The following is a 57,671-nucleotide window of genomic DNA, read 5'->3' as shown; positions in this document are numbered from 1 at the left end:
CAGCACTCAGCCCTTCATTTGAATCTCTTCCAGACGAAATGAAAGAAGAACTCACCAGCTATACCAATGATTTGCGACAATGGCTTACCAATGCTCTATTGGAAGGAAAAGAACTAGGTCAGTTTGGTTTTGAGGGGGATATCAGAAGTATGGCAGATCAAATGCTCGGATCTTTTATTTCTTCACTGGTACTTGAAAGAGTTACGTCTGAACCTATCCTAGACAAGGTCATTTCCGAACTACTAGGTAGTGAGTAGATCCATTTTCTTATGACAAATTAATTTCTTTAAATAGAAACTAATTTGATATGACCTTAACTCATTGATTATCTGCAACAATTATAAGGTAATCTCCTAGTTTTCTGTAGGGCAAATTCTTAAAAAGAGTATGTTATGCCGATTTAACAGTACATAACACGTTTATTTAATGAAATTCCTCTTGCTTTGCCTAACCAAACAACTAAATGTTCGAATGCAGACAAAAAAATTATGGGCTATACTAATAGCTAGTGTTATTAGTATGCCCAGATTAGTAGCGGCAAATATAACTTCAAATCAAGATGGTGCGTGGAATGACCCTAGCACATGGAGCTGTGGGTGTATTCCAAACACTTCAGATGATGTAATTCTATACCATGATGTTACGTCTGCAATAAACCAAGAAGTATTATCCTTAGGTTTTGGTACTAGCTATTCTTCAGGTGCTACATCTGGCACGCTAAATATTACCTCTGGTACAGTAATTATTAATGGAGATGTTCCTTTTGGTCTCAATGGCCAATCTAATGGAGTCTTAACAATTGCTTCAGGAGCAAAGTTTATATCTACGGGAATCGTATCATGGCAACAAAAAGCTACTATTAATGTTAATGGAGAATTTGAAGCTGGCTCTTTTAATGCTTTCAATGGTGGTGGTGGAGAATTTAATGTTGCCTCTTTAGGTACAGCTACTTTTACCAATGATTTTTTAATAAGTGCTGGCAACCACTCTTTCAACATCGATGGGAATATGAATGTTCTCGGAAATGTTTCAATCACTGGTGGAGCTTCAGCAACAGTTGAAGGAGCACTAAACATTACCGGAAATTTACATGTACAATCTACTGATCGAATATTTGGAACAGGAACCGTATCTGCTGGCTCGTTTAATTGTAATGGAAGATGTGGTCCTAACATTAATACAGTGACACTACCTGTAAGCTTAACTTTTTTCAAGGCAAACACCGAATCGGGCTTGGTTGTCATCACATGGCAAACTGCACTTGAGGTCAATAACGATTATTTTGAATTGTATAGATCTTCAAATGGAGTCGATTTTACGTTTATCGAGCGAATAGATGGACAAGGAACAACTAATAATACCACTAACTACAAAGTAATTGATAGACCACCTTTTGATGGAACTGTTTATTACCGATTAAAACAAGTTGATTTTGATGGTACTAGTGAAGTATTTCCATTAGTAAGTGTGAATCATACTGGATTTCATGAATTGGAAGCAACTATATACCCTATTCCATTTGATAAAAATGACGGGTTTTATGTATCAGGAGTAGAGGGTACCTCTTTCGAAATCAATGTTTTCGACATGCTAGGAAACTTCATCGGGCATCTTGAACCAGAAGTCATAAATAACAATATCCTTGTCAACACTTCTAAAATGGATTTACATAGAGGAATATATGTTGTAGAAATGATCATAGGAAATCAAAAAATCACAAAGAGGGTAAGTCTGAAATAAATAGGTTTAGAATATTTCAATTGAAAAGAGCTTGATGATATAGGTCGTCAAGCTCTTTTTATTTTTAGCTATGTAGTTCTGTAGTACCAAGAAGAATAAACCCTTTGATAGTTAATACATCTCCAAAATACTCTGTAGGCCTGTGTGCACGTTTATCTGCAAAGCCGCCTAATATGTTAGTCGCTTCGAAGTTCACTACCCAATCGTCAGGAACATATAATTTAACACCTCCCATTACACTAAAAGAATCCAATAGAGCTTGACCATGTTCGAGAGAAGATTGTCTAAGGTCTAATTCAATACTTCCTATAACGGCTGAAAGCTTACCTCCAGAAAAAGATTTAGAATTTATCTTTTTCGAACTACTAGCCAGTATAGCGACATCATCTATATCTTTAGCTATTTTACTTTGGTCAGTTACTTGGCTTTTAATGAAAAAAGCGGCTCCAACGAGAATTAATAGGATAGGCCAATACTGTTCTATCCCTATAGAAAAGTACACAGGTAACCAAAGGACAATACCCACTAGAATTAATATTAGTCCACCTTTCTTATTTCCCATTGACAGTTGAAGCAGACCTAACCCAACTATTACGGTTTGCCAAGTCAATAAATATTGAGAAATAGTGACCGTTAATACACCGAGGTTATTTAATAAAAACAACACTCCTACTGCAATAAGAAGCAGACCTAAAATTATTCGCCGATTGGTTCCTTTCATGTTATTAAAAAAATAGTTTTCCATTTGTCACTGAAACACTAACAAATCTAACTAGACTTTGAAAGAGGGCAGATTATGGATATAAAAAAAGCCATTCCGAAAATTCGAAATGGCTTCCTAAATACTTTTAAGAATCTCTTATAGAAGACCTCTTAATCTAGCAGCGTGCTTCTTTGCATCCTGATACTCAGTAGCACCAAAGAAATCTGAAACAATAGACTCATAATTAGCAAGAGCCGCTTTTGCATCTCCATTTCTTTCATTGGCTATAGCAGCTTTCTGAAGGTAGATAGGGCTAAATTCTTTATTGGCGTTATAGCCTGCAGCCTTCTCATACATAGATGCTGCTTTACCAAAATCACCCAACTCCATGTGAGCGTCACCTATCAAAGAATAGGCTCTAGCTTGAACTAAATAGTCAGATGAACTGAATTTATTCAAGTACTCTAGTGCACTCTCAAAATCACCTTGCTTTAAGTAAGCTGTACCAGCGTAAAAACTTGCTACATTAGCAGCATCAGTCATACCATACTCACTTACTATATCTAATAGACCATAGTTATTACCATCACCATTCAAAGCTAAATCTAAGCTATCAGCCTCGAAATAATAGACTGCTTGAAAAAGCTCTTGCTGAGCTATAGTGTTTTGACTACTAATATAGTACTTACCTCCAAGGAAGATCAAAATAATTGCAGCTATGACACTACCAATAGTAAGTACTAGCTTTTTATTTTGTTCTACAAAGTGCTCAGCTTTAGAAAGCTCTTGAGCCAATGCTTCAGAGCTATCGTAAATGTGCTCTTGCTCTTCGTTTTTCTTCTTATCAGACATTATCTAAATAATTAAGCCCCGAAACAGGGACGGATATATTCTTAGTTTTCTACGTATGGATATGAAGGATCCATATAAATGTCAGTGTAAGCATCTGCCGCTGGCGGGAATGGAGATTCCTCAGCGAAGGTTACACATTCTTTTACTCGTTCCTTGATATCAGCATCTATTTTATTTAATTCCTCTTCAGTAGCGAACCCTTGCTCTAGAATAGCCGCTTTCACTTGCTGAATTGGATCTCTTTGCTTGTACTCTTCTACTTCCTCCTTAGTTCTATACTTAGCAGGATCTGACATTGAGTGACCCTTGTATCTGTAAGTTCTAAACTCTAACAATGTAGGACCATCGCCTTTTCTAGCTCTATCAGCAGCTTCAGATACAGCAATATGTACATCAGCAGCAGACATACCATCTACAGATACTGATGGCATTTGGTATGCAGATCCTAGTTGGTCTAGCTCTGTTACATTAGAAGTTCTTTTCACAGAAGTACCCATCGCATATCCATTGTTTTCAATAACAAATAGACATGGAAGCTTCAAGGTCATTGCCATATTCAAAGCTTCATGAAAAGCACCTTGTCTAACAGCACCATCACCCATATATACGATACAAAGTTTGCCAGTCTCATTGTACTGCTCAGCGAAAGCAATACCAGCACCTAATGGCACCTGACCACCTACGATACCATGTCCACCCATGAATCCAACTTCTTTGTCGAACATGTGCATCGAACCTCCTTTACCTTTAGAAACACCAGTCACTTTACCATAAAGCTCAGCCATAATTTTCTTAGGGTCCGTTCCCAATGCCAGTGGATGTGCGTGATCTCTATATGAAGTAAGATACTTATCCCCTTTTTCTAAAGCAGAAACCGCTCCAGCTACACAAGCTTCCTGTCCTATATAAAGGTGACAGAAACCTTTAATTTTTTGCTGACCATATAGCTGACCCGCTTTCTCCTCAAACCTTCTCATGAGCATCATTTGCTCAAACCACGTCATATAGGTCTCCTTAGAAAATTCTATTTTCTTAGAAGCCTTTGTTGTCTTTTTTTTCGCTGTAGTTGCCATCCTAAATAAGAATTAAAAGCGGTTAAATGTTATAATTTTGAGGCCTCAACTTAGACTAATGCCTCGGCGATTCTACTTCAAATCGGGAGCGAAATTAGTCATTTATCAACTTTCGGCAAAACTATATGTATCTACAGTCTCTCGATATTATCAATTTTAAAAACTATAATGAGGGACAAGTTGAATTCTGTGACCATATCAACTGCCTCGTTGGGCTCAACGGGTCTGGTAAAACCAACCTTCTAGATGCTATCTATTATTTGTCAATGACGAAAAGTTATTTCAATTCACTTGACGGTCAGAATATCAAAAAAAATGAAGATTTCTTTGTAATAAATGCAGAGGTACAACTAGAAGACAAAATAAGAAAATATCACTGTAGCCTTAAAAAAGGTGAAAAAAAGACGTTCAAAGTAGATGGTGCTGAATATGAAAAAATGAGTGAGCATCTAGGAAAGTTTCCTGCCGTGATGATTGCGCCGGCTGATGATGAACTAATTCGTGAAAGTAACGATGTCCGAAGAAAATACTTTGATAGTATCATCGCTCAAACTGACAAAATTTATCTTGCCGAACTGATCAGATATAATCATCATCTCAAGCAACGAAATGCACTACTGAAATCACAACCAACTGGTAAAAAAATAGATAAAATCCTTCTTGAAGGATATGATCGACCAATGATCGAAAGCTCAAAGATTATCGCTCAAAAACGACTAGAATTCATTCAGCGGTTTGAGCCTATAGTCGAAAACAACTATGAACTCATTTCTGAAAAGAGGGAAAATGTCAACATAGAATACAAATCAAAAGCGTTACTCAATTCTTTTGAAGAAGATTTTGCTAACTCCTATGAACGTGATCTCATTCTCCAACGAACTAATGTCGGAGTCCATAAGGATGAATATTTATTTACTATCAATGATATGGCGATCAAAAAATTTGGTTCGCAAGGGCAACAGAAATCATTTTTAATAAGTCTGAAACTAGCACAGTTTGAATTCGTGAAAGAGCAAGTTGGACTAACTCCTGTCCTTTTACTGGATGACATATTTGACAAGCTCGATGACGGACGCATTGGCCGAATGTTAGAAATAATTACCTCATCTAGATTTAAACAGATTTTCATTACTGATGCCCGCGAGGAACGTACTATGAGTCTTGTAACTGAAAAGTTTAATCCCGTAAGAGTATTTAGAATTGATGAAAGTGGAATAAAGCGAGTTGATGTTGCTTAAAAGTAGAAGACTCTTTATTCAAAAATTTCCAGATTAGTTTCTCAAAGAAATGATAGGAGGTCAATATACAAATCACCACTGATCTCAAAACATAAAAACTTAATTCGAAACATAACTCACTTTTCGGTCTAATACACCATGAAAATCAGGGGTGAACAGTTTCATCAATAGTTTCTCTCCTTCCCAATTTATTAGGAATGATACCATTGTGAACAAGTAAACTCGAACTGAAATGAAGGTAAGAACTATTTTGATGAGCGTAGTGGGTATAATAACTGTAGTGTCCAACACTTTCGCCAAAACTACAAAGAAATCAAAACCTAATATCATCGTTGTATTTGCCGATGACATCAGCGCAAGAGAATTTCCAATATATGGATCGGACACATGGAGTTCTCCAGAAGCTAAGAATACGTCAGATGTAAAATACAGAGCTAAAACTCCCGTTTTGGACAAAATAGCTAAAGAAGGTTGCTATGTTAAGACAGCTTGGGCATCAGTCGTTTGCTCTCCGAGTAGAGCAATGATGATGACAGGTAGGTATGCACATCTTCATAAATGGTGGGAAAATAAATCTATTGGTCAATACACCAATGAAAAAGGAAAGGCAGTTGCCTATCCATTTTACGAAAGCTCTCCCAAAACCATCGGAGCCATTGCGAAAGAGGGCGGATACGCAACCATATGGGCAGGCAAAACACAAATGAGAGGAGCTGACTTATCAAAATTTGGATTTGACGAAGGAGTATTTACACCAGGGCCATTAAAACAAACACGACTAGAGCCAAACTCATTTACAGACTTTAGAGTGGAAATTGTAAAGGAAAATGGTCATAAGAGAATACTCAATATGGATACTGGTGAAGAAATGGACACTTATGCTCAAAATAGTTGGTATTGGAAACCTCATGTAATGCTGATGAACCACCCAAGCTCAAAAGGAAAAAAGTACGAATGGTGGCCAAATACTCCTGAGAGTAAAGAAGCATATGGTACTCATACCTATGGTCCAGATGTAGAGTTAGATTTTATTCTAGACTTTATGGAAAGAAAGACTAATGATAAGATGCCCTTCTTTGTATACCATACAACTCATCTTGGACATGATGCGATGAATTTTGTCAATCCAAAGGAGACTAGCAAATGGCCTGGAACTCCCAAAATTAAATGGACTGGTAAAGAATATGTACGAACACAACCAAAAATCACTGGTGATAATGGAAATTATGATACTCATGGTACGATAACAGAACCAGGTATTCATACTCACATCAATTACCTAGATTATCAAATGTGGCAATATCTCAATAAGCTTGATGATCTAGGAATAATGGACAATACTATAATAATCTTCTGTGCCGACAATGGAACGGGAAAGTATGGCAAAAATAGTCCTGATATTCAGAAAGGTGTACATGTGCCATTTATGGTTTATGCACCAGGATTGGGTATGACTAAGAAGGGGTTTCAAGATGTCTTGGTGAATATAGCCGATGTATTGCCTACTGTAGCTGAATTGGCGGGTGTTGATATACCTGCCGACTATGAAATGAATGGTGTGAGCTTAATTCCATTCTTGACTACAAATAAACCCACACACCGAGAGTGGATTTATGGTTATAAAGGATCAATGCAAATCATCCGCAATGATATCTTACTCAAAGATGGTCGTGACAAATGGTATGATGTCAGAGAAAACCCTAAGGATTTAATCAGCTTTCCTCAAATTACTGACTGGAATATGGCTTCCTCAGATCTAAAACAGGAAAAGGAAAAACTACTGAATATACTTCCTCAGTTTGACAAATTTGACGAGGAACAACATGGTCCATTATCCCCAGCTAACAAAACAGAACTAAAGGAACTAGCTAGGAGAAAAGCAATGAAGAAAAAAAAGGCTAAGGCTTTATCAAATAATTAATCTCCTTATTTATTTAAGTACACACCAAAAGCACGCTCTGAATTTGAGCGTGCTTTTTCGTTTTCCCGAACCATCAAAACCATATCCCGTATGAAGTGTGTAATATTGCAGACATAGTGAGCCTTTCCCTATCTGATATTTCATGAGAGATTTAGCGCATATCAATAAGTACCTCTTCAAATACAAGTGGTATTTAGTTCTTGGTACAGTATTTATAATAATAGCCAATCTATTTGGTGTAGTGCCCGCAGTGGTCGTACGTCAATCTTTCGATTTGATTCAAGGAAGTTTTTCGATATTTCATTGGTTCGATGGGTTTGAGCTTCAAAAAAATGGCTACGATCTATTCGTAAAGAGTATACTGGTTTTCGGAGTTATCATACTCGTATCAGCAGTTCTTAGAGGAGGTTTCATGTTTTTGATGCGTCAGACCATCATCGTCATGTCAAGGCTTATTGAGTTTGATCTCAAAAACGAAATATACGCACACTATCAGACTCTTCCCCTAAGCTTTTATAGAAAGAATAACACTGGGGACCTAATGAATAGAATCTCCGAAGATGTAAGCAAAGTCAGAATGTACATAGGCCCTGCCATCATGTATGGAATCAATTTGGCTACTATGTTCATCATTGTCATTCCATTTATGTTTTCGATCAATGTCAAACTAACCTTGTACTCGTTGATTCCGCTACCATTCTTGTCATTTAGCATATACTTTGTCAATAATATCATCAACAAGCGTTCTGAGGAAATTCAAGAAAGTCAATCCAAACTCTCCACTTTCGTTCAAGAAGCATTCTCAGGCATCAGAGTGATTAAAGCGTTTGTTAGAGAAAAGGATTATGATCATAAGTTTGAAGGTACTAGTGAAGAATATCGTCATAAGTCTCTCAAGCTCGCTTTTGTACAGTCTTTATTTTTTCCATTGATTATGGGCCTAATCGGTCTCAGTGTGATACTAACCGTATATATTGGATCTGAAGGAGTATTAGCAGGAGAGTTGAGTACAGGAAACATCGCCGAGTTCATAATATATGTGAATATGTTGACTTGGCCTGTGACATCACTGGGCTGGATCACAAGTATTATACAAAGTGCAGCGGCTTCTCAACGACGAATCAATGAATTCCTATCAGCTAAGAATGATATAATCTCTGACAAAAACATTAAGCAGGACATTGTAGGAAATATCAGATTTGACAAGGTCTCTTTTGTTTATCCTGATTCAGGAATCAAAGCTCTTGAAGATATTTCATTCTCCGTCAAGGCTGGAGAATCGATAGCAATCATTGGTACTACAGGTTCTGGAAAAAGTACTATAGCTAATTTGATTTGTCGACTGTATGATCCTACTAATGGAGAAGTCCAAATTGATGACTTAAAGCTAACAGATCACCAAATTTCCAATGTTCGTCAAAACATCGGTTATGTACCTCAAGACGTCTTTCTTTTCTCTGAATCTATTCGCGATAATATCTCTTTTGGCAATGGCAAAGTCAGCGACGAACGAATTGACAAAGCAGTAGCTTATTCCGATTTGACAGAAAATATTGATCGCTTCCCTGATGGACTTCAAACCATGTTAGGAGAGAGGGGAATTACACTCTCAGGAGGTCAAAAGCAGAGAGTTTCGATAGCTAGAGCAATAGTTAGAGAACCAAAGATCTTAATACTTGATGATTGTCTTTCAGCGGTAGACACCAAAACGGAAAACAGTATTCTTAACAGTATGAAGAAGATCATGGTGGATCGTACTACTGTAATTATTTCACACAGAGTTTCTTCCGCTCAGTTAGCAGATAAGATTATCGTATTAGACGAAGGCAAAATCGTAGAGCAAGGGACTCATGCTGAGCTTATCAGTCACGAAGGGGTCTATAAAACACTCTATGACAAGCAAATTCAAAAGGAAGAAGCTGACCCCTTGGTCTAGTTCCTTTATTCATGGGTCAATAGATCTTCACTTTCTGCATCACTAATATTGATCTCTCTTTCTAAACGGGTGCAATTGGTTCTTTTAAATCAGTATCCTGTTTAATAAATTGCGCGAGTTTTTAAATTAAGATCTGTCAAATGAAAAGTCTAATACACCTAACCATAGTGGTTTGTGTTTCAATCAATCTCCTTAGTTCATGTTCTTACCATTTAGGTTCTGTTAGTGGAGGCAGTGCAGTTATTACTAATGATAAATTCAAAAGCATAGACTATGCATTTGGGACATCACGTACGACTAATTTTCTCGGTATCGGTGGCAACAGCAAAGATGCACTCGTATTGGAAGCCAAACGAAATTTATTCCTCAATAGTGATATCCAACTAGGGCAAGTTCTAGGGCAAACAACAACTGACTTCAAAAGAACAATATTTTTCCCTTTGTTTACGACCAAGGTTTTAGTGTCAGCGGAAATTATTGATTTTACCAGTAAAGAAATAGATAGCATCTCTTGGGCTGATAACATAGCTGATTTCACTAATAAACCTTCAACAGATTATTTCAATTTTGGTCAAAAAGTCCCTCTAGTTCAGAGGAAAGATACTATTATAGGTCAAATAGTAGACGTAAAACCTGAGGTATGTTTGGTAAAGTTCTATGATCACAGAAATAATCTTAGAATAAAAAAAATCCCTACTGTTACTCTAGTATCTTATCAAAAAAAGATTCCAGTACTTTCCTTAGATCAGGGCAATCCTATTGATTACTTCACTCCAAAAGATCCTAAAAATGAACTTGTAAAGTTTCAACACAAAGGAATAGTCTTAGAAGGTGAATTAATGGAGCAAAAAGGTGATGTGTATTTAATAAGAATGCAAAAAGAATCAGGAAACCACATCGGTTTTTATGTTAAGGAAGAAGACCTTGTATCTTCGAAAGAGTAAAAATTTATAAAGTACAAAAAAGGAAAGAGCATTGACCCTTTCCTTCTACTCTATACACTATTGCTAATCTTTATATTTCTACCTCATCTAGATTGATAAACTCAATTTCGCTATTATCATTAAGTGAGACACCTATTACCGATTCGTTATTGATCTTTCCAGCTAAAATCTCTTTTGACAAAGCATTCAAAACGGTTTTTTGCATCACTCTTTTCAACGGTCTAGCGCCAAATTGCGGGTCATATCCAAGTTCACCTAACTTGTCAAGAACTTGAGGAGTAGCTTCTATTTTTACACCATTTTGAGCTAATCGTTTTTGAATCAATTTAAACTGGAATCCGACTATCTCTCTGATATTATCCTTAGTCAATGGACGGAACATAATGGTTTCATCCACTCGATTTAAGAATTCCGGCCTTACAGACTGTTTCATCAATTCAAACACTTCTCCTTTTGTCTTCGCTATCACTTCATCAACATTGACAGAATCAAGATTCGAGAAATTTTCCTGAATCAAATGAGCTCCAATGTTTGTAGTCATGATAATAATGGTATTCTTGAAGTTAGCCACACGGCCTTTATTATCAGTCAGTCTTCCATCATCTAAAACTTGCAAAAGAACATTAAATGCATCAGGGTGCGCCTTTTCTATTTCGTCAAGTAAAACAACAGAATATGGTTTTCGTCTTACCGCTTCCGTCAACTGTCCACCCTCGTCATATCCTACATATCCAGGAGGAGCTCCTATGAGTCTACTCACGGCATGTCTCTCTTGATATTCTGACATATCAATGCGTACCATGGCATTCTCATCATTGAACAAATAATCAGCTAATGCTTTAGCCAACTCCGTCTTTCCCACTCCTGTCGTACCTAGAAATATAAATGACCCAATAGGACGATTTGGATCATGCAACCCTGCTCTACTTCTTCGAACCGCATCCGAAATACTTTCAATTGCTTCCTCTTGACCCGCAACACGTTTACCAAGCTCATCTTCTAAATGAAGAAGTTTCTCTCTGTCACTTTGTAGCATCTTTTTCACAGGAATACCTGTCCAACGAGCTACCACCTCTGCTATGTCTTCGCTGTCTACTTCTTCCTTCAAAAGAGAACTTTGTCCTTGCATCTCAGAGAGCTGAACTTTGAGCTGTTCAAGCTTACCTTCACTCTCCGTTATCTTTCCGTATCTAATTTCAGCTACTTTACCAAAATCTCCGCTTCGTTCGGCCTGTTCTGCTTCAACCTTATATCTTTCTAAGTTTTCTTTTTCAACTTGGATACCTGTAATCACAGACTTTTCATTCTCCCACTTTGCCTTGATATCATCCCTACGAACACTCAAATCAGAGATCTTTCTAGATAGCACTTTTTCTCTATCCTTGTTTTTCTCTCTTCGAATTGCTTCACGTTCGATTTCGAGCTGCATAATCTTCCGATTCAATTCATCAAGCGCTTCCGGCACAGAGTCAATTTCAATCCTAAGTTTAGAAGCCGCTTCATCCATCAAATCAATGGCTTTATCTGGTAGATGGCGATCCGAAATGTATCTGCTTGATAGTTCTACAGAGGCGATAACAGCATCATCTTTAATCCGAACTCCGTGATGAACCTCGTACTTGTCTTTGATTCCACGAAGAATAGAAATTGAAGCTTGTTCGTCCGGTTCATCAACTAAGACCGTCTGAAACCTCCTTTCTAGTGCTTTATCCTTCTCAATATACTTCTGATATTCCTTCAAAGTAGTCGCACCGATTGCATGTAGCTCACCTCTTGCCAGAGCTGGTTTCAATAAATTCGCAGCATCCATAGCTCCTTCTCCACCTCCTCCGGATCCTATCAATGTGTGTATCTCATCTATAAATAGAATAATTTCACCATCCGAATCAGTCACTTCTTTGATCACTGATTTAAGCCTTTCTTCGAACTCCCCTTTGTATTTTGCGCCAGCAACTAAGAGTCCCATGTCTAAAGAAATGAGTGTCTTCGTTTTCAAATTCTCGGGTACATCTCCATCAACGATTCGTTGAGCCATTCCCTCGATGATTGCAGTTTTACCCACACCTGGTTCTCCAATCAACATCGGGTTGTTCTTAGTTCTACGAGATAATATTTGAAGTACTCTTCGAATCTCCTCATCTCGACCAATAACTGGATCAATTTTACCATCCTTTGCTAGTTGGTTCAAGTTCTTAGAATATCTATCTAGCGACTGATAGTTTGATTCTGCATTTTGACTATTCACTTTATTTCCTCCTCTTAATTCTTTGATAGCAGTCTCTAAGTCTCTTTGGTTGAAGCCTACCTCCTTTAAGGCCTTTGCCGCCTTGTCGAACCCTACGAGAATACCAGCTATTATATGCTCTATTGCTACAAATTCATCTCCTTGTTTCTTAGCAAAAGTTTCGGCTTTCTTAAGAGCTGCAGCCGATTCATTTGACAGATAAGGCTGCTGACCACTTACTTTTGGATATGATTTTATTGCTTCATCTAGTTGCGTTTCCAGTCGTTCAGTGTTGGTACCTAACTTTTTCAACAAAAATGATAGTACATTTTCATCTACTCGGATAATAGCCTTTAAAATATGAGCTGGTTCAATAGCCTGTTGACCATTTTCTTTTACAAGCTCACCAGACTTATTCAATACTTCCTGTGACTTAACTGTATATTGATTGAAATTCATAACTCTCAATTTTTAGGTTATAACAGCCAAGTATCAATTCTTATTCCAATCAACATATCAGATAAAAAACTGCCAATATGACTTGATTTAACTGGCGAAACACAATTTATTCGACTTATTGTCAGCACTATTGGTTGTTTAGAATAGTAAGTCCAATCATTTTTCGAAAGCTATCAAGCTATAAATACCTCGCATGAAGCAATGTATTGATCATCTAGATTTATCTTGCTCTACACAATCACAATCATTTATACCTATGACTGATAAGAACAGACGTAAATTTATTCGTAACTCTAGTTTGGCTTTGGCCGCTGCTGCTACAGCAACCTTAACATCTTGCAAGGAGAAAAAAGCGCAGTCAGTAGAAGCTCCTTACATCAATTTTAACAAGACTTTTAAATGGAAGATGGTGACTACATGGCCTCCAAACTTTCCGGTCTTAGGAGAGGGTTGTAAACTTATGGCCAAGTGGATTAGTACTATGAGTGGAGGCCGAATGGAAATTGAGGTATATGGTGGTGGAGAACTAATTCCCTCACTTGAAAGTTTTGATGCAGTAAGTCATGGTGCTGTAGAAATGGCAAGTGGATCGGGCTATTACTGGGCTGGCAAAATCCCCGCAGCACAATTATTTTCTTCTATACCATTTGGAATGAACTCCCAATCTATGAATGCCTGGATATTAAATGGTGGCGGATTAGATCTTTGGAAAGAACTTTATGCACCCTTTAACCTTATACCTCTTCCTGGAGGAAATACTGGATCTCAAGCAGGAGGTTGGTACAATAAAGAAATCAATAGTATCGAGGATTACAAAGGCCTAAAAATTCGTATGCCTGGAATAGGGGGTAAGGTGATTAATAAAATCGGAGGAACTTCGGTTCTTGTCGCAGGAAGCGAATTGTATACTAATCTTGAAAGAGGAGTCATCGATGCTACTGAGTGGATAGGCCCATACCACGATTACAAAATGGGATTTCACAGAGTAGCTAAGAATTATTATTTCCCTGGGTGGCATGAACCGGGTACTGTGCTGGAAACTACTATCAATAGATCAAAATTCGAATCATTACCTGCGGACCTTCAAAAGATAATCGTAGTAGCAAATGACAAACTAAATCATTGGATGTTATTAGAATTTGAAACTCAAAATGCTATTTATCTTGAAAAAATAAAAACGGAAGGAGTCAATATCAAAAGGTTCCCTAATGAGGTAATATACAAGATGAAAGAACTTTCTAAGGAAGTTCTTCACGAGCTAGTAGAGACAAATGAACCGCTTTCGAAAATTTATCATCATTTTTCCAATTTCGAGAAAAAAGCACGAGCTTGGAAAGAACTAAGTCAGATATAGTAATGAAGAAAGTATACACCTGTATGGTAGTAGATGATGATCCTACCTACACGGACATTATGGAACGATTCATTTCACAAATTGATTGCCTGACACTTCGCAATTCGTTCAACAATCCAATTGAAGCCATTTTAGATATTGAAAAAAACGGAACGCCCGATTTACTATTTTTAGATGTACATATGCCACAGATCGATGCTTTTACTACTATAGAAGCTCTTGACCCGAAACCAAAAATAATCATTGTCTCATCTCACTGGCAATACGAAGATAAATTGATCCAAGAAGGTGCAGATAAGTTTATTCAAAAACCAATTACGGATTCAAAACAACTCGAAAAGATTGTTCTTGACGTTATGGAAAACTAGATTTATGATTAAATGATGTACAAACTTCTAAAAAGAAGCTTTATCCAGACGAGTGAAACTTGTATAAAAAGAAAACGGCATCCTGAAATCAGAATGCCGTTTTTATATGTCTTTGTATTTATCTATTAGTAGTTAGTACCAGCTCTAATCATGGCACATCTAAATCCTACTGTAGAAGTAGAAGAATCTTCTTCTAGAAACCTTCTTGTTCCAGGAGACATCCAATAAGCTACATCAGCCCAAGAACCTCCTTTGATTACTCGTACTCTATCAGAAATCAACGAGTTGAAGTTTTGTGCGTCATAACCGTCTTCTTCATCTAGGAATCCATCTCTTCTTACTGGGTTCATATCGTCCATATCTTGGAATGAAAGCGGTCTATATACATCTTGAACCCACTCATTTACATTTCCTGCCATGTTATAAAGACCGAAGTCGTTTGGAGGATATTCATAAATGTAGGTAGTAATCATAGCTCCATCATTAAGCTTACCAGCAATACCTGCGTAATCCCCTCTACCTCTTTTGAAGTTAGCAAGGAAAGTCCCTAACTTTTTACCATATGGATTTCTCAAAGCATGACCATCCCAAGGATATAGTCTTCTATGCGTTTGATTTTCATCCAACCATTGAGTACCAATTAGTGCTTGTGCGGCATATTCCCACTCAGCCTCAGAAGGAAGTCTATAGTCAGGAAGAACAACGCCAGACTCTAATTGCGGTTTATCACCATCTAATCCTTCTGCACCAGCTTCTTGGTAAAAATCAGATTCTTTATACAACCTATCATTTACAACATCTGATCTCCATCTACAGAAATCTTGTGCTTGTAACCAATTAACACCAACTACTGGAAAGTATCTAAAACCTGGATATCTTAAATAATGATCGACGTAAGGGTCATTATAAGCAAGATCTTTTGACCAAACAGTAGTATCTGGTAATGCAGACTGATAAAATTCATCTGAAGAATCTAGCTTCACATAGTGGAGATATTCCAACCAGTGAATATTAGCTACTTCAGTTTCATCCATATAGAAAGAAGCAACTGTTACAGTTCTTTCAATGTTATCGTTGCTATTCATTATATCTTCCTCGAAAGAACCTAGAATAGTTCTACCTCCTTCGATGAACCTCAAGTTAGGGCCATCTGGCTGCCCACTAAAATCGTTTACTTGAAAGTTTTCTTCTTCATTGTAAGCCATTCCAGTTAAGGTACTTGCCTCCCCTGGGTTTGAGCTATTTGGATGTCCTGTCCCACCTCCTAGGCATGACGTAAGAACAACACCCGCTCCGAAGGCATAAAGTGAAGCCTTCAAGAAAGGAATAAATTTTTTCATAACAAATTCAAATTTTATTCGAACTCCTAAAATAAATACAAATTTTAATAAAACAAACGACACATAAACACTACGCGGATTCTGATCAATGTCAAAAGCGCTACTCGCTTGTCTTAGTATTAACTATTTTATCACCTGTATATAATACAATTCAAAAATATGCAATTTATTGTCTTTAGGCATTTAATTAATCGAATTTAATCGAATTGAAATATTCTAAGTGATAATTTTCATCAAAAGCTATTAATCAGATACTCGTATAATATTGTATACCTTTGCATTAATTATGTCACAAGCTGAACTAACTTCATACCGCCCTTTGCTCTATTCTATTGCTTACAAGCTAGTAGGATGCACTGCCACTGCTGAAGATCTAGTACAAGATACGTTCGTAAACTGGTTGAAAACAGATAAATTCAAAGTAAAGGATGTTAAAGCATACTTAATTAAAAGTATAACAAACTCCTGCTTTAACTATCTTAATTCTATTAAGAAAAAGAAAGAGCAATTGATGGAGAATGTAAGTCTACCTCAAATCAACTTTAGTCCAGATTTCTCTTCGCTAGATCTTAGATGTGAGGTTACTCAAGCGCTAGCTACAATGAGTAAGAAATTAGCACCTTCTGAAAGAGCCGTATTTATGCTTAAAGGCCTTTTTAACATTGATTATAGCGAGATCACTTCTATACTTAATAAAACTAGTGACAATTGTCGTCAGTTATTTAGTCGTGCTCAAACCAAGTTAGTTGATGACAAGGATCGATTTAATCTAGACACAGATCATTTATTAAATCTAGTAACAAACTTTAAGAAAGCGACGCTTGGTGAATTAACAGATCTAATAGATAATTTGAAAAGGGATATAGAAAACAAATAAATCTTTCGTCAAAGTCTAGCATCTTTTAAAAAAGGATATTTTCCACGAAAGTCATTCAGTGTTTGTTTCTGTATTTCTACTATTGCAATCTTAGTTTCTTGATAAGGAGATTGTATATATTCTCCCTGATAATCAACAACTTGACTTCGGCCCATATAATCTAGACCATTTAAGTCTCTACCAACTCTATTGACTCCTAAAACATAACTTTGATTTTCAATTGCGCGAGCAGTCAATAGACTATCCCAGGCGTTTTGTCTTGTAGAGGGCCAATTAGCAATAAATACTAAAAGGTCATATTCATATTCACCTTCTATTATTTTATTTCTTGACCACTCCGGGAATCTAAGATCATAGCAAATCATTGGGCAAATCCTCCAACCTTTATGTTCTACTATGAGTTTTTGGGTTCCAGCTTTAAAAATCTTTTCCTCACCCATCATTGAAAAAAGGTGCTTCTTATCATAAGATTCTATCCTTCCATCAGGAAAAGCAAAGACGAAACGGTTGTATATCAACCCTTTGTCATTTACTAGATAACTACCTCCTATTACCGCTTTGTATTGAGACGCTATCTGTAGAAGCCACCTTTGGGTTTTAAGTCCTGGAACTTCAGCAAGCGATTTGTTAATAGAAAAACCTGTATTGAAAGTTTCCGGAAGGATTATTAAATCTACATTTCCCTCCAAAGCCCATAACTTCTCTTCCAGTTCATTAAGATTAGCCTCTACATTTTCCCAATAAATGTCTGTTTGGACAAGGGCAACCTTGAGGTTATCAGCGATCATTATTTTTTAGGTGCCTTGATTTTATAATCGGCATCGCACTTTCCTTTGCTAATATTGGAAAGTTTCCCTTTGAGAATTCTTTTCTTAAAGGGGGATAAATAATCAGTAAATAGAACCCCATCTATATGATCAAATTCATGTTGGATGATTCTAGCTTTCATACCATCAAACTCCTCTTCGTGTTCTACAAAATCTGTATCTAAATAATTGATACAAAGCTTTGGTTGTCGCATTACATCTTCACGGACTCCTGGGATACTCAAGCACCCTTCTTCAAATGCCCACTTTTCTCCTTCTTCCCATACAATTTCAGGATTGATAAATACTTTCTTAAAATCTTCCATACCTTCTTCCTCAATGGGGCTACCATCTACTATGAACATACGAATTGACTTGCCGATCTGAGGAGCTGCTAGTCCTATTCCACTAGCTTGATACATTGTTTCAAACATATCCTCTGCTAGTTGTTTGACATCCATTTCTCCCTCTTCTATCTCAACGGCTACCTTCTTTAATACAGGGTCGCCATACATTACTATTGGATAAATCATACTATAGAATCTAAATAGGACTGCAATATGATCGCAGCACTTATCTTGTCCACATTTTCTTTTTTCCTGCGTTCACTTTTTTTCATCCCACCTGTAAGCATTGCGCTTTTTGCCATTTTGCTAGTAAAGCGTTCGTCTACTTGATGAATTGGAAGACCAGGAAATTCCTTGTCAAGCAAATTTATAAAAGACCTCACAGATGCAGTGCTATCTGTGTCATTATTCATAAGGTCTTTGGGCATACCAATTACTATAGCATCTATACCTTCTGAATCCTTATATGATTTTAAAAATGATATGGCTTCTTTAGTTGGTACAGTGTCTAAAGGTGAACATATAATTTGCAAAGGGTCAGTCACTGCAAGCCCTGTCCTTTTTTTGCCATAGTCTATGGCGAGAATTCTTCCCATTAATTAAGTCCGACTTTTGAATCAAGCAATTTAATAGCTTCTTTTTCGATTATCAGTCCTTTAGCAAATAAGATGTCATTTTCAATGTTAGCATGTCTAACTAAATCTTCATCAAACTGTCTCAATGCAATAATTAAAAGGCGAAGCGTTGGATCAGATATTCCTTCGGTACTATAGTTATTAGTAATATCACGAATACCTTTCATTTCAGTATCTGAATCGTTATGATATAAAGCAAATTCCTGTACAGAAAACTTGTCCATTCGTGTTTGCATCATGGTGGTATTCAATTTACCATTTACAAATTTTTCTAAATCACTCAAATAGGTAAATAATCTATCCTCTTCCTCATAAATATGATGAATAAAATCCTCTATGAACATAGGAAGAATCATCTTTAAATCCTGTACAAGATTCTGATCCTCTGAGTTTTCAACTTCTGCTACTTTCTTCAAAATGTAGGACAGAGTATCTTTTATGAAAATCTGATGTGAATGTTTGAGATAAGCTACAATCAATCGAATAGGATATTTTCTAAGGTCTAAGTACTCTCTTGACTTTCGACTATTAGACTCTTCTAAAATCGTTAATAGATTGTCGAGATTAATATTGTTTTCTTTAGTAATTTCTGCCAAAGTTTTATCTCTCGATTCATAAAATTCAACACCAAGTTGTTCTAGTACTTTAGCGTAAACTACATCTTCATCGATAAGAGATTCTATAGACTTATTTTGCATGACTTTATACTATTGAGTGTAATCAAAAATACCAAATGGTCCTAGGCATAACAATGACAAAAGTCAGGTTTTAACAATTATGTCGCGAAAATTTGACCTCTTACCTTCCTCTACTGTTTTAAAAACATTAGTTCTTAATAAAGTTTGAGTTCTTTTAATATGAAAAACTATTTAAGAACTCGATTAGTTCGGATTTGAAATGTGACTCTGTATCACCGTAAGAAATGTACTTTTTTAATTTTTGATCCATACTAACCATTTGCTGTTGAAGCTCTGTTTGTTGGTTTATAAATAAAAATTCAAGGTCCGGTTTTAGCTCTTTTAGCACATCCACAATATCCAGAACAGACATATTTCTTTCGGCAATATTGTAGTCGCCGATAGGAACCTCCGTAGTCGTTATTTTATTTAATATTTCTCCAATAGCGTTAATATGAATAAAAGCTCTTTTCTGATTACCACTTCCATTAATCTGTATTCTTCCACTAAAATTAGCCTCGAAAACAAATTTATTAATGACGGCATCAAATCGCATACTTCTACCATAGCCATAGACATTGCCACATCGAAGAATAATAGGATTAAACTTTTTATCCAGCCTTTGGATGTGTTCCTCTCCTCGTTGTTTAGAAATCGCATAAAATGAAGAAGGATTGACTGGTGAATCTTCAGTCAGTTCATCGTTCGAAAAACCATAAACTCCCATACTGCTGAGATAGATTACCTTCTTAACCGAGTCAGATTCCTCAATGGCGTAACTTAACTCAGCTGTACCCCAGTTATTGATTTGCTCATAGAAATGCAAATTTACATTAGCAAATGGTGACGTTGCCTTTGCAGCTAAATGATAAACTACATCGATTCCCTGTAGCGCTTTTTTTAGACTTCTGGAATCAAGCAAATCACCTTTTACAAATTTTAATCCTTCGGGGTGGATATATTTATCTCCCAAAAACATATTATAGTTTCCACGAAGAAGGTTATCATATACTAGAATGCTTTTGACACTTTTATTGGCACACAGACTTTTTATCAACCGAGTGCCAATATATCCTGCACCACCAGTTACTAATACATTCATAGATTATTCTTTATTTCGCGACTAATTCAGTGTGTAGCCCACACTCTGTTTTGTTCATTCCATACCACCTTGCCTCACGTTCCATCATTTCTAATGAGGGTTTGCGCGTGCAAGGCTCACAGCCTATACTCGTATATCCTTGAGGTTCGAGAGGGTGCTTCAGCAAATTGTATTCTTTGATATAGTCATATATCATTTTGTTGGTCCATTCTAACATAGGATGGAATCGAATAGTGCCAAATTTAGAAGGGACCTCTACTTTCATTTTTGCTCGATTAGCATTTTGATCTTTTCGAATACCGTTGACCCATACATCGTAATCCGATAATAATTTGTCCATTGGTTGAACTTTATTGTAAAAACAACATCTATCAGGATCAGAAGCAAATAGCAATTTTCCTTCGCTATCTTTTTGCAAACTCTTAGGCACGTCTGGCTTGACGTCCATAATTGTTAACCCCCAATTTTCTGCTAGAGAATCTTTGAATTGAATAGTTTCGGGAAATAAAAAACCTGTATTCAAACAATATATGGGAATGGATTTATCAATTCTACTCAATATGTGCAGCATAACAATACTATGAGTTTGAAAAGAGGAAGTTGTGAATAGTCTCTTTCCGTCATTCTGATATTGTATAATCGCATTTTTAATTTCTTCAAAATCCACACTAAAAAGGGGCTATGGTAAAACTTTCGTAAATTAAGAAATATCCATTATCCATCACGAAATGTCAAATAAGTTACGAGAATCCGCATAAATAAGGTTCGAAAAATTACCTTGTTAAAACAAATAATGAATTATACCGTAAACTTGCACCGTATAAAGCGTCTCGTTTTATTACTTATATAAATAGTTAAACAGTAAAGATTTGAAAACAGCAGTTTATCGGCTAGAGCACTTCAATGCTGCTCACCGTCTGCACAATCCAGACTGGTCAGATCAAAAGAATGAAGAAGTTTTTGGTAAATGTAACAATGCATACTATCATGGCCACAACTATAATCTGGAGGTATGTTTAATAGGAGATATAGATCCTGATACTGGATATGTATTTGACCTAAAGGTTCTTAGTGATTTGATTAAAGAAAAAATTCTTGATCGATTTGACCACAAAAACCTAAATTTAGATACTGAAGAATTCAAAGAACTCAACCCAACAGCTGAAAATATAGCCGTAGTCATCTACAACTTATTAAGAGCTGAGATACAAAGTGAAATTGAACTGAAAATCAAGTTGTATGAAACAGAAAGAAACTACGTCGAGTATCCCGTATGAAATAATGGAGGATATGGATCATATAGGATCCTCTTTTGACACACCTTTAAGGGCTGATGCTTTTGAAATGGATGACGACCTTAAAATGGAATTGATCTCAAAGCATTTTAGAGAAATCATGCAGATATTGGGTCTTGACTTATCAGATGATAGTCTTAGCGGTACGCCTCATAGAGTCGCCAAGATGTATGTTAAAGAAGTTTTTAGTGGGTTAAACCCTGCAAATAAACCCGTGGTCAAGTTATTTGATAATAAATACGACTACGATCAAATGTTGGTAGAAAAGAACATTACTTTTTATTCCAATTGTGAGCATCATTTTGTTCCAATCTATGGAAAAGCACATGTAGCTTATATTTCTAGCGGTAAGGTGATAGGTCTTTCTAAAATAAACCGTATTGTTCAGTATTACGCTAAAAGGCCTCAAGTTCAGGAAAGATTAACTGTTCAAATTGCTAATGAGCTAAAACAAATTTTAGATACTGACGATGTGGCGGTAGTAATAGATGCCGTACATATGTGTGTAGCTTCACGCGGAGTAAATGATACCAATAGCAGAACGGGAACTTCACATTTTAGTGGGAAATTTAAGGAAGAAACCTCTAGGAAGGAATTCTTAAATTATATTAACGCTCCCACTTAATATGAACAAAGCCAACTTAAAAGCTCTCTATCTCAGAGATCTAGATCGTCTTATCGAGGAAATAAAATCTTATAAAGACGAAAAAAACTTATGGATCGTTGAGAACCAAGTAAACAACTCTGCTGGAAATTTGTGTCTACACCTTTGTGGTAATTTACAACATTTCGTTGGAGCTATAATAGGTCAAAGTGGTTACATTAGGGATAGAGAGCAAGAGTTTGGTTCTAGAGATATTCATAGGGAATTGTTAATTCAAGAGGTTGAGTTTACTAAAGATGCGATTAAACTTGGCTTCGATCAATACGATGAGAAATTAGGGGAAGATATTTATCCAATAGAAGTATTCGGGAAACCTATGACTAATGAATACTTTTTATTTCATCTAATTGCCCACCTCAACTATCACTTAGGGCAAATTAGTTACCATAGAAGATTAATTGAAAAATAAGCTACTTGAGCATATTATTTTCCAAGATGTATTTGAGCATTTCGATAATAGCTTCATTGACGGGTTTATAATAGACACCCAACTCATGACGACTCTTGGTATTGTCAAATTTTAGGTCTTTGTCGACATTGTTTACAACGAACCTTCTAGAATAGCCTTGTGCAAAACCTAAGAAATACAGCATTCTAGTGGATAAAAGCTTTCTGGGAAAATTAAAACTTTCTCCAAAATATTGATCTAACACTTTAGCAATTTCCAATATAGACTTCACCTCATTCACAATCATAAACCGTCCTATAGCATATTCATCTTGAGCTGCGAAAATATGGGCTTGTGCGACATCTCTTACATCTACTAGACCAACCTTTATATTTGGAACTCCATTTTTATATGTGCCGTCGGCTATTTTTCGAATAAAATCAAAACTACCTGACTTACTTTTAAAGGTAAGCGAGGGTCCTAAGAATAGTGAAGGGTTTAATACGACTAATTTCCATCGATTCTGTTCATCATGCAACTTCCATGCTTCACGTTCTGCGACTGTTTTGGCAAAGCCAAGTGGTTGATAATTTAAGTTGCTTGATTTGTTCCAATAGTTTTCGGTAAAAGTTTCATCTTTTACTCCAATGCAGTCAGTTGCATCTCCATATATTGCAGAAATGGCACTCGTCAAAACTACCTTCTTCACCGAGTGTGCCTTATTTACTGCACTTATTACATTCCTTGTGCCGTCTAGTGATGGATCTATTAGTTCTTTTTGCGGACTTCGAATGTTATGAACTTTATACGGAGAAGCAGTATGAAAAACAATGTTACACCCAGTAATACAAGCATTGAAAGCTTCAGGATCAAGTAAATCTGCTTGGAATACCTCTAAACTACCTTTACTTCTTTCAGCTATTTTTTGAAGGTGTTTATAGCTATCTTCATTATTGATATGACGAACTGTAATTCTAACTTTATAACCATCTTCTAGTAGATACTTAACTAGCCAAGACGCCATAAAACCAGCACCTCCAGTCACTAAAACAGGAAAATCTCTTCCTAAAATATTTGGGTTTATCTCTTCCGGCTCACAACTGAACATAGCTATATTAAATTAGATATTCAGAAAGAAATTTCCCAGAAGGATTGACATAAAAAACCCATCTCGATATATCGAGATGGGTTTTTAAAATATTTAAAAAGTAATTACTTTGTCGGACATTCGTCTGGAAGCGTTACTCCTGCAGCTGCCGTTTTGTAACCTTCAATAGTTGCCTTTTCTGCATCGGAACAACCTTCAGACTGTATTGTTACAGCATTGAATTTAGACAATGCCTCTTTCAACGCGTTACAGTTTGTAGGTGTATCTTCTGTTGTGTAATTAGTAATAGCTTCAGTCAATGCTTTGCCTAAAGGATCGACTTCAGAGAAATTACATTCTCCTGACCCTCCATCATCACCTGACGAATCACATGATGCAAAAAAGAATGCTGATAAAATAAGTGTTGTTGCGAATAGTCTGTTAATCATATTCATTATTCAAATAATTTAAGTTTTTAACGCTACAAGTTAAGCATTTGGAAAATTATTTCCTAACTGCCCTTAAAGTATTGGTGGATTCATAATTTTATCAGGTCCATGGAATATATGCATTATGCCTAGTAACGTGCTAACTTTACACTTTTAAAAAAAATCAGACTATGGTTAGATTTTTCGGTTGGGTGCTTCTTTCAACATTTATAGCTAGTTGTTCAGCATTTTATGACAAGGAAAAAACAAATGTCAATCAAATCATCAAGACTCAAGAAATTAAAAAAGTAAGTACCACAGAAATATTAATCTTTGGAGAAAAGCTTGGTTTGAAATATGGTAATCAGGTAAAAGAACTTGCTGTATTATTTTGCAACTATGATCAGGCCATTGATTCTATCTCGTTTTCTGACCTAAAAATATATTATGACACTTTAGCCTCTTCATTCGCCAACAAGGAATCCAAAGCTCTATTTGAAGCATATCAATATTCAGAGGAAAATAATATACTTATGAGTCCTTCTGTGCAAACACTTCCTGACGGTAATATTCTATACACTTTTCCCATAGAATCAAATGAAGGATCATTCGATGAGAACTGTGAAGAAAAAAGACCCTTCGGTATGCTAGAAATTATCTTGGCTCGTAAACTCGTTGTAAACTCGATAGAAATCTAAAAAGCTCCTCTCAATTACAGTTTTATCAAGACAGCTTCTCTTTCAAAAATCTAGCAGTGTGATTATCATTTAGCTTAACCATATCTTCTGGTAATCCTGCAAAACACAGTTTACCGCCTTGATCACCACCATCAGGCCCAAGGTCAATAATCCAGTCGGACGATTTAATGATTTCCATGTTATGTTCAATAATAACTACAGTGTTTCCTTGATATACTAAGGCATTTATTGAAGCTAGTAACTTTTCAATATCCTTAAAATGGAGACCCGTAGTAGGTTCATCGAAGATGAAAAGAATATGCTCTCTCTGAGCTACTGCTCCTCTTCCCAGAAAAGAAGCAAGTTTAACTCGCTGAGCTTCCCCACCTGACAAGGAATTGGAACTTTGACCTAATTGAACGTAACCAAGGCCTACATCATCCAGTGGTTTGAGCTTATTGACGATTGATTTTTGGTCTGAAAAGAACTCTAAACTCTCTTCAATTGTCATTTCCAAAACATCGCTAATACTCTTGTCTTTATAGGTAACCTCAAGTATTTCTTCTTTAAACCGCTTTCCTTTACATTCATCACAAGTCAAGTGGAGATCAGCCATAAATTGCATTTCAATTTTAACTTCTCCTTCTCCTTGACAAGTTTCACAGCGGCCACCTTCAACATTAAACGAGAAATGAGCTGGCTTTAAACCTCGTTGCTTAGCCATAACTTGATCCGCAAATAAGGATCTAATAGGATCATAAGCTTTGACATAGGTAACGGGATTAGATCTTGAACTTCTACCCAGAGGGTTTTGATCAATCATCTCCAACCTATCTATTATTTTATAATCACCGTCTAACTCACTAAATTTTCCAGTTTCTTCACCAGTGACTCCATGCATCTTTCCTAGTGCTGGATAGAATATTTTTCTTATCAGTGTTGACTTACCAGATCCACTAACACCAGTGACACTGGTTAAAACTCCCAGAGGGATTTCTACATCAATTCTTTTAAGATTATTTTCTCGTGCACCTAAAATTTTAATCGACTTTGACCATTGGCGTCTATTTTCGGGAATAGGTATGAATTCTTTTCCGTTCAGAAATCTAGCAGTAATGGAATCCTTTTCTTTTAGTATTTTGTCCCAGTCACCCTGAAAAACTAAGTTTCCTCCATGCATTCCAGCTGCTGGCCCAATATCAATTATCTGGTCTGCACGCCTCATAACCTCTTCCTCGTGTTCTACTACTATGACAGTATTGCCAACATTTCTTAGAGTGTTGAGAACATTTCCCAATCTAGCGGTATCTCTTGGGTGTAAACCAATACTTGGTTCATCTAATATATACATAGACCCTACGAGAGCACTTCCCAACGATGTTGCAAGTTTTATACGCTGATACTCTCCTCCAGAGAGTGTTGAGGTCAATCGATTTAATGTTAAATAACCAAGACCTACTTCTTGCATATACCGAAGTCGGTTTTTTATTTCCTTAAGAAGTCGATCGGCTACTTTTTTATCAAAATCTGATAACTGAAGCTCATCAAAAAACGCAATAGCTTTATTAATGGGCATTAAAACAATGTCAGTTATGGACTTGTCATTGATTTTGACATAGTTTGCGTCTTTTCTTAACCGAGTTCCTTTACAATCTGGGCATGTTGTTTTTCCCCGATATCTAGAGAGCATAACTCTGTATTGTATCTTATGAAGTTGGCTTTCTATAAACTTGAAATAAGCGTTAATTCCTTCAAAGTGCTTATGGCCATTCCATAGTAAATCATACTGTTCTTCGGTAAGATCTTTTATCGGACGATGAATTGGAAAATCTATATCCAATGCCATATCAATTAGCGGCTGGATCCATTTCCTCATGTTCTCACTTCTCCACGGCACAATAGCATTTTCAAAAACAGATAGGTTGCGATCTGCGATTACTAGATCTGGATCAATCCCTAATACTTTTCCAAAACCTTCACACCTACGACAAGCACCATATGGATTATTGAAGCTAAATAAATTGACAGATGGTTCTTCAAACTCTACCCCATCTAGTTCGAATTTATCTGAATATTTTACAACGTCTCCTCCTCGATAGTGAACATGACAATTTCCATCACCTTCAAAAAAAGCAGTTTGTACTGAATCTCCTATCCTAAAGATTGTATCTTCATCCTCATCATTTACTGCGACTCTATCGATAAGGATTTCGATCTGGTCAAAAGTTAGTTTTTGAGCATCTAAATCCTCCAAATACTGCACTTCTTCCTCAATTAAAACTCTGGTAAAACCTTTACTCAGGAGAATATTAATTTCTTCTTCTACTCCTCTACCGTCATGAAGTACCAGAGGGGCTGCTATCATCAATTTTGTGCCGTTTTCTTGAGTATTGATTGCATTAACGACTGACGTCACGGAGTCTTTTTTAACCTCCTTTCCAGAGATTGGAGAAATTGTCTTTCCTACTCTTGCGAAAAGCAACTTCATATAGTCGTATATCTCAGTAGTCGTACCTACGGTAGAACGTGGGTTTCTGGTATTGACTTTTTGCTCAATGGCTACAGCAGGAGAAATTCCTTTGATATAATCGACCTCTGGTTTTTCCATCCTACCTAAGAACTGCCGAGCATAGGATGAAAGGCTTTCTACATACTTTCTCTGTCCTTCTGCAAATAATGTATCAAACGCCAATGAAGATTTGCCAGAGCCTGACAGACCTGTAATCACTACTAATTTGTTTCTTGGAATAGCGACACTCAAGTCCTTAAGATTATTGACTCTTGCGCCTTTGACAATAATATACTCTTTGGGATCTAATTGGTCGATGTTGGTAACATCAGTTGAATCTGGAGCTTTCGCCATTCTGCAATGTTTTTTTAAAGCGCAAAGATATTGATACGTGATCCAAAAGAGGTCAGTTCAGAACTAATTGAAATTTTTTTGCCCACAATTGTCACAATATTCTACACTACTTGTCTTAGGGTTAGGCAACAATTAAAAAACATGGAAATATTAATATTAATGCTGGTTTTGTGGTACGTGGGTCTGTTCTTCCAGACTTTTTTCCTTCATCGCTATGCTGCTCATCAGTCTTTCACTATGTCGAAATTTGGTGAAAAAATCTGTTTTATAGGAACTTGGATATTTCAAGGTTCAAATTACCTAAGCGCATACGGTTATGGTATCATGCACAGAATGCACCACGCATATGCTGACACTGAAAAAGATGTCCATTCTCCTAAATATGATAAATCTTTATTTTCTATGATGTGGAGAACTAAGACTATATACTCTTCTATCACCAACAAAGAAGTTGAAGGGATTGAAGAAAGGTTTACAAAAGATGTTCCTGAGTGGCATTGGTTTGATAAGTTCGCTAGGTCTTGGGTTTCAAGAATAGGTTGGGGAGTATTCTACACATGGTTTTTCTATACATATGCTACAGCTTGGTGGCAATGGTTGGCTCTTCCAATAGCTTTCTTAATGGCCCCTATTCATGGCGCAATCATTAATTGGTTTGCACATATATATGGATATGTGAACTATAAAGTTGGAGATACTAGTAAAAATATGCTGCCAGTAGATTTCCTCATGATGGGAGAAAGCTACCATAATAATCACCATAAGCATGGTAACAGAGCTAATTTCGGAGGTGTAAGATGGCACGAAATAGATCCTACTTATGTAATCATGTGGGTCCTTGACAAATTAGGAATGATTCATATTAAGAGACTAGAAGTCTCTGTTAAAAGAGAAGGTCTTAAAAAAGCTGCATAGCAGTTTTCTAGTTAAAATTTGTTTAGCCCAGTACTGAAAAGTGCTGGGTTTTTTATTTTAAAATATTACGTGACGATAGATATTTAGCTTAAGATCTTCTATTGATATTTTGTTCAAATCCGAGAAGGGAAAAGGTTAACATCAAAAAAAGACCAGACACTATATGCATCTGGTCTTTGTTAAATGAATTACAATATTGTTTTTACATGGAGATAGCTACTGAGTGAGCAAAGTCTCCAATTTTCTCTGCTGGTAATTGAATTTCAAGACCGGCTTCTGTTATTTCCCAGCTCAGTTTAGCATCACTACCTAATAGTTTTATGTCTTTGATTTCCTTAAGTTCGTATTCTGATCCCTTAGCCAATGACTTAATAACCATTTTGCTATTTTCTGGCCAATCCATAGCTATAGCGTAAAGTGTGTTTTCTTTGGTAGTGAATCTTATATCTTCTGCAGTCATACCTTTATTACCACCTTCAGAGTGGTGACCTTTCTTCACTTCAGTAGGCCCTTCACCAAAAATATTCCAATACTTCGTATCATAGATAGCTTCACCGTTCGTATCCAACCATGATCCGATTTGTAATAAAATCTCCTCTTGATCCTCAGGAATAGTACCATCAGCTTTTGGACCTACATTTAGAAGAAGGTTGCCATTTTTACTCACGATATCTATTAAGTCATCGATAAGAGAGTTTGCTGTTTTAGACTTCCAATTAGTTACGTAACTCCAAGAATTCTTACCAATAGAAGTATCTGTTTGCCAAGGAAGCTTACGAATACCAGGTAATTTCCCTCTTTCAAGATCATAGATTACTGTTCCCTCTGGAAAAGCTTCATGGCTAAAGTTCTTGTCCTGTAGTACAACTTCTTTGTTCCATTCAATTCCTTTATTGTAATAGTAAGCAGCCAATCTTGGTCTTACCGACTCGAAATCAGGAATATCTACGTAAAAATCTAACCAAAAAATATCTGGCTGATAGTTGTCAATAACGTCAATCGTTCTTTCCCACCATCTGTCCAAAAATTTCTGAGAAACTGGCTCCAAAAGATCCTTTCCTTTGGAACTGTACAAATCTGCATATTCTGGATCAACGGTATCGAAGTGATCCTTTTTATTATAAAATGACCAGTTGAAGGCAAAGTGTGATGACGTACCCATGATCATACCTTTCTCACGTCCAGCTTTAAACAGTTCTCCAAGGACGTCACGTTTGGGACCCATATCAAATGAGTTCCATCTTGTCGTATTCGACTTATACATCGCAAAACCATCATGGTGGTCTGCTACAGGAATAACGTATTTAGCTCCAGCTTTTTGGAAAAGGTCTATCCAAGCTTCAGGATCCCACTTTTCAGCTTTGAACATTGGTATAAAATCCTTGTATCCAAACTCTTTTGGGTCTCCCCAGTTCTCTTTGTGGTGACTATGAACTTTATGAGGGCCATCCTGTTGGTGATCAAGCTGAGCAGTAAAGGTAGCCGTATCCATATACATTAATCTTGGATACCATTCTGACCCAAAAGCGGGTACAGTATACGCTCCCCAATGAATAAATATCCCAAATTTCTGTTTATTGAACCATTCAGGGTCTTTGTAGTTAGCTTTTATAGATTCCCAGTTTGGTTCGTAGACAGGTTTAGTCTCTTCGTCCAAAGCGACTTCAGCTTTTTTAGGACTACAAGCAGTTAATAAAGCTAAACTGCACATAGCATAAGCTGAGTATTTCTTAAGTTTTTGAATTGTGATGAACATAAAAATTTATTGATGCTAATATTGACCGTCTAGTGACTCATCTGTCACTCTAACAAATACTAAAGTAGAAAGCTAGAGATATCTATATTAGGGTATTCTCGATGAAGATATATCACCCCCTTTTTTCTCAAGGTTTTATATCCTTTGTCTAGTCACTATCGAGTGTTTTTAGGCTTGTATTTTGACATTTGGAAGATTTTATGCGCATCCGTTTCAGCCATCAGTTCTTGAATAGTCACATCATTTTCTTCCATATATTTATTTACGATTTGCCATCCAATCCAAGCTCCTATTCTTCCTGGGCATTTCTCACTGATCTCAAATACATTAGGTGCTTCACCTACGAATTTGTTTTTCATAAAGTGATCAGTCTCATACAAAAGTTCGTTCTCAATAAAATTGGCCCAGATGACTTCCTGATTACTTTTAGCTAGTCTCATTTCTTCAGATGTATAACCTATGATCAATGAATCAGGAATACAGGGCATGGATTGCTTCACGAAATAATATGATTTACCAATATTTACCATATCTGCGAGCAGGGTTCCATGTTTCTGATCAATCTGGTTAAATTCATTCGATACGAAACTCATAATTATCGGAGCCATGCTTTCTCGCATATATCTTCTTACCATATATTTCGGAATGTTGTTAGGATGAAAAGATCCGTTCATTCCAATAAGGTAATCCAAACCAACAACGATCAACGAATCTGATATGTATAAATCATTGTACAATCCTGATACCATAGTCTGTAGTCGTGGGACTTTTGTCTCAGGATAATGATACTTCACGAATTGATAAGCATGCTCAAGTTGTTTGACATAAACATCTAAGTCTTTGAAGTACTCCAAGGCTTCATTAGTCAGAGTATCTATGGATGGCTCTTGAAAAAGAGGCAGCATTCGCTTGGCTAATATCTGATCATTAGGGTATTGCTTGGCATCCAAGAAAAAGTCAGCCATTGTCCTGTTCCTATTCAAGAACAAAAGGACATCATCCACTGTCTTAAAATTTCTTGTTTGTTCTTCAAGCCTTTCTACTGGTATATCGATTGGAATAGACTGATATTTATCATTGACTTCACAGGAATCCGATCCACAGGACCATACTACTATTCCTGTAATAACTGCTAAAAACTGAGTGATATATGACAACTTCAAAGTTTGGGGTTTTAGATTTGCGCAATTGAAAAACTGCGAGACAAAAGTATTTATTTTAGACTCATGAAGAAATTTATCCTCACCGCCACTTTAATCATTTGTGCAATTTATAGCCAAGCCCAATTAAGAATTGGTTTGATGGCTGCCCCAGAATTTTCGTATGGACAAGTAAAGTATAATGGAGAGACTACATCTGTCGATAGTGATGGAGCTACTTTCTTATCAAAATTTGGACTTGAATTCGACTTTATGATGTCCGATACTTATGCATTTAGCACAGGTTTAATTTACTCTCCTAAAAGACTTTCTCTAAAAGCTGAAAACGCTGATGGAACTGTAATCGCAGAAGAGTATAAGATCCAATATTTACAACTTCCAGCGACTCTTAAACTGTTTACAAGTGAGATTCAGCCAGATTTGAAGGCTTATTTCCAAATCGGTTTCATGGGAGAAATAATGCTTTACAATGAAAAGCTTGAAGATGATAATGAACTAGTCGATAAGTTTCAGTTCTTTGACTTTTCCTTTACTGGCGGAGCTGGTTTGGAATACGGGGCAGGAGTAAATACTATTATTTATGGAGGAGTATTTTATGACCTAGGATTAGTAAATGTAATCAAGGAAGAAAATGCTCCTGAGGACGATTTGACAGCAAAAATGAGAGCTTGGAGTTTGAAAATTGGATTGAAATTTTAATCTCAAGGAGATAGCCCATTAGGTTTAATTCCCCAACCCTTAGGTCGAGGAGATTCTTTCTCAGAAGCCACGTCTTAAGTCTTTATCTAAAAGATTTTTTTCCTGATCTGGTAGTCTGAGGGCCTGAAATCATTTTTTTCTCCAAAGACAATGAATTAAAAATCGTAAAATATTCAGATTGAGTAATCCAGCTGAATTGAAGCAAAAAAGAATTTTCGTAGAGAGCTTCAGCTGGATTATTCCAAAAAATATCTTTTTTTCAATAATCCAGTCTACGAGAAGCTCTCAAAATTTTCAAATTGAATAATCCGACTGACTTGAAGTAAAAAAGAATTTTCGCAGAGTAATCCAGCTGATTTGGTCTAAAAAAATCTTTTCTTCAATAATTCAGTTGACGAGAAGCCCTCAAAATTTTCAAATTGAATAATCCGGCTGACTTGAAGTAAAAAAGAATTTTCGCGTAATAATCCAGCTGACTTAGTCTAAAAAATATCTTTTTTGGAATAATACAGTCGACGAGAAAATAAGAGATTTTCCATGGGTTTAAAGTCAGCAACTACTACCAAAAAATTTGTTTGTATTCTACCCATCCACTGGACTGCATTCATGTTTCAATCAATCATGCTGGCCTAGCAAAGTGTAGGACTTTATAAAGTTCGTTTGAGAGATCTATTAAAATCTATTGTTGAACTGTTCAGATGTACTATTTAATGTAGTTATCTTATGGATTCTATATAATCTAGATTTGAAAGTATGCTTTTAGATTTCAAAGAGGAATTTCATACAAAAAGAAACCTCCAATCTGAACATCAAGATTAGAGGTTTCTACTTTATAGAAAGTATAAGGTTATTTCAAGTACTCAAATGTCCCTTTTTCAGAAGTAATGGTAGCTTTAGTTGTCTCTGATGATTCTACTCTACCTATTATCTGAGCACTCACTCCAAACGACTCTGATATTTCTATCAAGTCTTTAGCGATATTTTCAGGGACGTATAGCTCCATTCTGTGCCCCATGTTAAATACTTTGTACATTTCTTTCCAATCTGTACCGCTTTCCTGATGAATCAATTTGAACAGAGGAGGGATTTCAAAAAGATTGTCCTTGATTACATGAACGTCTTCTACAAAGTGAAGGACTTTAGTTTGTGCGCCCCCGCTACAATGAACCATTCCATTAATCTGAGATCTATAATTTTCCAATATCTTCTTAATGATCGGTGCATATGTTCTAGTAGGGGATAGAACTAATTTTCCAGCATCTAAAGGAGATCCTTCAACAGAGTCTAAAAGATCCTTAGTACCAGAATAAATCAATTCAGTAGGTACTCCTGGGTCAAAACACTCTGGATATTTTTCCATGTACTTTTTGGCAAATACATCATGTCTTGCCGATGTCAATCCATTGCTACCCATACCTCCGTTGTACTCAGATTCATAGTTAGCTTGACCATAAGATGCTAAACCAACAATTACATTTCCACCTTGAATTTTATCATTGGAAATCACATCAGCTCTCGTCATTCTCCCAATGACCGTACTATCAACTACTACGGTTCTTACTAAATCACCTAAATCGGCAGTTTCTCCACCAGTGGATTTTATATCGACACCATTGTCACTAAGCATCTGTAGAACTTCTTCTGTTCCCTCGATTAGAGCTGTTAATACTTCACCTGGAATAAGGTTTTTATTTCGACCGATGGTAGAAGAAAGAAGTATATTGTCTGTTGCTCCTACACATAGAAGGTCATCCGTATTCATGATGACAGCATCTTGAGCGATACCTTTCCATACGCTAAGGTCTCCAGTTTCTTTCCAGTACATGTATGCAAGAGAAGATTTAGTACCTGCACCATCTGCATGCATAATATTGCAATAATCATCGTTACCTCCGAGCATATCAGGTACGATTTTGCAAAAAGCACTTGGGAATACACCCTTATCAATATTTTTGATAGCATTATGGACATCTTCTTTAGAGGCAGATACGCCTCTCTGCATGTATCTTTCGTTCATGATCGAATCTGTAAAATTTCCTGCAAAGCTAATCAGAAGTCATTAGTCACAGTTCCGTCTTTTAGAATTTCAATTCTATATATGAACTTCGGAAATACTAAATGAGATTATATAACACCAATTCAACGAATCAATCGGAAACTATACAAGTTGTACAGTGTAATTGTTGGTTTATTGGAAGGATTGTCAAATTCCTGCTATTTTGCCATTAGAACTAAAAACCATTTCTTAATGAACTCGACCATGTCGCTGTTTTCTATTTCGATATTTGCAACCTTATTCTTGAGTTGTCAACAAAAAAATACTTCATCTAATCTTGACCTACTTGCTCCTGAAGAGTTCCAAGCCACTATTGACGGAAAGGAAACCCAACTTATCACTCTTACAAATAAAAACGGCTTAGTAATGCAAGTCACAAACTATGGAGCCAAAGTCATGTCTCTTTTTGTGCCAGACAGAGAAGGTAATTTCTCGGATATTGTTACTGGTTTTGAAAATATTGAAGACGCTTCTACTCGTATGGCTTACTTTGGAGCTAGTATAGGTAGATATGCAAATAGAGTCAAAGGAGGAAAATTTACACTTGATAGTACAACTTACCAACTTGCTGTCAATAGTGGTCCAAATCATTCACATGGTGGCAAAAAAGGCTTTTGTGCTGTTATGTGGGATATTGAAAAAACTACTTTCAACTCTGTCATTTTAAGCTATTTGTCACGAGATGGTGAAGAAGGGTATCCTGGAAATCTTAGGGTAACTTGTAAATACACTCTTACCAACGATAACCAGTTTAAAACCGAATTCTCAGCCACTACTGATGCAAGTACTATCGTCAACCTCACCCAGCATTCTTTCTTTAATCTTAAGGGTGCTGGCAGAGGACAAATCACCAATCATCTCCTCGAGGTAAATGCAAAGTCGTATCTACCTATAGACCCCAATTCTATTCCTCTAGGAGAGCCTGAAAATGTAACTGGAACACCTTTCGATTTTATTACTCCAAAGCTTATCGGTGAGAAAATTAATAGTGAAAACGAACAGCTTGCAAGAGGTAAGGGCTATGATCATACCTTTGTTCTAAATGAATTCGATGGACAGACACACTATGCTGGAAAGTTGATTGAACCTACTAGCGGTCGTGTCATGGAAGTTTATACTAATGAACCCGGTTTGCATGTTTATACAGGAAACTTTTTATCCAATACCATCGGAAAAAACGGGCAAACTTATGAGTTTAGAGAAGCTATTTGTCTCGAAACACAGAAATTCCCGAACAGTCCTAACGAACCTAGTTTTCCTAGTGCTAGACTAGATCCAGGAGAAAAGTACTACTCTGAGAGTATTTATAAATTTGGGGTTCTAGAATAAGCATACTATTAAAATTTTATAGATGAAGCCTTTCCAAACACTAATTCTTCTTCTGTTATCTACTACAGCTTTTGGGTGGGGGCAAACTGGTCATAGAGTTGTTGGACAGATTGCTTTTGAGCACCTTACTCCTAAGGCCAAAAAGAACATAAAAAAAGTACTTCATAATGAGCCGCTCGGACTTATAGGCAATTACATGGACTTTGTTCGATCCGATCCAAATATGAACTATATGGCGCCTTGGCACTATTGTACTATTCCAGATGAACAGTCATATGAAGAAGCTGGTATTCCAGAAAAAAGTGATGTTATCCAACAAATTATCCGAATCACTTCTGAACTCAAATCGAAAGAATTTACATATGAAAGTGAATTAGAAAACCTTAAATATCTAGTTCATCTGATTGCAGATATTCACCAGCCTCTACATGTAGGAAATGGTCAAGACAAAGGTGGTAACACAGTTGAGGTCGAGTTCATGTGGAAAGAAACTAATTTGCACAGAGTTTGGGATACTGATATGATAGATCACCAAAAACTATCGTATACTGAATACAGTGAATGGATCAATCACCCTACCAAGGAGCAAATCCAAAAATGGCAATCCGAAGATGTTTTAAAATGGGCACTAGAAGGAAAAGATCTGAGATCACAAGTGTACAACATCCCTGAAAACAAAAAATTATCCTACCGGTACATCTATGACAATATTTCCACATTAAACGAACGCTTACTAAGAGCAGGCGTTCGTCTTGCAGGTGTTCTCAATGAGATATACGGGTGAGATTAGAATGGAAGGTTGTCCACTTGAACATTACCACCTACTAGAATTACTCCTGTTTTCTTACCTGTAAATTGCTCTTTGTTTTTCAACAACAATGCTACTGGTACTGCGGCTGATGGCTCTATCACCATTTTCATCCGCTCCCATACAAATCTCATAGCTGAAATAATTTCCTCTTCAGATACAGTCTCGATGGAATCGGCGTATTTTTTGATTATTTCAAAATTCAGTTCACCTATTGAAATTTGCAAACCGTCAGCGACAGTTGGTTTATGGTCAACAGGCAATGTTTGCCTTTCTCCAGATTGAAAAGACAAGTAAGCATCATTTACATTTTCTGGTTCTGCTAAAATGACTTTAGTTGATGGACTTACATAATGTGTAATCAAAGTAGTCCCTGCTGCCATACCACCTCCACCTACTGGACAGAGCACGAAATCTAAATCTGGTTCTTCTTCGATCAACTCTTTACCCGCTGTAGCATTTCCAGCAATAATTATAGGATCATCATATCCATGAATCTGAATAGCACCTGTCTCCTTCACGATTTTATCACATGCTTCTTTCCTTGCTGCCTCATTTGGTTCACAGAGTGTTAGCTCTGCACCATAGCCTCTTACTGCAGCAATTTTCACAGGAGGGGCATCTTGAGGCATCACAATATACGCCTTGACGCCAGCCAGAGCAGCTGCCTTTGCCACAGCTTGCGCATGATTACCAGAAGAATGCGTAGCAAAACCATTTTTTCGCAAGTCTGAACGAGTGGAAAACACATAATTAGCAACACCTCTCATTTCTACAGCTCCCACCTTCTGCAAATTTTCACACTTGAAGAAGACTTCCCCATCCACAAGCTCATTTATCGTGCGTGAAGTAATCACAGGTGTATTTACTACATATGGATAAATTCGGGTATGTGCTCTTTTAATGTCGCTGAGACTCGGTATACTCATGTCTTTTGTTTTTGACGTATCAGTTAAGATTCTTAACAAACTTAATTTGAAATGAAGTCAATTACTCTATTGGGGTAATCAGAAATAATACCGTCAACTCCCCACTGTAAAACTTCTTCGATGTCCTCCTGATTATTAACAGTCCAAGGTATTACCTTCAATCCTTTCATCTGAAGGTATTTTACTTTATCACCATCTAATAATTTGTAATAGCAACTATAAATCTCTGGAATGAATCCTAAGCTATCAATATTTTGATCTATTGAAACATTATTGTCTATTAGTACTGCAAGCTCAATCTCAGGATAATTTTCACGAAAATATTTAAGAACTCGAAAATCAAACGATTGTATATTCAGAAGCTTTTTATCCATATGTTCTTCTATGAAATCATAGACTAATTTGCTAAACACTTCTGGGGTTGGGTGATATAAATCATCACCACTTGACTTGCTCTTTATTTCAATGTTATATCGAATATTTTCAATTCCGTTCTTTGCCGAATATTCATTCACAGTACGTACCAAGTCTAATAATAGAGGCTTGTTTACCTTCATTTTTTCCTGATCAGGAAATGATGAATGAAACTTCAAACCAACATCATATTTCTGAACTTGATCATAAGTCATTTGATAGATATTATGTTCTAGTTCATCTTCTTCGGTAATCTCATTTCCAAGGCTATCTGTTGATATTTTATATCCCATATATGGTTCATGAGAAACTACCAACTGACTATCTTTAGTTACCGCGAGATCCAACTCCAAAGTGGTGACTCCAAGCTCTAGAGCTTTAACAAAAGCTGGAATGGTATTTTCAGGCATCAACCCTCTTGCTCCACGGTGACCTTGTATATCTATATTATTTATCACTTCCTTACTTTTTGTATTACAACATTGAATGGTCAGTAGTACTAATGCGAGAAATATATAAGTGCGTAATAATTTCATCTTAGCTAATTTGTAAGCAAATAGGACAATGATCAGACTCCATATAGTCTGGAAGTATGGTAGAATCTTGGACTTGATCCATGAATACTTCAGAAACTAAAAAATAGTCAAGTCTCCAACCTATGTTTTTTTCACGAGCACCTGCTCGATAACTCCACCAACTATACGCCACTTCTTCCGGGTACAACTTTCTAAAAGTGTCTATAAATCCCGCTTCCAAGAAATTAGTCATTCCATCAATCTCTTTTTGAGTATATCCAGCAGTCTTGTTATAGTTGGACTTAGGCCTAGCTATATCTATTTCCTGATGAGCAACATTAAAATCACCACATACTATAACAGGCTTCTTTTCTTCCAAGTTCTTAAGGTAGTTTTTAAATGCTACGTCCCAAGTCTCTCTATAGGGAAGTCTCTTTAAGCCTTGACTAGAATTGGGGACATATACTCCTACAAAATAATACTTCTCAAATTCAACGGTAAGCACTCTACCTTCTTGATCATGTTCTTCAATTCCTATTCCTTTAGATACACTGATTGCTTTTTCCTTGGTCAAAATAGCAGTACCACTGTACCCTTTTTTTATTGCACTATTAACATACACATGATAGGGAATCTCTCCTAGTGCCTCGATGACTTGATCATCTTGAGCTTTGGTCTCTTGAAGGCAGATAATATCTGGGTCTAATTCAGAAAGGGAATCGTGAAAACCTTTCTTAATAGCTGCACGAATGCCATTGACATTCCATGAGATTAGTTTTTGGGACATAATGTTATACCGTTAGCAAGCTTCAAATTTAAAGCTGGTATTCACAATCACAAAAACACTAGGAAAGATCTAAAAAAAGTAAATGCTATTATATTGTTAAGAAAACACAGTAGCTAATCTAATCTCTTTTTCAAGAGTTGAAATTTCATGCTGTTTTTCAGTATTTGTCCATTCAAATACTAGTGCCATATAGTCAGCTACTTCGGTTAAAGTTTCTTCTATACTTTTTACATCAAAAAATAATCTACCTGTCCTGTATATATAGAAGTCTACTAAATGTAAAACCATTTCATTCCTGATACAAAAATCCACTTCTGATAAAATCAATGAAGGTTTTGACCCCTGCAAAATACTCTCAGCTTGACTCCCATATAAGTCAACTAAATAATCAATGATATCTGGATTTATATCTGAAAACTGCTTCAATAATTTAATTTTATACTTTTTTACAGACTTGTAAGATTTAAAATCATTACCAGGAATTCTTATTTTTTTTGTTTTGCTTTTAATCTCTTTGGTAATCGAATGTGAATCACTGCGAATATCCATTAGTTGATCCACAGCACGTTTTGCCATTTTTCGATAACCTGTCAACTTACCTCCAGCAATAGTGATAAGTCCTTTATCGGAAACAAAGATTTCATCTTTTCTAGAAATTTCAGATGCTGATTTACCTTCTTCCTCTATCAATGGACGAACACCTGCCCAAGAAGAAAGAACATCTTCTAATTTTAATTCAGCAGTAGGAAAATTGTTATTGACAGAATCCAAAATATAATAAACATCATCCTCAGTTGTTCTTACTTCATCTGGATTGCCTGTGAAATCTGTATCGGTTGTACCTATATAAGTTACTTTATGTCTAGGTATAGCGAACATCATTCGTCCATCAGGTACATCAAAATACACAGATTGTTTTACAGGTAATTTTTGATGAGGTACTACAATATGGACACCTTTCGTAAGATGTAAATGTTTTCCTTCTATATGCTCTTGCGTACTTCGAACTTCATCTGCCCATGGGCCAGTAGAATTGATCACAAAGTCACTATAAACTTTAATAGTCTCATTACCATTAAGATCTTCAATCTCTACTCCGCAAATAGAACCCGCTTTTTCTAGAAAGTTTACAAACGGAGCATAGTTCATTACCACAACACCCATTTGTTCGGCCTTTTTGATTAGCTCAATGACTAACCTAAAATCATCCGTTTGATATTCAGAATAAAGTCCACCCCCCTCAAGTCTATCCTCATCTAGCAATGGTTCGATCTCTATGGTTTCATCCACAGTTAACATCTTTCGTTGGTCTTCATTGCTTACATCTGCAAGTACGTCGTATACCATTAATCCAACAGAAGTAATAATCTTTCCATAATTACCTCCTTTAATTAGTGGAAGCAGCATCTTTTCTGGACGAACAAGGTGAGTAGCAATTTTATGAACCGTAGCCCTCTCTTTACCTACTTCTCTTACCAAAGAAAATTCATACTGCTTGAGATAACGAAGTCCGCCGTGAATCAGCTTAGTGGATTTACTACTAGTACCAGATGCAAAATCATTTTTTTCGAAAAGAGCAACTTTTAGTCCTCTTGAAACCGCATCCAATGCAATACCTGCACCTGTAATGCCTCCTCCGATAATGATCAGATCAAAATATTCTTTGCTAAGCTGCTCCAGTTTAGCTTTTCTTGATAGTGTAGGGTTTGACTCAAGCATAATTGAGTCCTAATTTAAGAAGAGCTAGACAGAATGTGTAACCTTCGCCCAGTTCATACAGCGTTTTACTGCATTATGCCAGCCAGTATACAATTCATCTCTAGTATATTCATCCATTTTTGGTTTGAATACTTTGTCTACACTGATTTTACTTATTACTGTATCTTTTTTCCAAATCCCTGCGGTAATACCTGCAATCAATGCAGCACCTATCGCTGTAGACTCGATATTCTTAGGTCTTCTAACGTCAACATTCATAATATCGGACTGAAACTGCATCAAATAATTGTTCACAGATGCACCTCCATCCACATTCAATGTATTGATTTTCAAATTGGAGTCTGCAACCATTGCTCCTAGGACATCTTTGGTTTGGTATGCCATAGAGTCAAGTGTACCTTTTATTATATCATTATTTGTACTTTCTGCTGTTAACCCAAATATCCCACCTCGGGCGTACATATCCCAAAACGGAGCACCTAATCCATTGAATGACGGAACTACATAAACACCATTGTCTCTATTTGAACGATTAGCATAATATTCCGTCTCTTCTACGGAATTAATCATTTTTAACCCATCTCTTAACCATTGAACAGAAGCACCAGCTATGAAAATACTACCTTCAAGGGCATACTCAATAGTGCCATTAAGACCCCATGCAATAGTAGTTAAAAGACCATTATTTGAAAATTGAGGCTCTTCACCGGTATTCATCAATATGAAACAGCCAGTACCGTAAGTATTTTTTACATCTCCTGGATTGAAACAGCCTTGCCCAAAAAGTGATGCTTGCTGATCTCCAGCAACTCCTGTTATTTGTATGGTAGCTCCATTTAGATGAGCATCTCCAAAATAATATCCAGAATGAGTAACGTCTGGGAGCATTTCCCTTGGAATATCAAATAGATCCAGCAAATCATGATCCCATGTCAGTTCTGTAATATTAAATAACATAGTTCTCGACGCATTGCTAAAATCAGTGATGTGAGAATCTCTATTGGTTAAGTTCCAGATAATCCAAGTATCGATAGTTCCACATAATAGTTCACCATTTTCAGCTTTTTTTCTGGCTCCAGAGACATTGTCCAAAATCCATTTGATCTTGGAGGCTGAAAAATAAGGATCAATAACAAGTCCTGTTTTTTTTCTAATTCTTGAACCGTTTGTTGAACCCTTTAACTCGTCACAAAAATTTGCTGTACGAGTATCTTGCCATGAAATAGCATTGTATACAGGCTTACCTGAGTTTTTATCCCATACTACAACAGTCTCACGCTGGTTAGTAATACCAATTGTTGAAATTTGAGAAATGTTGATTTTAGTAGTTTTCACTACTTCATAGATCAAATCAATAAGTACCTTAAACAAACGTTTTGGATCATTCTCTAACCAGCCTTGCTCAGGAATAATTTGCTTGACTTCGGCTTGTGCCATGCCAATCATCTTAGCATTCTGGTCGAAAAGAATCGCTCTCGAACTTGTGGTACCTTGATCTAACGCCAGTACGTATTGCTTCATATGCTCTACTTATCGATAGTTAGGATTAATTCTTAAAAATAAAAAAAAACACAAAATCCGATACCTTTTATAAGCAAAAAGCCCAGAAGAAAATTCTACAAAGAATACACTTCGCAGAACTATTCAATTACATAATTGTATGCAGTAAAAATTAATCTTAATATTAGAAAGATAAACTTAGTGATAATAGTCATTGATCTCTATCAAGTAAAAGAGCTAAGACACTCTACTAGATTCGCTCTTCAATATTCTTATCGTTGATTTTTCAAAAAAGAACAATGCAACCATCATCAGCAGATGACTAACATCGTGCCTATTAAACCATATGTGTGGATCTATTTTTCCTGCAACAAATGGTAAGGTCAAAAACATAAAAAATACACCATAGAGATATTCTTTCCATCTATCATCTCCCTTTCGAACAGTAACCAAGCTTATAAGGCCTAAGAAAAAAAGTAGGCCAATGGCAGTATGTATGGACACCCACAAAAAATCTAACTGCATAATCATCAAAACGAATAAAAAAAGACTGCTTACCCATATCACTTTTTTCAGTATGTCCTTTTTATCAGTGCTATCGCTTACTGCCAGTTCTAAATAAGTAATCATTAATACAGCAAATGACCAGCTTGGAAGCTTACCAATCATACCTGTGTAATGAAAAAAGAAATGTGAAAGCCCCCCAAAAGCAGTCGAAAAACCGAAAAACAGAAAGAACCGGTACCACCCTTTTGCAAATTCTGTATCCAAATCAAATTGCTTAATTCGTTTGGCATATATAAAACATTGAATCGCAATTAACCAATTAAACAAAAGGGCCATAGGCTCCATCATAACTATACCGAAGTATTCGAATACAATTTTTTCCATACACTAGTAATCAGTGCGCAAAGATGTAATAATTTTTAATGACCTCGATATCGCCTCGTTAGCTCTAAGAGAGCTTCCAAAATTTTAAGTTAATCCAAAGATAAAATTGCTTCATACACTCATTGAGTGTCTACCTTAATACTCCTTCGCACTACTCAATAAACAATCATTTTCAGCTATTGATTATAAGCATTAAGCGTTTTGATAAGCCGGATGATACTTTTTTAAAGGTCTAACATTACCTATCAAGTTAAAATCAACGTTGAGATTACACTTTATGACAATGAAAGAGTCTAGTACCTCAACATAAAAAGGCATACTTATTGCTTTTGCTTATATCATAGTTTTTAAGAAGGTTAATTGTTTATAGTAAGACGAATCCACACTGTTATTTTAATAGTGTGGATTTTGACGAATTCTTAAAGAACCTACAGTCTAAAATCATAAAATCCATTTAAAGAATTTCGGCCAATTACCAACTCAATCTATTAATTTTGATGCATGAATATAGCGCTTATAGATCTTCCTGATCTAAGACCAAAACTCTATCCATTTGCATTAACTAGACCCATTGGAAATTTTTTGGTTGGAATCATGACTATTCAAGAAAAATGGAATCACTATTTAGATGAAACTGTAGATCTTGTGACTGATTCGGAATTACTTAACACGATATTCAGAAAGAATGAATTTACTTACGATTTAGTCATTAATTCTACTTTACTTCCAGATTCAAAACTTGTTTCATCTATTCTGGACTTGAGTGATAATCAATCCCTTTATAAGGACGGAATGCTTTTAGCAGCCAAGATCAATTCCAATTCTGTACGAATAGACACAAGTGAAGCAGATAAGTTAGAATTCAACGGTGAAATATCATACTTGAATAGGTCATGGGATATCTTTTTAAAGACTAGTGAAGAAATTCAAAAAGACTTTAATGCTTTGACCAAGAATCAAAAGTCTCAGAAAATAAACGACCCTCATACCATCATTTATGGTGAAAAAAATTTATTCATAGCAGAAGGGGCCAACATAAAGGCATCAATAATCAACGCTGAAAAAGGACCTGTATACATTGACGAAAACGCTGTAATAGAAGAAGGCTGTATAATCAAAGGTCCCTTCTATCTAGGCAAAAAATCAAAAGTTAATGCTGGTGCGGTTATTCGTGAAGCTTGTTCATTCGGTCCTTCATGCAAGGTAGGAGGAGAAGTATCAAACACTGTAATTTTCTCAAACTCTAACAAAGGACATGATGGTTATCTAGGAAATGCGGTCTTGGGAGAGTTCTGCAATTTAGGGGCTGGTACAAATTCATCAAATTTGAAAAACAATTACGACCACGTTAAAATGTACGACTACATAGACGAACAGTTTATAGATTCTGGTCTTCAATTTTGTGGATTACTAATGGGAGACCACTCTAAGTCTGCAATTGGAACAACCTTCAACACAGGAACTACAGTTGAGACGCACTGCAATGTTTTTGGTGCAGGTTTTCCTCGAACATTTATTCCTTCATTTTCTTGGGGAGGGGCTGACCATATGGTTACGTACACATTTGATCGAGCAATGAAAACGGCTGAAAAAGCTATGGCTCGAAGAAATGTAGAACTAACTGATAGCAACAAGAAACTTTTCCAATCTATATTTGATGCTTCATCGGAATTGAGATCATGAGATTCGCAGATATCCCTGGACTTTCTGACAGCAAATACCTGCTTACACAAGCAGTCAAAAACAATCATGTAGCTCATGCACAGCTATTTTATGGCAAACCTGGATCAGGTAATATGGCTATAGCTTTAGCATTTGCTACTTATCTTAATTGTACAGACAAACAGGAAAATGATTCTTGTGGGAAATGTCCATCTTGTGTCAAAATGGATAAGCTAGTTCATCCAGATCTTCAATTTGTATTTCCAGTTAGTGCTACCAAAGGTATTTCTGGGAAAAATGTAGTGAGCTCAAGTTATCTAAATGAATGGAGAGAGTTTCTGATAGCCAACCCTTTTGGATCACTTGAAGATTGGAGTGGACACTACGGCGCTGAAAATAAGCAAGCTAATATTTCAAAAGAAGAAAGTAGAAATATCGTCAAATCAATGACAATGACTTCTTTCGAAGGAGAATACAAAGTTCTTATCATTTGGCTTCCAGAAAACATGCATAGTACTGCTGCCAATGGTATCCTAAAGATTTTAGAAGAACCACCTGCCAAAACCATTTTCATTATGGTCTCTTGCGACTACGAGAGACTATTGACAACTATTTTGTCTAGATGTCAACTCTTCAAGATTCCTAATTTTTCTACTGAAGATATAGAGACGTACTTAACCAAAACTCACAACCTGTTACCTGAAAGAGCAAAGACCATTGCTGCTTTATCTGAAGGCAGTATCCGAACTGCCATAGAGAATATAGATGAAAGTGAGAATGATGATCATGCCATATTTAGAGACTGGATGCGTCAATGCTGGACTAAAGATTTTATAAAAATCAATCAAACCAATGACATCTTTTTCAAAATGAGCAAAACAGCGCAAAAACTGTTTTTACAATATGCCATTAATATGCTCAGACATGCTTTAGTCCATAGTGTGTGGCCAGAAGAAAGCGAAAAACTGAATTCGGATGAGCAGGGATTTGTGGCGAATTTTGGAAAGGCTCTAAATGAACAAAAAATCGAGGTGATCAGTAGTGAAATTAATACTGCATTATATCACATCGAACGAAATGCAAATATTAGAATTTTGTTTTTAGACCTGTCTATACGCATTGGACAGGCAATGACCGCTTGATATGAAAATCAAAATTGGCACCAGAGGTAGTAAATTGGCACTATGGCAAGCATACCATGTGCAAGACTTGTTAAAAGAAAAAGGAGTAGACAGTGAGATCATCGTTATCGAAACTAAAGGCGATAAGGTATTAAATGTGAGCCTTTCTAAGATTGGGAGTAAAGGCGTTTTTACAGAAGAAATTGAAGATCAACTTCAATCAGGTGATATTGATATTGCGGTACACAGTGCAAAAGACATGCAATCGAAATTACCAAAAGGATTCGAAATCATTGCTTTTGGTAAAAGAGAGAAAGTTCATGATATTCTTTTGAGCCACAAGAAAATTGACCTCAATAGTGAAACTCTGGTATTAGGGACATCATCGACTCGTAGATTAGCTTTTCTCAAAGAGAGTTATCCTGCTGTTAAAACCGTACCCATTAGAGGAAATCTACAAACTCGTATCCAAAAAATGAAAGATGGGCAATGCGATGCTTTATGGTTAGCATATGCAGGTGCTCATCGAATGGGTTATGACGATATGATTGTTCATGAATTCGATCCTTCAGAGTATATTCCGGCAGTAGGGCAAGGGTCAATTGCTATAGAAGTCTTCGAAACTATTGCCCCAGAAAAAAAGAGAGTTGTAAGAGAAGCTATTAATCATGAGCCTTCTGAAAAGTGTTTATTAGCTGAGAGAGCATTCTTAAGAAAAATGGATGGTGGATGTAGTATTCCTGTATTTGGAAGAGCTGTTATCAAAGAGGAAGTTCTTGAAATCACAGGAGGAATTATAAGTCTCGACGGCTCTAAAAAGATCATAAAAACGTGCAGTTCAACTCTCAATGCTGTAGAAAAGGCAGGAGAAATTATAGGTACAAATGTCCTGAAGGCCGGAGGAGATAAAATATTAGAAGAGATAAAATCACAAAACGAAGAATAGAATAGCAATGAGAAAGTATTTCAGTGCTTTGACCATATTAATGGTCATATTATCATCTTGTTCCAAGGAGAATAAGGCTAAAGAAAGTAAGAAGGATTTCATAGTAACAATCCAGACCACTTATGGAGACATGAAGGTTATCTTATATGACGAAACTCCCCTTCATAAAGAGAACTTTTTGGAACTAGCGCGGTCTGGTCAATATGATAGCACAATCTGGCACAGAGTAATAGAAAATTTCATGATTCAAGGAGGTGGAATTGATATGAAAAATGGAACCAACGATGACAAAAAAATTGATGCAGAAATTGTCAAGGGTTTTTATCACCACAAAGGCGCATTAGCTGCAGCTCGACAGGGTGATCAGGTCAACCCTAAGAAAAAGTCCAGTTGGTGTCAATTCTATATCGTACAAGGAGAAGTCTATGACAGTGCACAATTAAAAAGCATGGAAACCCAAATGACTGATCGCAAAAAAGGACAGTTATTTGGTGAAGTGATTCGAAGACCAGAAAATGCAGATATTTTGAGTGCTGGCCAAGAATTTCAAAGAGAGGGTAACCGTCAAAAAGTTGATTCACTTACTCAAATAGTAATGGGAATTGTTGAGAGAGAATTAGGACCAATAGGTTTTTCAGAAGAACAATTCAAAGCATATTCAACTGTTGGAGGTTCTCCACATTTAGACAATGAGTACACCGTATTTGGTAAAGTGATTGAAGGTCTGGATGTCATTGACAGAATAGCTGCCGTAGATAAAGGTAGAGGCGATAAACCGAAAATAGACATTTACATCAAAATGAGTGTCGAAGAGCTTCCTAAAAAGAAGATTACCAAGATGTATGGATATGAATACTCAAAGAGCGAAAAGTAATTTCTTCTTAAGTTTCAATTTTGGTATTTAAAAAAACCCTTGCAAATCGTGATTTGCAAGGGTTTTTTTTCAGAGATCTATCGTTCACAATAGGTCTCAAAACCAGTATAATAACTAACCGTTGATAGCTTCTACTTCTTTCACCTCAGGAACCATTCTCTTTAGTAAGTTTTCTATTCCGGCTTTCAAGGTCAAAGTAGATGATGGACATCCGCTGCAAGCCCCTTGAAGAACGACACTGACTACACCATCTTTGAAGGAGTGAAAATGAATTGCTCCTCCATCTTGCTCAACTGCAGGTCGAATATATTCATCAAGTATTCCTTTAATATTTTCATCAATATCGGATGATGCTGGCTTAGATGCTTGATCTTCTTTGGCTTGCTCGTAAGCCTTGTTTAAATCAACGACAGATTTACCTGCATCAATATAGTTCTTAATATGCTCCTTAATTCCATTCTTTACTTCTTCCCAGTCAGTCGCATCGTCCTTAGTTACTGTAACAAAATTACTCATTATGAATACTCCTTGGACAAAAGGGAAAGTGAAGAGCTCTTGAGCCAAATCAGAATTGGTAGCCGACTCAAGAGTCGGATAATCAAAATTCAACCCTTCGGGAATCAACATGAAGTTGGCCACAAACTTCAAAGTATTTGGGTTTGGGTTTGATTCTATGTATAAATTAACGGGTGCTTTTTTAACCTCTTCCATTTTTCTATAGTAAATATTTTAATTGCTAACTGTTAGCTTCAATTTCTTAAAACAAATCTAACGATATCTGTACGTTCAGGTTTGACGTTTTTTGCTCGCAGCTACAAAATTAATATTTCTCAAGTTCACCTTCTGATTTAGCAATCAAAGTACAAACTGTTGCATCTCCCGTTATATTTACCACAGTTCGACACATGTCCAAAATTCTATCAACTGGGAAAATTATGGCGACCCAAGCTGGATTAAGTCCAACAGACTGTAATACAATAATCATCATGACTAGACCCGCACTAGGCGTGGCCGCGGCTCCAATAGATGCTAATGTCGCTGTAAAAACTATAGTTAGCTGCTGTACGAGCGTTAAGTCCACCATATGAAGTTGAGCTAAAAAAACTACAGCTACCGCCTGATAAAGGCTAGTCCCATCCATATTAACAGTAGCACCTACTGGAAGAACGAAACTCGTAATATTCTTAGAAACACCCATATTGTCCTCTACACATTCCATAGTCACAGGTAGAGTGGCTGCACTTGAGCTGGTAGAAAACCCTAAGAATTGAGCAGGGCTTATATTCTTAAAAAACTCTTTATAAGACAATTTTTTGACAAATGGCTTCAGCATCATCGGATAGAAAACAAAAACCATGAAAAATAGTCCAGCTACCAAGGTAAGTGAGTAAGAACCTAATCCAATAAAGATCTCGATTACCTCCTTTGGCGTATCTGCCATTTTTGCAATTACTCCTGCCAGCAATGCAAACACGAAGTAAGGAGCAGCCTTCATTACTACATCTACCATCTTTAGAAAAATGGCATTGATACTATTTATAAAGTCTACTACTGGTTGAGTTTTTGAATCAGGAACTAACACTATTGTGATACCAAAAAAGATTGCAAAAAAGATTACCTGAAGCATCAACTTATTATTTGAGATACTAACAACAATATTCTCTGGCACCATGTCTACGATGAATTGTAATGGCCCAGCTTCTTTTTGAGCTTTTGCTAATTTCTTTTTCTCCTCAACATCCTTCATATCGTCTTCTGAAACCGTACCCAACCAAGCATTTGAAAGCAAATGTTTGTTTTCAGGCATTCCGATATATGACTTTCCATCCTGTGCTGGACCAAGATCGTTTTCCATCAACCACATTTCGTAGCTTATTCTATTCTTCAATCGCTGTTCATCATCCATCATATTTCCTGGCTTGATGATGTTTACCAGTACTAATCCGATAGAAACCGCAACTATTGTAGTGATAAGGTATGCCAACAATGTTTTTCCGCCTAATCGTCCAAGCTTTGAAGTATCACTCAAACCTGACACACCACTTATGATTGAAAATAAGACTAAGGGTACAGCAATGAACTTTAACAATCGAATAAAAATAACTCCAAAAGGGTCAATCCAATTGATAGTAAAATTATTCCAACCCAATGCGCTTGAAATCAAAGCCCAAATAATGCCAGCAATTAGTCCAATAAGAATCTTAAAATGAAGCGGGAGTTTTTTCATGTGTAGCTGATAAATTTTAGGCGGAAGTTACCAAATGCACATAAAAAAAGAGCGGAATCCATACAGAATTCCGCTCTCAATTACTATTTGTATTTTCTTAGAATTCTTTAGCCAACTCTTGAGCGTCAGAGAGAGAAGCAACATCGAACATATCAAAGTTGAATGGAGCACCCGTTTTTGTCCATTTCTTTGAAGCCAACTTTGTAATTGCGCTTTTAGGCAAAATAGTAAAGATTGCTTTCATTCCATTATCTGCAAATGACGGAAACAATGTTTGGGCAAACCAATCTTGTCTTTCTTGTGTAGGTACTCCTTGTGCTTCCGAGACATCAAGAAATAACTTATTTATCCCGCCTTTGACTTGCTCAAGTTGAGCTTCACAACACTCCTTAATCGCCACATCGTCAGATAACGATGACCACTTTACAGTCATAGATTGGTTAGATAAATCAACTGACGTTTCAACTACTCCGTCCTTTTGATAAAATGATTCCATGTTACTGGGTTAATTGAATTAAAATTTAAGCCGCAAAACTATAACTCCGCCTAGGCTCAATCAATCCGCAAAAACACGTAATCTCTCGTAGGTGAATATTACAATCGAGTCATTTTATTCAATAAATAAAAATCTAAAATAGTCATAGCAGCCATAGCTTCTACGATTGGGACCGCTCTTGGTACTACACATGGATCATGTCTACCTCTTCCAGACACTATTGCAGAATCACCATGCTTATCTACAGAATCTTGATCTCTCATGATTGTAGCTACTGGCTTAAATGCTACCTTAAAGTAAATATCTTCACCATTCGATATACCTCCTTGAATTCCTCCAGATAGGTTTGTAGTAGTTTTTACTTTATCCCCTTCCATGATGAAATTATCATTATGTTCAGAACCTCTCATCTTTGCTCCTTCAAATCCGCTACCATATTCAAAGCCTTTAACAGCATTGATTCCAAGCATAGCTGCCCCCAATCTGGCATGAAGTTTATCAAAAACCGGCTCGCCTAGACCAGCAGGAGTTCCTTCAATCACACAGTCTACTACACCCCCTATAGTGTCTCCATCTTTTCTTATTTGATCAATTAATTCAATCATTCTGTCAGCAACTTCTGGATCTGGACACCTAACGATATTGGACTCAATCTGCGAAAAGTCTAGTTCCTGATAAGGTTTCTTAGTTTTAATATCACCAGCTTGAGATACATACGCATTTACCTTTATTCCTAATTGGCGAAGTGCCATCTTAGCTATAGCTCCGGCCGCTACTCGCGCTGCTGTCTCTCTTGCTGAACTTCGTCCACCTCCTCGATAGTCTCTTACACCATACTTTTCCTCATAAGTATAATCAGCATGCGAAGGTCTAAACTTCTCAGCAATATGAGAATAATCCTTACTTTTTTGATCCTTATTGTGAATCACAAGAGCAATCGGGGTGCCCGTAGATTTACCCTCAAATACTCCAGAAAGGATTTCGCATGAATCTGGCTCTTTGCGCTGTGTGGTGATTTTTGACTGACCCGGCTTGCGTCTGTCCATTTCATCTTGGATGAAAGCTTCATCTATATCGATACCCGCAGGACACCCATCTATAGTTACACCTATAGCTCTACCATGTGATTCTCCGAAAGTGGTGATCTTGAACAAAGATCCGAATGAATTGCTCATTGATTATGTATTAAAAGATGCACTAGCATCATCAAATTTGTAATTTGGAAGAGTGTTATTTCTTGATCATCAAGGCAATCACCCCAGCAATGAGCGCAAAAATAACAATATTGAGGATTGTCCTTAACCTTTCCCGTTCTCCTATAGAAAATAATCGATTGTCTTGCTCTTCAATGACATCATAGAACGATCCCATATCGTTGGACAAAATGTGTTCATTCTTCTTACTTTCTCCAGAAACAATCAACTTAACTTCTGATTTTAATGTGTCATAAGTTTCTTTCTTTGGATTGAAATAAACCCATTGAAAATATTCACTCATATCAAACTCTCCTGGCTCATTTGGAACACCATAAAAACTAAATGATTTCCCTCCTCTAACATGTCCATTACTACGGCTTATATCTTGTCTAATATTGGGAGGGTACAAGTCGAAATTATCATCACTTACAACTTCAAGGTCTTTAATAGCAGAAATGTTCCCTTCTCCTACTACTGCGAAACTATAAGTGAAACTGTTACCTGTCTCAAGCTGACTTTTACTGATTTTTTCATCCAGTCTATAATTACCTACCGAAACACTTTCTTTCAAAGGATGGTCCGGAAGGTCTTTAACCGTAACTTTTTTTTCCTTAGACGAAAAAGTAACGATTTCCTCTTTTCTATTCCTACCAAAAAAAGTTCGGTTCTTCGCCACTTTATACTTGATCATTTTCATATCAACTTTAGGCAAGATGATAGGATCTGTATTTAGAGGGTAGAAGGCCGATTGGAACACTCTATACTGCTTAAATGCTTCACCATTAATAGTCACTGGCTCTCCTTGAATATTTTCTATTTCAAAGTTTTCTTCCCAACAATTAGCGGGTTTAATTTTTTTGATAATTTCTCCTAGTTGAGCATTGAGTTCATAGAAGCTTAATTCTGCTTGGTTTTTTTCAGAAACATAAAATGCCAAAGTCATCGTAAACCCTTCTCCTACATATACAGAAGGCTTATCTGATGTCAATGCCAAAAAGGCATCTGCTTCTACCTCAATAAATTCTTGAGGTTGGTTAGACCTACCAAAAAAGTCATCAAACGGATCGGCAAAAGGGTCATACCTTTGACGCTGTTGTTGTCTCTTAACGGCAGGACCTACTGTAATTACTGTACCATTTGAAGAAACAACTTTATCATCGACCTGAATTTTGAAAGGCGGTAGTTTAAATTGACCTTCTTTAGTAGGTGCATAATTCTGAGTGATACTTACCGAACTACTTCTTTGCCCATTGATAAAATTCGTGGAAGAAGAAGAAGAAGTACCTCTTTTCACAAAGCCTTCAATATCGGGAAACCCGCTATACCTAGACATTCGAGTATTATGCGCGGTGAGCGTAATCGTAAAAGCCTGATTTAGAGCAATATTGTTTCTGCCAAATTCTATAGTGAGTTCTTGAGCAGAAGCGAGGCTAAAAGAAAGTAATGAGATTAAAAAAAAGAATATCCTTTTGTTCATCTTATCGTAATAGTCTTCGGATCAATTTGCAATTTGAATGCAAGTTTACTAAATTCATTTGGCAATTTGAGAAACACTAGAGGAGTCAAATATTAAAAAATGTTACTAAACACAAACTCATTATCCTTATGTTGGAATACTCAAAAACCATTCTGTCCAAGGTAAGCTTCGACAGAGCCCTCTTCGATAAGGAGTTGGCTAAAGCGATTCAAACTGTTGGTGAACAATTGAGTGAACTTAAGCAATGGTGTTACGAGACTTTTAGGCATCGATATCCATTGATACTACAAAAACATTTTAATTAGGTTAAACGAATAACGCCCCAATGTTAACTCATCGGGGTTTTTTATTTCCTTTGCACAAGTATTTTGCCAAAGGACAATGATAAAAAAAACCCTACTCCTCTTCACCTCCTTATTACTAAGTTATTATTCTCAAGCCAATTTAGACTCTCTCACATTTAAACTTCAATCGCCCTACAAAGCGATTAAGCTATTAGACAAAAGTCTAAAAACAGGCGATCCTAGTATTGGAAGAATAGTAGTAAACAATCCCGATTCAGCAAGACAGGTTTATATTGTTAGAATCTACAAAGAAATACTTAAAGGATCTGGTATGCTAATAGATATCAATGATGTACCTACTGATCCAGAGTATTTTGACAGTCTTAGCCAAGACTTTCGATATGCACTCAGCAAAACTACAGATGATATCTATTTACAGCGTAAAAACGGCCGGTGGCAGATTCAACCAGAAGTTCAGAAAGAACTAGAAAAAATGCATGAAGGTCTCTTCAAGTTTGGAAACGACTTATTTCTGGAGAGTCAATCAAAAGGAACTATTCTTGGCAATAAGCTATTAGGACTTCAAATCTGGCAGTGGTTAGGAATCTTAACAGTTCTTTTTTTAGGCCTTTTTATTAGAATAATTTTCGCATTGATCTTCGAAAAACTCCTAATGAGATTTCTTGAGAAAATGCAAAAGACGCATATAGGAGAAAAGTACATAGTACCAGTAGCGAAACCTACTGCGATGCTAGTAGTATTTTTGTTTGTCTCTTTAGTTTATCCTCAACTCACATTGCCTCCAATGGTGAGTTACTATCTATTATTAGTTATCAAAGGTATTATCCCTTTATACGGAATGATAGTTCTTTATAGACTAGTAAATATTATTGAAGTCTATTTGGTTAAAATTGTTCGAAAGACTGAAAGTACTTTAGACGACCAATTAATCCCTCTTCTCAAGAAGATAATGAAGGTACTGGTTGTAGTACTAGGAGGTCTAATAATAATGGACTCTTTGGGAATTCCTATTTTGCCATTATTAACTGGGCTTTCTATCGGAGGATTAGCGTTTGCATTAGCCGCTCAAGATACACTTAAAAACTTCTTCGGTTCAGTTATGATTTTTGTGGATAAACCATTTCAAATTGGAGATTGGATTACCACTGGTGACTTTGACGGTACCGTCGAGGAAGTTGGGTTTAGATCTACAAGAATTAGAACCTTTAGAAATTCCGTTGTTTATGTACCAAATGGCCTACTTGCTGATACTATAGTTGATAACAATGGCCTTAGACAATTCAGAAGATTCAAAACTAATCTATCAATTACATATGATACTCCTCCTGACAGAATTGAAGTGTTCGTAGAAGGTTTAAAACGTATTGTACTTGAACATCCCAAAACAAGTAAAGACAAGTTTGAAATTCACTTAAACGATCTTGGAACTTCTTCTTTGAGTATTCTTTTTTACATCTTCTTTGAAGCACCTACTTGGTCTGATGAACTGAAGTTTAGACAAGAAGTTATTCTTTCTATTCTGAGACTTGGGAGACACCTTAATGTCAACTTTGCTTTCCCTACTCAAACTGTTCATGTTGAAAACTTACCAGGCCAAACGAGTCTATCTCCGAACTATACTTGGACTAAAGATGAACTGAACTCAAAGCTTGGTGATTTTTTTGAGAAGGAAAACGCTTCGTAATCTATTGATAACAGGTATTTATCCTCAAAACAGATTATAGAGTTCTATTTATTAATGAATCTAATGCTAAATAGTCTATTTAAATAAATACTACTGTCGATTCGAGGATGGCCGCAATAAAAAGTAAATAGCTCCAAATACTACAAAAGTTACTAATAAAAGAATCCAAATACCTGGCTTTTCACTTACTGCTGTAGCAATATTAAGAGCGTTAGACCCAATCCAAATTGCAAATAATGATCTTGGTAGCATACCTATCATTCCTCCTAAAAGGAATGGTAACTGACGCACACTCATTACACCTAATACCAGATTCATAATAGCAAAGGGAAGAGCAGGAGAAAGTCTAGATAGAATGACAAGAACATAAGCATTTTTATCAGCCTTGTCTAATATTTCATTAGACTTTGGATAGGACTTAATTAATCCCTCAATTAATTCTCCCTTTAGTGCTTTTGATAAAGCATACCCTATGTAAGAAGCTACAGAATATGATACTACAAAAGGTATTACAGCTTCCCACTTTAGATAAAAACCTAACACAATCGCTGAAAAAGTGGTTGGAGTAATCGCTAAAGACATCAAAACAGTAATTCCAACAAACAATAAAAACCATTGCATTAGATCTAAATTAACTTTTAAATCAAGGTGTTCTATTACCCATAAACTCACACCTGTAGAAAAACTTAGTGGAACCAAGCTCATCCATAGTATCAAAAATGCAAGCGTTTTATTATCACGAAATATGGTAAATATGATCTTACTGCTGTTCAACTGAGGAATTGTAAATGACTAGCATGAATATGCATAGAATCGTTAGCTTTGTGAGAGTTTGTCAAGATAGAAATCTTCGTTAGTATTTTTGCAAACTTAACACTACTAAGCCATACACTATGAAATTCGGTACAAAAGCCATACACGCTGGAATAGAGCCTGAAGAGGGCACTGGAGCGATCATGACGCCGATCTACCAAACGTCCACTTATGTCCAGCCATCTCCTGGTAAGCACAAAGGGTATGAGTATTCTCGAACTCAAAACCCTACTAGAGACGCTCTTCAAAAGAACCTCGCTGCATTAGAAAATTCTGATCATGGATTAGTTTTCGGTTCTGGAATGGCAACTACAGATGCTATTATGAGACTTCTTAAACCTGGAGATGAAGTATTAGCTTCAAATGACCTATATGGGGGAACTTATAGAATATTCACTCAGATATATCAAGATATCGGCATTAAATTCAAGTTTGTCGACATGACTGACTTGAACCGCATCTCTGAACAATTCTCAAAAAATACAAAGCTGGTCTGGATCGAAACGCCTTCGAATCCAATGATGAATGTCATAGATATAAAAGGACTATCAGGTGTATGTAAAAAATTTAATGCGCTTTTTTGTGTGGATAATACGTTTGCTACACCTTATTTACAAAACCCATTAGACTTAGGAGCAGATATTTCTACTCACTCTGTTACGAAATATTTAGCAGGTCATTCGGATGTAGTAATGGGAGCCTTGATGACAAATAGTGATTCGCTACACGAAAAATTGGCTTTTATTCAAAACTCTTGCGGTGCAGTAGCTGGTCCAATGGACTGTTTTTTGGCTCTTCGTGGTATAAAAACCCTGCACATTCGTATGCAAAGACATTGTGAAAACGGTAGGAGAATTGCCCATTTTCTAAAATCACACCCGAAGGTTTCCAAAGTCTATTGGCCGGGCTTTGAAGAGCATAAAAACCATGATATAGCTAAGCGTCAAATGAAAGACTTTGGCGGAATGATTTCATTTGTCCTAAAAAATGATAAAATTGGCGACGCAATTCAAGTTATGGAGAATGTTAAGCTATTCTCTTTAGCAGAATCGCTTGGGGGTGTAGAGTCATTATGTGGTCATCCTGCAAGTATGACTCACGCAAGTATCCCAAGAGAAGAGAGATTGAAGTCAGGCTTGAAAGACTCACTGATTAGGTTGAGTGTAGGCATAGAAGATGCTGAAGATTTGGTAGCTGATCTTGAGCAAGCCTTGGCATAAAATATTGTATATGATGATGAACACGAAAGCGTGAGGAGTTTCCTCGCGCTTTTTTTTCTGAAAGTCTCTTCATACCAATGCATAGATTACCTAAATAACTGATGATCTAAGCTGTTTTCTATTAGAGAAAAATTTTTTCTACGTGCTCTACGGCAACAACTGTGGGTGCTTAGC

52 protein-coding genes (1 of these 52 running past the window's edge) are annotated in these 57,671 nt (G+C 36.5%); 23 read left to right on the top strand and 29 right to left on the bottom strand.

Annotated features, from left to right (window positions below):
• Window positions 1-257, top strand: the 3' portion of a protein-coding gene (locus DKG80_RS16335) for a TetR/AcrR family transcriptional regulator (RefSeq protein ID WP_109832446.1). 292 nt of this gene lie to the left of the window's left edge; 257 of the gene's 549 nt are visible here — the last part of the coding sequence; its start codon lies beyond the left edge, outside the window; the stop codon is at window positions 255-257.
• A gap of 214 nt (window positions 258-471) precedes the next feature.
• Window positions 472-1,740 (top strand): T9SS type A sorting domain-containing protein, encoded by a 1,269-nt coding sequence (locus tag DKG80_RS16330; RefSeq protein ID WP_162555929.1) that lies wholly within the window; start codon window positions 472-474, stop codon window positions 1,738-1,740.
• A 64-nt stretch (window positions 1,741-1,804) separates the two neighbouring features.
• On the opposite strand, the gene DKG80_RS16325 is transcribed toward DKG80_RS16330, so the two are convergent.
• The 3 genes from DKG80_RS16325 to pdhA form a co-directional block, all read right to left on the bottom strand.
• Window positions 1,805-2,485 carry a LiaF transmembrane domain-containing protein gene (locus tag DKG80_RS16325; RefSeq protein ID WP_109832444.1) on the bottom strand — a complete coding sequence of 227 codons (681 nt, stop codon included), beginning with the start codon at window positions 2,483-2,485 and terminating at the stop codon, window positions 1,805-1,807.
• 114 nt (window positions 2,486-2,599) lie between these two features.
• Window positions 2,600-3,295 carry a tetratricopeptide repeat protein gene (locus DKG80_RS16320; protein ID WP_109832443.1) on the bottom strand — a complete coding sequence of 232 codons (696 nt, stop codon included), beginning with the start codon at window positions 3,293-3,295 and terminating at the stop codon, window positions 2,600-2,602.
• A gap of 41 nt (window positions 3,296-3,336) precedes the next feature.
• Entirely contained in the window at window positions 3,337-4,368 is a 1,032-nt protein-coding gene (pdhA, locus tag DKG80_RS16315) for a pyruvate dehydrogenase (acetyl-transferring) E1 component subunit alpha (RefSeq protein WP_109832442.1), read from the bottom strand.
• Between the two features lie 125 nt (window positions 4,369-4,493).
• Here pdhA and recF point away from each other — a divergent pair, with 125 nt between their 5' ends.
• The 4 genes from recF (at window position 4,494) to DKG80_RS16295 (ending at window position 10,407) form a co-directional block, all read left to right on the top strand.
• Window positions 4,494-5,606: a DNA replication/repair protein RecF gene (gene recF / locus DKG80_RS16310; protein ID WP_109832441.1), complete on the top strand. Its 1,113-nt coding sequence runs from the start codon at window positions 4,494-4,496 to the stop codon at window positions 5,604-5,606.
• Window positions 5,607-5,838: 232 nt separating this feature from the next.
• Window positions 5,839-7,527 carry a sulfatase-like hydrolase/transferase gene (locus DKG80_RS16305; protein WP_109832440.1) on the top strand — a complete coding sequence of 563 codons (1,689 nt, stop codon included), beginning with the start codon at window positions 5,839-5,841 and terminating at the stop codon, window positions 7,525-7,527.
• 142 nt (window positions 7,528-7,669) lie between these two features.
• Window positions 7,670-9,463, top strand: a complete 1,794-nt coding sequence (locus DKG80_RS16300; RefSeq protein WP_109832439.1) for an ABC transporter ATP-binding protein — start codon at window positions 7,670-7,672, stop codon at window positions 9,461-9,463.
• A 140-nt stretch (window positions 9,464-9,603) separates the two neighbouring features.
• On the top strand, window positions 9,604-10,407 hold the full coding sequence (locus DKG80_RS16295) for a DUF6567 family protein (protein ID WP_109832438.1): 804 nt from the start codon (window positions 9,604-9,606) through the stop codon (window positions 10,405-10,407).
• Window positions 10,408-10,477: 70 nt separating this feature from the next.
• Here DKG80_RS16295 and clpB read toward each other — a convergent pair whose 3' ends face one another.
• Entirely contained in the window at window positions 10,478-13,090 is a 2,613-nt protein-coding gene (gene clpB / locus DKG80_RS16290; protein WP_109832437.1) for an ATP-dependent chaperone ClpB, read from the bottom strand.
• Window positions 13,091-13,283: 193 nt separating this feature from the next.
• On the opposite strand from clpB, the gene DKG80_RS16285 reads away from it, so the two are divergent.
• Window positions 13,284-14,444, top strand: a complete 1,161-nt coding sequence (locus DKG80_RS16285; protein ID WP_221409147.1) for a TRAP transporter substrate-binding protein — start codon at window positions 13,284-13,286, stop codon at window positions 14,442-14,444.
• Between the two features lie 2 nt (window positions 14,445-14,446).
• A complete protein-coding gene (locus tag DKG80_RS16280) occupies window positions 14,447-14,812 on the top strand; it encodes a response regulator (RefSeq protein WP_162555927.1) in 366 nt (121 codons plus the stop codon).
• A gap of 125 nt (window positions 14,813-14,937) precedes the next feature.
• On the opposite strand, the gene gldJ is transcribed toward DKG80_RS16280, so the two are convergent.
• Complete coding sequence (gene gldJ / locus DKG80_RS16275; RefSeq protein ID WP_109832434.1) at window positions 14,938-16,152, bottom strand: gliding motility lipoprotein GldJ; 1,215 nt, start codon at window positions 16,150-16,152, stop codon at window positions 14,938-14,940.
• A 286-nt stretch (window positions 16,153-16,438) separates the two neighbouring features.
• On the opposite strand from gldJ, the gene DKG80_RS16270 reads away from it, so the two are divergent.
• Window positions 16,439-17,029: a sigma-70 family RNA polymerase sigma factor gene (locus DKG80_RS16270; protein WP_109832433.1), complete on the top strand. Its 591-nt coding sequence runs from the start codon at window positions 16,439-16,441 to the stop codon at window positions 17,027-17,029.
• A gap of 8 nt (window positions 17,030-17,037) precedes the next feature.
• Here DKG80_RS16270 and DKG80_RS16265 read toward each other — a convergent pair whose 3' ends face one another.
• The 6 genes from DKG80_RS16265 to DKG80_RS16240 all read right to left on the bottom strand — a co-directional run bounded on the left by DKG80_RS16265 (window position 17,038) and on the right by DKG80_RS16240 (window position 21,263).
• Window positions 17,038-17,817 carry a nitrilase-related carbon-nitrogen hydrolase gene (locus DKG80_RS16265; RefSeq protein WP_109832432.1) on the bottom strand — a complete coding sequence of 260 codons (780 nt, stop codon included), beginning with the start codon at window positions 17,815-17,817 and terminating at the stop codon, window positions 17,038-17,040.
• Window positions 17,817-18,368 (bottom strand): peptide deformylase, encoded by a 552-nt coding sequence (gene def, locus DKG80_RS16260; protein WP_109832431.1) that lies wholly within the window; start codon window positions 18,366-18,368, stop codon window positions 17,817-17,819. Before def ends, DKG80_RS16265 begins: the two co-directional genes overlap by 1 nt.
• On the bottom strand, window positions 18,365-18,778 hold the full coding sequence (gene ruvX / locus DKG80_RS16255) for a Holliday junction resolvase RuvX (RefSeq protein ID WP_109832430.1): 414 nt from the start codon (window positions 18,776-18,778) through the stop codon (window positions 18,365-18,367). Before ruvX ends, def begins: the two co-directional genes overlap by 4 nt.
• Window positions 18,778-19,515: an iron-sulfur cluster repair di-iron protein gene (locus tag DKG80_RS16250; protein ID WP_109832429.1), complete on the bottom strand. Its 738-nt coding sequence runs from the start codon at window positions 19,513-19,515 to the stop codon at window positions 18,778-18,780. The genes ruvX and DKG80_RS16250 overlap by 1 nt, the downstream gene beginning before the upstream one ends.
• Before the next feature lie 154 nt (window positions 19,516-19,669).
• Window positions 19,670-20,596 (bottom strand): NAD-dependent epimerase/dehydratase family protein, encoded by a 927-nt coding sequence (locus DKG80_RS16245; protein WP_109832428.1) that lies wholly within the window; start codon window positions 20,594-20,596, stop codon window positions 19,670-19,672.
• Between the two features lie 10 nt (window positions 20,597-20,606).
• The gene (locus DKG80_RS16240) at window positions 20,607-21,263 is read right to left on the bottom strand and encodes a phosphoadenylyl-sulfate reductase (RefSeq protein ID WP_109832427.1); all 657 of its coding nucleotides are present in this window, start codon (window positions 21,261-21,263) and stop codon (window positions 20,607-20,609) included.
• Window positions 21,264-21,465: 202 nt separating this feature from the next.
• Between DKG80_RS16240 and DKG80_RS16235 the strand changes: the two genes are divergently transcribed.
• The 3 genes from DKG80_RS16235 to DKG80_RS16225 are packed head-to-tail and all read left to right on the top strand — an operon-like array spanning window position 21,466 to window position 22,964.
• A complete protein-coding gene (locus tag DKG80_RS16235; RefSeq protein ID WP_109832426.1) occupies window positions 21,466-21,873 on the top strand; it encodes a 6-pyruvoyl trahydropterin synthase family protein in 408 nt (135 codons plus the stop codon).
• A complete protein-coding gene (gene folE / locus DKG80_RS16230; RefSeq protein ID WP_109832425.1) occupies window positions 21,836-22,516 on the top strand; it encodes a GTP cyclohydrolase I FolE in 681 nt (226 codons plus the stop codon). Before DKG80_RS16235 ends, folE begins: the two co-directional genes overlap by 38 nt.
• A gap of 1 nt (window position 22,517) precedes the next feature.
• Window positions 22,518-22,964, top strand: a complete 447-nt coding sequence (locus DKG80_RS16225; protein WP_109832424.1) for a DinB family protein — start codon at window positions 22,518-22,520, stop codon at window positions 22,962-22,964.
• A 1-nt stretch (window position 22,965) separates the two neighbouring features.
• Here the strand turns inward: DKG80_RS16225 and DKG80_RS16220 are convergent, their stop codons facing one another.
• A complete protein-coding gene (locus DKG80_RS16220) occupies window positions 22,966-24,051 on the bottom strand; it encodes an NAD-dependent epimerase/dehydratase family protein (protein WP_109832423.1) in 1,086 nt (361 codons plus the stop codon).
• A 104-nt stretch (window positions 24,052-24,155) separates the two neighbouring features.
• Window positions 24,156-24,485, bottom strand: a complete 330-nt coding sequence (locus DKG80_RS16215) for a hypothetical protein (protein ID WP_109832422.1) — start codon at window positions 24,483-24,485, stop codon at window positions 24,156-24,158.
• A 164-nt stretch (window positions 24,486-24,649) separates the two neighbouring features.
• Between DKG80_RS16215 and DKG80_RS16210 the strand changes: the two genes are divergently transcribed.
• Entirely contained in the window at window positions 24,650-25,156 is a 507-nt protein-coding gene (locus tag DKG80_RS16210; protein WP_109832421.1) for a hypothetical protein, read from the top strand.
• A gap of 25 nt (window positions 25,157-25,181) precedes the next feature.
• On the opposite strand, the gene uvrA is transcribed toward DKG80_RS16210, so the two are convergent.
• Window positions 25,182-27,998 carry an excinuclease ABC subunit UvrA gene (uvrA, locus tag DKG80_RS16205; RefSeq protein WP_109832420.1) on the bottom strand — a complete coding sequence of 939 codons (2,817 nt, stop codon included), beginning with the start codon at window positions 27,996-27,998 and terminating at the stop codon, window positions 25,182-25,184.
• 141 nt (window positions 27,999-28,139) lie between these two features.
• On the opposite strand from uvrA, the gene DKG80_RS16200 reads away from it, so the two are divergent.
• Complete coding sequence (locus DKG80_RS16200) at window positions 28,140-28,913, top strand: fatty acid desaturase (RefSeq protein WP_109832419.1); 774 nt, start codon at window positions 28,140-28,142, stop codon at window positions 28,911-28,913.
• Window positions 28,914-29,115: 202 nt separating this feature from the next.
• Here DKG80_RS16200 and DKG80_RS16195 read toward each other — a convergent pair whose 3' ends face one another.
• Together DKG80_RS16195 and gldB are read right to left on the bottom strand one after the other, a co-directional pair.
• Complete coding sequence (locus DKG80_RS16195; protein WP_245907022.1) at window positions 29,116-30,669, bottom strand: alpha-L-fucosidase; 1,554 nt, start codon at window positions 30,667-30,669, stop codon at window positions 29,116-29,118.
• Between the two features lie 155 nt (window positions 30,670-30,824).
• Complete coding sequence (gene gldB / locus DKG80_RS16190) at window positions 30,825-31,832, bottom strand: gliding motility lipoprotein GldB (protein WP_162555926.1); 1,008 nt, start codon at window positions 31,830-31,832, stop codon at window positions 30,825-30,827.
• Window positions 31,833-31,895: 63 nt separating this feature from the next.
• Here gldB and DKG80_RS16185 point away from each other — a divergent pair, with 63 nt between their 5' ends.
• Complete coding sequence (locus DKG80_RS16185) at window positions 31,896-32,528, top strand: outer membrane beta-barrel protein (protein WP_109832417.1); 633 nt, start codon at window positions 31,896-31,898, stop codon at window positions 32,526-32,528.
• A gap of 847 nt (window positions 32,529-33,375) precedes the next feature.
• Here the strand turns inward: DKG80_RS16185 and DKG80_RS16180 are convergent.
• Window positions 33,376-34,545 (bottom strand): AIR synthase related protein, encoded by a 1,170-nt coding sequence (locus DKG80_RS16180; RefSeq protein ID WP_109832416.1) that lies wholly within the window; start codon window positions 34,543-34,545, stop codon window positions 33,376-33,378.
• 231 nt (window positions 34,546-34,776) lie between these two features.
• On the opposite strand from DKG80_RS16180, the gene DKG80_RS16175 reads away from it, so the two are divergent.
• Window positions 34,777-35,913 carry an aldose epimerase family protein gene (locus DKG80_RS16175; RefSeq protein WP_221409146.1) on the top strand — a complete coding sequence of 379 codons (1,137 nt, stop codon included), beginning with the start codon at window positions 34,777-34,779 and terminating at the stop codon, window positions 35,911-35,913.
• Window positions 35,914-35,935: 22 nt separating this feature from the next.
• The gene (locus DKG80_RS16170) at window positions 35,936-36,697 is read left to right on the top strand and encodes a S1/P1 nuclease (protein WP_109832415.1); all 762 of its coding nucleotides are present in this window, start codon (window positions 35,936-35,938) and stop codon (window positions 36,695-36,697) included.
• A gap of 2 nt (window positions 36,698-36,699) precedes the next feature.
• Here DKG80_RS16170 and DKG80_RS16165 read toward each other — a convergent pair whose 3' ends face one another.
• The 6 genes from DKG80_RS16165 to DKG80_RS16140 form a co-directional block, all read right to left on the bottom strand.
• The gene (locus DKG80_RS16165) at window positions 36,700-37,650 is read right to left on the bottom strand and encodes a threonine ammonia-lyase (RefSeq protein ID WP_109832414.1); all 951 of its coding nucleotides are present in this window, start codon (window positions 37,648-37,650) and stop codon (window positions 36,700-36,702) included.
• 41 nt (window positions 37,651-37,691) lie between these two features.
• Window positions 37,692-38,522 (bottom strand): glycerophosphodiester phosphodiesterase family protein, encoded by an 831-nt coding sequence (locus DKG80_RS16160; protein WP_245907021.1) that lies wholly within the window; start codon window positions 38,520-38,522, stop codon window positions 37,692-37,694.
• 79 nt (window positions 38,523-38,601) lie between these two features.
• A complete protein-coding gene (locus tag DKG80_RS16155; protein WP_109832412.1) occupies window positions 38,602-39,366 on the bottom strand; it encodes an exodeoxyribonuclease III in 765 nt (254 codons plus the stop codon).
• A gap of 96 nt (window positions 39,367-39,462) precedes the next feature.
• Window positions 39,463-41,085, bottom strand: coding sequence for a glycerol-3-phosphate dehydrogenase/oxidase (locus tag DKG80_RS16150; protein ID WP_109832411.1), 1,623 nt, complete (start codon window positions 41,083-41,085; stop codon window positions 39,463-39,465).
• Between the two features lie 24 nt (window positions 41,086-41,109).
• Window positions 41,110-42,606, bottom strand: coding sequence for a glycerol kinase GlpK (gene glpK / locus DKG80_RS16145; RefSeq protein WP_109832410.1), 1,497 nt, complete (start codon window positions 42,604-42,606; stop codon window positions 41,110-41,112).
• Window positions 42,607-42,822: 216 nt separating this feature from the next.
• The gene (locus DKG80_RS16140; RefSeq protein WP_109832409.1) at window positions 42,823-43,476 is read right to left on the bottom strand and encodes a DUF6962 family protein; all 654 of its coding nucleotides are present in this window, start codon (window positions 43,474-43,476) and stop codon (window positions 42,823-42,825) included.
• A gap of 501 nt (window positions 43,477-43,977) precedes the next feature.
• Between DKG80_RS16140 and DKG80_RS16135 the strand changes: the two genes are divergently transcribed.
• From DKG80_RS16135 to DKG80_RS16120, 4 genes are read left to right on the top strand one after another with little or no spacing between them, the layout of a single operon-like run.
• On the top strand, window positions 43,978-45,159 hold the full coding sequence (locus DKG80_RS16135; protein ID WP_109832408.1) for a putative sugar nucleotidyl transferase: 1,182 nt from the start codon (window positions 43,978-43,980) through the stop codon (window positions 45,157-45,159).
• Complete coding sequence (locus DKG80_RS16130; RefSeq protein WP_109832407.1) at window positions 45,156-46,280, top strand: DNA polymerase III subunit; 1,125 nt, start codon at window positions 45,156-45,158, stop codon at window positions 46,278-46,280. Before DKG80_RS16135 ends, DKG80_RS16130 begins: the two co-directional genes overlap by 4 nt.
• A 1-nt stretch (window position 46,281) precedes the next feature.
• Window positions 46,282-47,205, top strand: coding sequence for a hydroxymethylbilane synthase (hemC, locus tag DKG80_RS16125; protein ID WP_109832406.1), 924 nt, complete (start codon window positions 46,282-46,284; stop codon window positions 47,203-47,205).
• A 7-nt stretch (window positions 47,206-47,212) separates the two neighbouring features.
• A complete protein-coding gene (locus tag DKG80_RS16120) occupies window positions 47,213-48,079 on the top strand; it encodes a peptidylprolyl isomerase (RefSeq protein WP_109832405.1) in 867 nt (288 codons plus the stop codon).
• A gap of 114 nt (window positions 48,080-48,193) precedes the next feature.
• Here the strand turns inward: DKG80_RS16120 and DKG80_RS16115 are convergent, their stop codons facing one another.
• The 5 genes from DKG80_RS16115 to DKG80_RS16095 all read right to left on the bottom strand — a co-directional run bounded on the left by DKG80_RS16115 (window position 48,194) and on the right by DKG80_RS16095 (window position 53,475).
• Entirely contained in the window at window positions 48,194-48,790 is a 597-nt protein-coding gene (locus DKG80_RS16115) for a NifU family protein (protein ID WP_109832404.1), read from the bottom strand.
• 109 nt (window positions 48,791-48,899) lie between these two features.
• Window positions 48,900-50,306: a dicarboxylate/amino acid:cation symporter gene (locus DKG80_RS16110; RefSeq protein ID WP_109832403.1), complete on the bottom strand. Its 1,407-nt coding sequence runs from the start codon at window positions 50,304-50,306 to the stop codon at window positions 48,900-48,902.
• A 97-nt stretch (window positions 50,307-50,403) separates the two neighbouring features.
• Window positions 50,404-50,802: a hypothetical protein gene (locus DKG80_RS16105; RefSeq protein WP_109832402.1), complete on the bottom strand. Its 399-nt coding sequence runs from the start codon at window positions 50,800-50,802 to the stop codon at window positions 50,404-50,406.
• A gap of 98 nt (window positions 50,803-50,900) precedes the next feature.
• Window positions 50,901-51,977 (bottom strand): chorismate synthase, encoded by a 1,077-nt coding sequence (aroC, locus tag DKG80_RS16100; RefSeq protein WP_109832401.1) that lies wholly within the window; start codon window positions 51,975-51,977, stop codon window positions 50,901-50,903.
• Window positions 51,978-52,032: 55 nt separating this feature from the next.
• Window positions 52,033-53,475, bottom strand: a complete 1,443-nt coding sequence (locus DKG80_RS16095) for a BatD family protein (RefSeq protein ID WP_109832400.1) — start codon at window positions 53,473-53,475, stop codon at window positions 52,033-52,035.
• Window positions 53,476-53,856: 381 nt separating this feature from the next.
• On the opposite strand from DKG80_RS16095, the gene DKG80_RS16090 reads away from it, so the two are divergent.
• Entirely contained in the window at window positions 53,857-55,464 is a 1,608-nt protein-coding gene (locus DKG80_RS16090) for a mechanosensitive ion channel family protein (RefSeq protein WP_109832399.1), read from the top strand.
• A gap of 90 nt (window positions 55,465-55,554) precedes the next feature.
• Here DKG80_RS16090 and DKG80_RS16085 read toward each other — a convergent pair whose 3' ends face one another.
• On the bottom strand, window positions 55,555-56,238 hold the full coding sequence (locus tag DKG80_RS16085) for a TVP38/TMEM64 family protein (RefSeq protein ID WP_162555925.1): 684 nt from the start codon (window positions 56,236-56,238) through the stop codon (window positions 55,555-55,557).
• Between the two features lie 119 nt (window positions 56,239-56,357).
• Between DKG80_RS16085 and DKG80_RS16080 the strand changes: the two genes are divergently transcribed.
• Window positions 56,358-57,497 carry a trans-sulfuration enzyme family protein gene (locus DKG80_RS16080; protein ID WP_109832397.1) on the top strand — a complete coding sequence of 380 codons (1,140 nt, stop codon included), beginning with the start codon at window positions 56,358-56,360 and terminating at the stop codon, window positions 57,495-57,497.
• Window positions 57,498-57,671: the final 174 nt, after the last annotated feature.

The sequence above is a fragment of the Reichenbachiella versicolor genome (assembly GCF_003171675.1).
In the GTDB taxonomy this organism is placed as follows: domain Bacteria; phylum Bacteroidota; class Bacteroidia; order Cytophagales; family Cyclobacteriaceae; genus Reichenbachiella; species Reichenbachiella versicolor.
Note: the sequence above shows the minus strand (reverse complement) of the source record. Positions and strands in the feature narration are given on the sequence as shown.

Bases quoted from the DNA above. Each gene is read 5' to 3' on its own strand.
- DKG80_RS16170 (WP_109832415.1), top strand. From the start codon at position 35,936: ATGAAGCCTTTCCAAACACTAATTCTTCTTCTGTTATCTACTACAGCT.
- recF (WP_109832441.1), top strand. From the start codon at position 4,494: ATGTATCTACAGTCTCTCGATATTATCAATTTTAAAAACTATAATGAG.
- DKG80_RS16220 (WP_109832423.1), bottom strand. From the start codon at position 24,051: ATGTTCAGTTGTGAGCCGGAAGAGATAAACCCAAATATTTTAGGAAGA.
- DKG80_RS16330 (WP_162555929.1), top strand. From the start codon at position 472: ATGCAGACAAAAAAATTATGGGCTATACTAATAGCTAGTGTTATTAGT.
- DKG80_RS16110 (WP_109832403.1), bottom strand. From the start codon at position 50,306: ATGAAAAAACTCCCGCTTCATTTTAAGATTCTTATTGGACTAATTGCT.
- gldJ (WP_109832434.1), bottom strand. From the start codon at position 16,152: ATGAAAAAATTTATTCCTTTCTTGAAGGCTTCACTTTATGCCTTCGGA.
- DKG80_RS16215 (WP_109832422.1), bottom strand. From the start codon at position 24,485: ATGAATATGATTAACAGACTATTCGCAACAACACTTATTTTATCAGCA.
- glpK (WP_109832410.1), bottom strand. From the start codon at position 42,606: ATGAAGCAATACGTACTGGCGTTAGATCAAGGTACCACAAGTTCGAGA.
- pdhA (WP_109832442.1), bottom strand. From the start codon at position 4,368: ATGGCAACTACAGCGAAAAAAAAGACAACAAAGGCTTCTAAGAAAATA.
- DKG80_RS16115 (WP_109832404.1), bottom strand. From the start codon at position 48,790: ATGGAAGAGGTTAAAAAAGCACCCGTTAATTTATACATAGAATCAAAC.
- DKG80_RS16245 (WP_109832428.1), bottom strand. From the start codon at position 20,596: ATGAATGTATTAGTAACTGGTGGTGCAGGATATATTGGCACTCGGTTG.
- DKG80_RS16285 (WP_221409147.1), top strand. From the start codon at position 13,284: ATGAAGCAATGTATTGATCATCTAGATTTATCTTGCTCTACACAATCA.
- DKG80_RS16140 (WP_109832409.1), bottom strand. From the start codon at position 43,476: ATGGAAAAAATTGTATTCGAATACTTCGGTATAGTTATGATGGAGCCT.
- ruvX (WP_109832430.1), bottom strand. From the start codon at position 18,778: ATGGGAAGAATTCTCGCCATAGACTATGGCAAAAAAAGGACAGGGCTT.
- folE (WP_109832425.1), top strand. From the start codon at position 21,836: ATGAAACAGAAAGAAACTACGTCGAGTATCCCGTATGAAATAATGGAG.
- DKG80_RS16155 (WP_109832412.1), bottom strand. From the start codon at position 39,366: ATGTCCCAAAAACTAATCTCATGGAATGTCAATGGCATTCGTGCAGCT.
- hemC (WP_109832406.1), top strand. From the start codon at position 46,282: ATGAAAATCAAAATTGGCACCAGAGGTAGTAAATTGGCACTATGGCAA.
- DKG80_RS16305 (WP_109832440.1), top strand. From the start codon at position 5,839: ATGAAGGTAAGAACTATTTTGATGAGCGTAGTGGGTATAATAACTGTA.
- DKG80_RS16185 (WP_109832417.1), top strand. From the start codon at position 31,896: ATGAAGAAATTTATCCTCACCGCCACTTTAATCATTTGTGCAATTTAT.
- DKG80_RS16105 (WP_109832402.1), bottom strand. From the start codon at position 50,802: ATGGAATCATTTTATCAAAAGGACGGAGTAGTTGAAACGTCAGTTGAT.
- DKG80_RS16080 (WP_109832397.1), top strand. From the start codon at position 56,358: ATGAAATTCGGTACAAAAGCCATACACGCTGGAATAGAGCCTGAAGAG.
- DKG80_RS16320 (WP_109832443.1), bottom strand. From the start codon at position 3,295: ATGTCTGATAAGAAGAAAAACGAAGAGCAAGAGCACATTTACGATAGC.
- DKG80_RS16120 (WP_109832405.1), top strand. From the start codon at position 47,213: ATGAGAAAGTATTTCAGTGCTTTGACCATATTAATGGTCATATTATCA.
- DKG80_RS16300 (WP_109832439.1), top strand. From the start codon at position 7,670: ATGAGAGATTTAGCGCATATCAATAAGTACCTCTTCAAATACAAGTGG.
- DKG80_RS16225 (WP_109832424.1), top strand. From the start codon at position 22,518: ATGAACAAAGCCAACTTAAAAGCTCTCTATCTCAGAGATCTAGATCGT.
- DKG80_RS16270 (WP_109832433.1), top strand. From the start codon at position 16,439: ATGTCACAAGCTGAACTAACTTCATACCGCCCTTTGCTCTATTCTATT.
- DKG80_RS16090 (WP_109832399.1), top strand. From the start codon at position 53,857: ATGATAAAAAAAACCCTACTCCTCTTCACCTCCTTATTACTAAGTTAT.
- DKG80_RS16325 (WP_109832444.1), bottom strand. From the start codon at position 2,485: ATGGAAAACTATTTTTTTAATAACATGAAAGGAACCAATCGGCGAATA.
- aroC (WP_109832401.1), bottom strand. From the start codon at position 51,977: ATGAGCAATTCATTCGGATCTTTGTTCAAGATCACCACTTTCGGAGAA.
- DKG80_RS16200 (WP_109832419.1), top strand. From the start codon at position 28,140: ATGGAAATATTAATATTAATGCTGGTTTTGTGGTACGTGGGTCTGTTC.
- DKG80_RS16150 (WP_109832411.1), bottom strand. From the start codon at position 41,085: ATGCTTGAGTCAAACCCTACACTATCAAGAAAAGCTAAACTGGAGCAG.
- DKG80_RS16180 (WP_109832416.1), bottom strand. From the start codon at position 34,545: ATGAACGAAAGATACATGCAGAGAGGCGTATCTGCCTCTAAAGAAGAT.
- DKG80_RS16165 (WP_109832414.1), bottom strand. From the start codon at position 37,650: ATGAGTATACCGAGTCTCAGCGACATTAAAAGAGCACATACCCGAATT.
- DKG80_RS16250 (WP_109832429.1), bottom strand. From the start codon at position 19,515: ATGCAAAATAAGTCTATAGAATCTCTTATCGATGAAGATGTAGTTTAC.
- DKG80_RS16095 (WP_109832400.1), bottom strand. From the start codon at position 53,475: ATGAACAAAAGGATATTCTTTTTTTTAATCTCATTACTTTCTTTTAGC.
- DKG80_RS16135 (WP_109832408.1), top strand. From the start codon at position 43,978: ATGAATATAGCGCTTATAGATCTTCCTGATCTAAGACCAAAACTCTAT.
- uvrA (WP_109832420.1), bottom strand. From the start codon at position 27,998: ATGGCGAAAGCTCCAGATTCAACTGATGTTACCAACATCGACCAATTA.
- DKG80_RS16210 (WP_109832421.1), top strand. From the start codon at position 24,650: ATGGTTAGATTTTTCGGTTGGGTGCTTCTTTCAACATTTATAGCTAGT.
- DKG80_RS16295 (WP_109832438.1), top strand. From the start codon at position 9,604: ATGAAAAGTCTAATACACCTAACCATAGTGGTTTGTGTTTCAATCAAT.
- DKG80_RS16130 (WP_109832407.1), top strand. From the start codon at position 45,156: ATGAGATTCGCAGATATCCCTGGACTTTCTGACAGCAAATACCTGCTT.
- def (WP_109832431.1), bottom strand. From the start codon at position 18,368: ATGATTTATCCAATAGTAATGTATGGCGACCCTGTATTAAAGAAGGTA.
- DKG80_RS16265 (WP_109832432.1), bottom strand. From the start codon at position 17,817: ATGATCGCTGATAACCTCAAGGTTGCCCTTGTCCAAACAGACATTTAT.
- DKG80_RS16280 (WP_162555927.1), top strand. From the start codon at position 14,447: ATGAAGAAAGTATACACCTGTATGGTAGTAGATGATGATCCTACCTAC.
- clpB (WP_109832437.1), bottom strand. From the start codon at position 13,090: ATGAATTTCAATCAATATACAGTTAAGTCACAGGAAGTATTGAATAAG.
- DKG80_RS16175 (WP_221409146.1), top strand. From the start codon at position 34,777: ATGAACTCGACCATGTCGCTGTTTTCTATTTCGATATTTGCAACCTTA.
- DKG80_RS16195 (WP_245907022.1), bottom strand. From the start codon at position 30,669: ATGTTCATCACAATTCAAAAACTTAAGAAATACTCAGCTTATGCTATG.